The 57671-nt window shown below is 66.1% G+C and carries 52 protein-coding genes and 2 tRNA genes (1 of these 54 running past the window's edge); 25 read left to right on the top strand and 29 right to left on the bottom strand.

Annotated elements, in window-relative coordinates; genetic code table 11:
* On the bottom strand, window positions 1-1437 hold the beginning of the coding sequence (locus tag G342_RS24315; RefSeq protein WP_156831000.1) for an efflux RND transporter permease subunit. It extends 1752 nt beyond the left edge of the window; the window shows 1437 of its 3189 coding nt (coding positions 1-1437); the start codon lies at window positions 1435-1437; its stop codon lies off the left edge, out of view.
* An 83-nt stretch (window positions 1438-1520) separates the two neighbouring features.
* Window positions 1521-2699: an efflux RND transporter periplasmic adaptor subunit gene (locus G342_RS0115360; RefSeq protein WP_018184046.1), complete on the bottom strand. Its 1179-nt coding sequence runs from the start codon at window positions 2697-2699 to the stop codon at window positions 1521-1523.
* Window positions 2700-3257: 558 nt separating this feature from the next.
* On the opposite strand from G342_RS0115360, the gene G342_RS0115355 reads away from it, so the two are divergent.
* From G342_RS0115355 to G342_RS0115335, 5 genes are all read left to right on the top strand, one after another.
* Window positions 3258-4352, top strand: coding sequence for an ABC transporter ATP-binding protein (locus G342_RS0115355; RefSeq protein WP_018184045.1), 1095 nt, complete (start codon window positions 3258-3260; stop codon window positions 4350-4352).
* A 259-nt stretch (window positions 4353-4611) separates the two neighbouring features.
* Entirely contained in the window at window positions 4612-5097 is a 486-nt protein-coding gene (gene rirA, locus G342_RS0115350) for an iron-responsive transcriptional regulator RirA (RefSeq protein ID WP_018184044.1), read from the top strand.
* Window positions 5098-5211: 114 nt separating this feature from the next.
* A complete protein-coding gene (locus G342_RS0115345; RefSeq protein WP_018184043.1) occupies window positions 5212-5667 on the top strand; it encodes a hypothetical protein in 456 nt (151 codons plus the stop codon).
* Window positions 5668-5701: 34 nt separating this feature from the next.
* The gene (locus G342_RS25370; RefSeq protein WP_198010809.1) at window positions 5702-6934 is read left to right on the top strand and encodes a TonB family protein; all 1233 of its coding nucleotides are present in this window, start codon (window positions 5702-5704) and stop codon (window positions 6932-6934) included.
* A gap of 108 nt (window positions 6935-7042) precedes the next feature.
* Window positions 7043-7549 carry a cyclic nucleotide-binding domain-containing protein gene (locus G342_RS0115335; RefSeq protein WP_018184041.1) on the top strand — a complete coding sequence of 169 codons (507 nt, stop codon included), beginning with the start codon at window positions 7043-7045 and terminating at the stop codon, window positions 7547-7549.
* 17 nt (window positions 7550-7566) lie between these two features.
* Here G342_RS0115335 and G342_RS25365 read toward each other — a convergent pair whose 3' ends face one another.
* Complete coding sequence (locus tag G342_RS25365) at window positions 7567-8355, bottom strand: FecR family protein (protein WP_018184040.1); 789 nt, start codon at window positions 8353-8355, stop codon at window positions 7567-7569.
* Window positions 8356-8601: 246 nt separating this feature from the next.
* Between G342_RS25365 and G342_RS0115325 the strand changes: the two genes are divergently transcribed.
* Entirely contained in the window at window positions 8602-9750 is a 1149-nt protein-coding gene (locus G342_RS0115325; protein ID WP_018184039.1) for a surface lipoprotein assembly modifier, read from the top strand.
* A gap of 111 nt (window positions 9751-9861) precedes the next feature.
* Here G342_RS0115325 and G342_RS0115320 read toward each other — a convergent pair whose 3' ends face one another.
* From G342_RS0115320 to xylB, 10 genes are all read right to left on the bottom strand, one after another.
* Window positions 9862-10251: a DUF3307 domain-containing protein gene (locus G342_RS0115320; protein WP_018184038.1), complete on the bottom strand. Its 390-nt coding sequence runs from the start codon at window positions 10249-10251 to the stop codon at window positions 9862-9864.
* Window positions 10252-10341: 90 nt separating this feature from the next.
* A complete protein-coding gene (locus tag G342_RS24300) occupies window positions 10342-12531 on the bottom strand; it encodes a CHASE2 domain-containing protein (protein WP_018184037.1) in 2190 nt (729 codons plus the stop codon).
* 57 nt (window positions 12532-12588) lie between these two features.
* A complete protein-coding gene (locus tag G342_RS0115310) occupies window positions 12589-13281 on the bottom strand; it encodes an HAD-IA family hydrolase (RefSeq protein WP_018184036.1) in 693 nt (230 codons plus the stop codon).
* 83 nt (window positions 13282-13364) lie between these two features.
* Window positions 13365-14198, bottom strand: a complete 834-nt coding sequence (locus tag G342_RS0115305; protein ID WP_018184035.1) for an ATP-binding cassette domain-containing protein — start codon at window positions 14196-14198, stop codon at window positions 13365-13367.
* Window positions 14195-15313 carry an ABC transporter permease gene (locus G342_RS0115300; protein WP_018184034.1) on the bottom strand — a complete coding sequence of 373 codons (1119 nt, stop codon included), beginning with the start codon at window positions 15311-15313 and terminating at the stop codon, window positions 14195-14197. Before G342_RS0115300 ends, G342_RS0115305 begins: the two co-directional genes overlap by 4 nt.
* Before the next feature lie 88 nt (window positions 15314-15401).
* The gene (locus tag G342_RS0115295; protein WP_026304475.1) at window positions 15402-16400 is read right to left on the bottom strand and encodes a sugar ABC transporter substrate-binding protein; all 999 of its coding nucleotides are present in this window, start codon (window positions 16398-16400) and stop codon (window positions 15402-15404) included.
* Between the two features lie 88 nt (window positions 16401-16488).
* A complete protein-coding gene (locus G342_RS0115290) occupies window positions 16489-17754 on the bottom strand; it encodes an ROK family transcriptional regulator (protein WP_018184032.1) in 1266 nt (421 codons plus the stop codon).
* Window positions 17755-17872: 118 nt separating this feature from the next.
* A complete protein-coding gene (locus G342_RS0115285) occupies window positions 17873-18349 on the bottom strand; it encodes a hypothetical protein (RefSeq protein ID WP_018184031.1) in 477 nt (158 codons plus the stop codon).
* A 5-nt stretch (window positions 18350-18354) separates the two neighbouring features.
* Window positions 18355-18705: a DUF6152 family protein gene (locus tag G342_RS0115280; RefSeq protein ID WP_018184030.1), complete on the bottom strand. Its 351-nt coding sequence runs from the start codon at window positions 18703-18705 to the stop codon at window positions 18355-18357.
* A gap of 63 nt (window positions 18706-18768) precedes the next feature.
* Window positions 18769-20235 (bottom strand): xylulokinase, encoded by a 1467-nt coding sequence (xylB, locus tag G342_RS0115275; protein ID WP_018184029.1) that lies wholly within the window; start codon window positions 20233-20235, stop codon window positions 18769-18771.
* A 503-nt stretch (window positions 20236-20738) separates the two neighbouring features.
* Between xylB and G342_RS0115270 the strand changes: the two genes are divergently transcribed.
* From G342_RS0115270 to G342_RS0115260, 3 genes are all read left to right on the top strand, one after another.
* Complete coding sequence (locus G342_RS0115270) at window positions 20739-20939, top strand: hypothetical protein (protein ID WP_018184028.1); 201 nt, start codon at window positions 20739-20741, stop codon at window positions 20937-20939.
* A 303-nt stretch (window positions 20940-21242) separates the two neighbouring features.
* Entirely contained in the window at window positions 21243-23543 is a 2301-nt protein-coding gene (locus tag G342_RS25360) for a putative bifunctional diguanylate cyclase/phosphodiesterase (RefSeq protein ID WP_018184027.1), read from the top strand.
* Window positions 23544-23725: 182 nt separating this feature from the next.
* Window positions 23726-24928 (top strand): glycosyltransferase family 9 protein, encoded by a 1203-nt coding sequence (locus G342_RS0115260; RefSeq protein ID WP_083931241.1) that lies wholly within the window; start codon window positions 23726-23728, stop codon window positions 24926-24928.
* A 15-nt stretch (window positions 24929-24943) separates the two neighbouring features.
* Here G342_RS0115260 and G342_RS0115255 read toward each other — a convergent pair whose 3' ends face one another.
* From G342_RS0115255 to G342_RS0115235, 5 genes are all read right to left on the bottom strand, one after another.
* The gene (locus G342_RS0115255; RefSeq protein WP_018184025.1) at window positions 24944-26152 is read right to left on the bottom strand and encodes a glycosyltransferase family 4 protein; all 1209 of its coding nucleotides are present in this window, start codon (window positions 26150-26152) and stop codon (window positions 24944-24946) included.
* A gap of 5 nt (window positions 26153-26157) precedes the next feature.
* Window positions 26158-27471: a hypothetical protein gene (locus G342_RS0115250; protein WP_018184024.1), complete on the bottom strand. Its 1314-nt coding sequence runs from the start codon at window positions 27469-27471 to the stop codon at window positions 26158-26160.
* 96 nt (window positions 27472-27567) lie between these two features.
* Complete coding sequence (locus G342_RS0115245; protein ID WP_018184023.1) at window positions 27568-28206, bottom strand: invasion associated locus B family protein; 639 nt, start codon at window positions 28204-28206, stop codon at window positions 27568-27570.
* A gap of 159 nt (window positions 28207-28365) precedes the next feature.
* A complete protein-coding gene (locus G342_RS24290; protein ID WP_018184022.1) occupies window positions 28366-28917 on the bottom strand; it encodes an invasion associated locus B family protein in 552 nt (183 codons plus the stop codon).
* A 250-nt stretch (window positions 28918-29167) separates the two neighbouring features.
* The gene (locus G342_RS0115235; protein WP_018184021.1) at window positions 29168-33151 is read right to left on the bottom strand and encodes an autotransporter domain-containing protein; all 3984 of its coding nucleotides are present in this window, start codon (window positions 33149-33151) and stop codon (window positions 29168-29170) included.
* Between the two features lie 960 nt (window positions 33152-34111).
* Between G342_RS0115235 and G342_RS0115230 the strand changes: the two genes are divergently transcribed.
* The 3 genes from G342_RS0115230 to G342_RS0115220 all read left to right on the top strand — a co-directional run bounded on the left by G342_RS0115230 (window position 34112) and on the right by G342_RS0115220 (window position 36656).
* Window positions 34112-34354 (top strand): hypothetical protein, encoded by a 243-nt coding sequence (locus G342_RS0115230; protein ID WP_018184020.1) that lies wholly within the window; start codon window positions 34112-34114, stop codon window positions 34352-34354.
* Between the two features lie 452 nt (window positions 34355-34806).
* The gene (locus tag G342_RS0115225) at window positions 34807-36156 is read left to right on the top strand and encodes an MFS transporter (protein ID WP_018184019.1); all 1350 of its coding nucleotides are present in this window, start codon (window positions 34807-34809) and stop codon (window positions 36154-36156) included.
* A gap of 203 nt (window positions 36157-36359) precedes the next feature.
* Window positions 36360-36656 carry an excalibur calcium-binding domain-containing protein gene (locus G342_RS0115220; RefSeq protein WP_026304473.1) on the top strand — a complete coding sequence of 99 codons (297 nt, stop codon included), beginning with the start codon at window positions 36360-36362 and terminating at the stop codon, window positions 36654-36656.
* 178 nt (window positions 36657-36834) lie between these two features.
* Here the strand turns inward: G342_RS0115220 and G342_RS0115215 are convergent, their stop codons facing one another.
* The 4 genes from G342_RS0115215 to G342_RS0115200 form a co-directional block, all read right to left on the bottom strand.
* Window positions 36835-38013, bottom strand: a complete 1179-nt coding sequence (locus G342_RS0115215) for a pyridoxal phosphate-dependent aminotransferase (RefSeq protein WP_018184017.1) — start codon at window positions 38011-38013, stop codon at window positions 36835-36837.
* Between the two features lie 19 nt (window positions 38014-38032).
* Complete coding sequence (locus G342_RS0115210) at window positions 38033-38803, bottom strand: amino acid ABC transporter ATP-binding protein (RefSeq protein WP_018184016.1); 771 nt, start codon at window positions 38801-38803, stop codon at window positions 38033-38035.
* Window positions 38804-38832: 29 nt separating this feature from the next.
* Window positions 38833-39501, bottom strand: a complete 669-nt coding sequence (locus G342_RS0115205; protein ID WP_018184015.1) for an amino acid ABC transporter permease — start codon at window positions 39499-39501, stop codon at window positions 38833-38835.
* A gap of 68 nt (window positions 39502-39569) precedes the next feature.
* Window positions 39570-40355: a transporter substrate-binding domain-containing protein gene (locus tag G342_RS0115200; RefSeq protein ID WP_018184014.1), complete on the bottom strand. Its 786-nt coding sequence runs from the start codon at window positions 40353-40355 to the stop codon at window positions 39570-39572.
* 402 nt (window positions 40356-40757) lie between these two features.
* On the opposite strand from G342_RS0115200, the gene G342_RS25355 reads away from it, so the two are divergent.
* Complete coding sequence (locus G342_RS25355; protein WP_018184013.1) at window positions 40758-41585, top strand: response regulator transcription factor; 828 nt, start codon at window positions 40758-40760, stop codon at window positions 41583-41585.
* A 495-nt stretch (window positions 41586-42080) separates the two neighbouring features.
* Here the strand turns inward: G342_RS25355 and G342_RS0115190 are convergent.
* Window positions 42081-42155, bottom strand: a tRNA-Gln gene (locus tag G342_RS0115190).
* A 184-nt stretch (window positions 42156-42339) separates the two neighbouring features.
* Between G342_RS0115190 and G342_RS0115185 the strand changes: the two genes are divergently transcribed.
* Window positions 42340-42416: transfer RNA gene (locus G342_RS0115185), tRNA-Pro, on the top strand.
* 466 nt (window positions 42417-42882) lie between these two features.
* The gene (locus tag G342_RS24275) at window positions 42883-43353 is read left to right on the top strand and encodes a MucR family transcriptional regulator (protein ID WP_018184012.1); all 471 of its coding nucleotides are present in this window, start codon (window positions 42883-42885) and stop codon (window positions 43351-43353) included.
* A 190-nt stretch (window positions 43354-43543) separates the two neighbouring features.
* On the opposite strand, the gene sugE is transcribed toward G342_RS24275, so the two are convergent.
* Window positions 43544-43861 carry a quaternary ammonium compound efflux SMR transporter SugE gene (sugE, locus tag G342_RS0115175; protein WP_018184011.1) on the bottom strand — a complete coding sequence of 106 codons (318 nt, stop codon included), beginning with the start codon at window positions 43859-43861 and terminating at the stop codon, window positions 43544-43546.
* Between the two features lie 94 nt (window positions 43862-43955).
* Window positions 43956-44705, bottom strand: coding sequence for a F0F1 ATP synthase subunit A (locus G342_RS0115170; RefSeq protein ID WP_018184010.1), 750 nt, complete (start codon window positions 44703-44705; stop codon window positions 43956-43958).
* A 1088-nt stretch (window positions 44706-45793) separates the two neighbouring features.
* Between G342_RS0115170 and G342_RS0115160 the strand changes: the two genes are divergently transcribed.
* From G342_RS0115160 to G342_RS0115140, 5 genes are all read left to right on the top strand, one after another.
* A complete protein-coding gene (locus tag G342_RS0115160; RefSeq protein ID WP_018184008.1) occupies window positions 45794-47320 on the top strand; it encodes an arylsulfatase in 1527 nt (508 codons plus the stop codon).
* 300 nt (window positions 47321-47620) lie between these two features.
* Window positions 47621-48592 (top strand): formylglycine-generating enzyme family protein, encoded by a 972-nt coding sequence (locus G342_RS0115155; protein ID WP_018184007.1) that lies wholly within the window; start codon window positions 47621-47623, stop codon window positions 48590-48592.
* Window positions 48589-49605, top strand: coding sequence for an HAD family hydrolase (locus G342_RS0115150; RefSeq protein ID WP_018184006.1), 1017 nt, complete (start codon window positions 48589-48591; stop codon window positions 49603-49605). The genes G342_RS0115155 and G342_RS0115150 overlap by 4 nt, the downstream gene beginning before the upstream one ends.
* A 330-nt stretch (window positions 49606-49935) precedes the next feature.
* On the top strand, window positions 49936-50112 hold the full coding sequence (locus G342_RS26065) for a hypothetical protein (protein ID WP_018184005.1): 177 nt from the start codon (window positions 49936-49938) through the stop codon (window positions 50110-50112).
* 280 nt (window positions 50113-50392) lie between these two features.
* Window positions 50393-50827 (top strand): YqaA family protein, encoded by a 435-nt coding sequence (locus G342_RS0115140; protein WP_018184004.1) that lies wholly within the window; start codon window positions 50393-50395, stop codon window positions 50825-50827.
* A gap of 115 nt (window positions 50828-50942) precedes the next feature.
* Here G342_RS0115140 and G342_RS0115135 read toward each other — a convergent pair whose 3' ends face one another.
* Complete coding sequence (locus G342_RS0115135; RefSeq protein WP_018184003.1) at window positions 50943-51440, bottom strand: DUF4142 domain-containing protein; 498 nt, start codon at window positions 51438-51440, stop codon at window positions 50943-50945.
* A 168-nt stretch (window positions 51441-51608) separates the two neighbouring features.
* Between G342_RS0115135 and G342_RS0115130 the strand changes: the two genes are divergently transcribed.
* On the top strand, window positions 51609-51869 hold the full coding sequence (locus G342_RS0115130; RefSeq protein ID WP_018184002.1) for a hypothetical protein: 261 nt from the start codon (window positions 51609-51611) through the stop codon (window positions 51867-51869).
* Window positions 51870-51897: 28 nt separating this feature from the next.
* On the opposite strand, the gene G342_RS0115125 is transcribed toward G342_RS0115130, so the two are convergent.
* Both G342_RS0115125 and G342_RS0115120 read right to left on the bottom strand, forming a co-directional pair.
* Window positions 51898-52518 (bottom strand): cysteine hydrolase family protein, encoded by a 621-nt coding sequence (locus tag G342_RS0115125; RefSeq protein ID WP_018184001.1) that lies wholly within the window; start codon window positions 52516-52518, stop codon window positions 51898-51900.
* A gap of 48 nt (window positions 52519-52566) precedes the next feature.
* Window positions 52567-53718 carry an MFS transporter gene (locus G342_RS0115120; RefSeq protein ID WP_026304470.1) on the bottom strand — a complete coding sequence of 384 codons (1152 nt, stop codon included), beginning with the start codon at window positions 53716-53718 and terminating at the stop codon, window positions 52567-52569.
* A 280-nt stretch (window positions 53719-53998) separates the two neighbouring features.
* On the opposite strand from G342_RS0115120, the gene G342_RS0115115 reads away from it, so the two are divergent.
* The 4 genes from G342_RS0115115 to G342_RS24265 all read left to right on the top strand — a co-directional run bounded on the left by G342_RS0115115 (window position 53999) and on the right by G342_RS24265 (window position 57310).
* The gene (locus tag G342_RS0115115) at window positions 53999-54367 is read left to right on the top strand and encodes a hypothetical protein (protein WP_051094266.1); all 369 of its coding nucleotides are present in this window, start codon (window positions 53999-54001) and stop codon (window positions 54365-54367) included.
* Between the two features lie 127 nt (window positions 54368-54494).
* The gene (locus tag G342_RS0115110) at window positions 54495-55055 is read left to right on the top strand and encodes a sigma-70 family RNA polymerase sigma factor (RefSeq protein WP_018183999.1); all 561 of its coding nucleotides are present in this window, start codon (window positions 54495-54497) and stop codon (window positions 55053-55055) included.
* Window positions 55052-55729, top strand: a complete 678-nt coding sequence (locus G342_RS24270; protein WP_018183998.1) for a zf-HC2 domain-containing protein — start codon at window positions 55052-55054, stop codon at window positions 55727-55729. The genes G342_RS0115110 and G342_RS24270 overlap by 4 nt, the downstream gene beginning before the upstream one ends.
* 60 nt (window positions 55730-55789) lie before the next feature.
* Complete coding sequence (locus tag G342_RS24265; protein WP_018183997.1) at window positions 55790-57310, top strand: S8 family serine peptidase; 1521 nt, start codon at window positions 55790-55792, stop codon at window positions 57308-57310.
* Window positions 57311-57343: 33 nt separating this feature from the next.
* Here the strand turns inward: G342_RS24265 and G342_RS0115095 are convergent.
* Window positions 57344-57671, bottom strand: a 328-nt coding sequence (locus G342_RS0115095) for a transposase (RefSeq protein WP_018183996.1), incomplete at its 5' end; no start/stop codon positions are given.

The raw sequence follows: 57671 nt of genomic DNA, 5'->3' as shown, positions 1-57671 counted from the left end.
GAAGGCGGACAGCGCCACCGCGAAGGCCAGCACGAAGCCGAACTCGGAGAACAGCCGTCCGGCCGTCCCCTTGAAGAAGGAGATCGGGATGAAGACGGCGGCGAGCGTCGCCGTGGTCGAGATGACGGCGAAAAACACCTGCTTGGCGCCGAGCACGGCGGCGGCGCGCGCACCCATGCCCTCGGCGCGGCGGCGGGTGATGTTCTCCAGCACGACGATGGCATCGTCGACCACCATGCCGGTGGCGAGCACCAGCGCCAGCAGCGTCAGGATGTTGAGCGAGAAGCCCATCAGATACATCGCCGCGATGGTGCCGAGCAGCGAGACGGGCACGGTGACGGCGGGGATCAGCGTCGAACGGAGGGAGCCCAGGAAGAGATAGATGACGCCGATCACGATGATGATGGCGAGCAGCAGGCTGCGTTCCACTTCCTCGAAGGAGCCGGCGATGAAATCGGCGTCGTCCGAGGTGATGCGGATCGAGACATCCTTCGGCAACGTCGACGTCAACTCCTCGACAGCGGCGCGCACCGCCGTCGAGATGGCGAGCGTGTTCGAGCTGGCCTGGCGCACGATGCCGATGCCGACGCCGGTGCGGCCGTTGACCTGCAGGCTCGACGACTTCGCCGCCGGGCCGAAGACGACGTCGGCGACGTCACCGACCCGGGTGTCGCCCTTGATGCGGATCGCCTTGACGTCGTCGGCATTCTTCACGCTGGCGTCGGCGCGCACGAACATGTTGCGGTTCGTGTCTTTCAGATTGCCGGCGGGCACGTCGAGCGCGACGGTCGAAAGCGCCGTCTTCAGGTCGGCGACGGTGAGGCCGAAGGCGGCCAGCCGCATCGGGTCGACATAGATGCTGATGTTGGGCGAGCGGTCGCCATTGACCTGGACGTCGGCGACGCCGTCGACCGCCTTCAGCCGATCGACGATGACGTCGTTGACCATCTTGGTCAGGTCTTCGATCTTCAGGCTCGGCGAGGTGATGGCGAGCCGCATGATGGCGTCGCCATTGGTGTCGGCCTTGGCGATCGTCGGCGGATCGGCATCGTCGGGAAGGTTGCGCTGCGCATTGCCGACGGCGTCGCGCAGATCGTTGGCGGCGACGTTGATGTCGGTCGAGTCGGAGAACTGCACCGTGACGCGGCTGCGGCCGCTGGTCGATTGCGAGGAGATGTCGGTCCAGCCGGTGACGCCGGCGGCCGCCTTCTCGATGATGCTGGTGATCTCCTTGTCCATCGTATCCGGCGTGGCGCCGGTATAGGTGGTGGTGATCGTGACCACCGGCTGGTCGATGTTCGGCAGTTCTCGGATCTCGACGCCACGATAAGCCGCGAGGCCGGCGACGACGATCAGGAGATTCATCACGATCGCCAGCACCGGCCGGCGCACCGACAGCGCCGAGATGCCGCCGGGCACCGCGCCCGTCTTCGGCATCGGATCGTGCTGCATGTCGTGCGCGGCGGGCTCGCCGCCGGTGGCGAGCGGCTTCTGCGTATCGGGTCCGTCGGCGCGCATCGTCAGCTTCCCTTCGCGGCGCTGGCCGGCGCCGCGCCGGATTTATTCGCATCCGCCGCCTGGTTCTTGCCGGGATCGGTACCGAGTTCCGTCACCTTGGCGCCGTCGCGCAGCCGCTGCAGCCCCTCGACGACGACGCGGTCGCCCTCCGCGAGCCCCTCGCCGGCGACCAGCACCTGCCCGCTCTGGCGTTCCAGTACCGAGATCGGCACGCGCTTGGCGACCCCATCGGCCACCGTCCAGATATAGGAACCGTTGCGATCCCACTGGACCGACAGCGCCGAGATCGCCAGCCGCTTCTCGCCGGGGAAATCGAGCGTGACGACGACCGACATGCCGGGCTTCACGCCGACGGCATTAGCGGCCGCCGCGTCGAGCGAGGCCTCGACCTTCAGCGTGCGCGCCGCCGGATCGACGCGCGTATCGATCGACGTCACCTCGCCGGCAATCGACGAGTTCGGCTGGCTCGCCGGCGTCGCCGTTACGGCCAGGCCCTCGGCGAGACGGCCCGAATAGCGTTCCGGCACCGGAAAGCTCACCAGCATGGTCGAGACGTCGTCCAGGGTGGTGACGATGGTCGACGAGGTGACAAAATCGCCTTCCGACAGATTGCTGATGCCGACGACGCCTTCGAACGGCGCGGAAATGGTGCGGCGGTCGAGCGCGATTTCGGCGCCGAGCACGGCGATCTGCGCCTTGCGCTGAGCGGACTGGGCGTCCTCCAGGGCCGATACAGCGATGTTGCGGCTGCTCGCCAGCTTCTGGGCGCGGTCGAGCGCTGCCTGCGCATCCTTGAGCGCGACATTGGCGAGATCGAGCGCCACGCGCTGGTCGGAATCGTCGAGGCGGACCAGCGGCTGGTCCTTGGTGACCTTCTGGCCGGCCTTGAACAGGACCTCGGTCACCACCGCGGAGACCTGCGGATATAGATTGACCGAACGCGGAACCTTGACGGTGCCGACGGAGCGGACCTGATCATTCTCGATGTCGCTGCCGACGACATCGGTGACGACATAGGTCGGGCCGAAATTCGCCCTACCGCCGCCCGGACCACCCGATGCGCCGCCGCTCGCCGCCGATGCCCCCGCGGCGCCCGATTCGCGCTGCTGATAGGCGTACCAGCCTCCCGCCGCCAGGACGACGACGACAAGGCAAAGAAGGATCTGTTTCCAAAGCGGCATGTTCAATCCGGTATGTGGGCCCGTTCATCCCTTGAACGCAGCGTCCGGGCGGTTCCGTCGACGCCATCCGAAAAAAGTTCTGCGACGCACAACCGCAGGCCAGGTCTCACGGGCCCGGCAAGCCTGGGTCGTCTTCATACAACCCATCCCAGAGGAAAATGGGGCGGAGATGCGGCTTCGACAGCCCGCCGACGCCGCGTCAGGCTGTGCATAATCGGCCACGTCGCCCGGCGCGGCCGGCACACGATCCCGGGGCCGGCCCGCGGCCTTCGCGGCGCCGCCGTCCCGCCATCGGCCATCGGGCCCCCGCGTTTTCGCGGAAACGCGCCGCTCCACCGCCCTTCGCCGGCCGCCGGCCGAGGTCCGTACCTCATTCAGGCCCCGGCCCTCGCCGCCGGATCAAAACGATCATCTCGATACTCTGGCCGCTGCTGCATTTCAGGACTTTACTCAAGGGCTTGGATCGTGGACGGTATGGCCCGGAGGAATGATCCTGCGCACGGATGCAACGGGACGCTGCGGTGTCTCTTTTCGTGCGTCCATCATGGAGGTTGATTTATGGCAAGTCTGACGTTGCGCGAAGTCCAGAAGTCGTTTGGAGAGGTGCCGATTATCCGCGGCGTCGATCTCGAAGTGAAGGACGGCGAGTTCTGCGTCTTCGTCGGCCCGTCGGGTTGCGGCAAGTCGACGCTTCTTCGTCTGATCGCGGGCCTGGAAGGCACGACGGACGGAACGGTCCGGATCGGTGACCGGGACGTGACCCGTCTCGCACCGGCCGAACGCGGCGTTTCGATGGTGTTCCAGTCCTACGCGCTGTACCCGCACATGACCGTCGCCGAGAACATCGGCTTCGGCATGAAGATGGCCAAGATGCCGAAGCCCGAGATCCAGGCGCGGACGCAGAAGGCGGCGAAGATGCTGCATCTGACCGAGCTGCTGCAGCGTCGTCCGGCCCAGCTCTCCGGCGGTCAGCGCCAGCGCGTCGCCATCGGCCGCGCCATCGTGCGCGAACCCGACGTGTTCCTGTTCGACGAGCCGCTGTCGAACCTCGACGCCGCGCTGCGCGTGCAGATGCGCATCGAGATCTCGAAGCTGCACAATGATCTCGGCGCGACGATGATCTATGTCACGCACGATCAGGTCGAAGCCATGACCATGGCCGACAAGATCGTCGTGCTCAACGCCGGCAAGATCGAGCAGGTCGGTTCGCCGCTCGAGCTCTATCACCGTCCGAACAACCTCTTCGTCGCCACCTTCATCGGCAGCCCGAAGATGAACCTGTTCAACGTCAACGTCACGGAAGTGACGGGCGGCTCTGCCATCGTCGCCCTGCCCGGCGGCTCGACCCTGGCGATCCCGACCCGCGGCGCCTCGATCACCCCGGGTCCGATGACGCTCGGCGTTCGTCCCGAGCACCTCACCATCGCCCCGACCGAGACCGGCGGCATCCCCGGCAATGTCGTGCTGTCCGAGCACCTCGGCGGCGAGACCATGCTCTATGTCGACGTCGAAGGCGCTGAATCGACCATTGTCAAGGCAGACGGCCTCGCCGGCCAGCGCGCTGGCGACAAGGTCCGCATCGTCATCGCTCCGGAAACGGTTCACCTGTTCGACAAGTCGGGCAAGGCGATCGTCAACGGCTCGCTGATCTGATGACAGCCGGGAGGGCGTCCCCGCCCTCCTCCGCGATCTGAGCTTCGATGCCCGGAAGGTCCGCCTTCCGGGCATTTTTCATGCGGCAATCGTTAACGCTGACGCCCAAATCCGGGCTCCCAGGCGGCGGCGATGCCCGCCTCAAGTGCCGAACTGGTTGAGTTCAGGAAAAGTATACTCTAGATAGAAGGTATTAACGACCGTCCGCGCGGCGACCGATTCCGGGCGCCAGCGAGACGGGGTGTATAGAGGGACGCCCATGCGCCTGACCCAGCAGACCAGCTATTCGATCCGCATCCTGCTCTATTGCGCCGCCAATCCGGGCAGCAACAGCCGGATCAAGGACATCGCCACCACCTACGCCATCTCCGAGCTGCATCTCTTCAAGATCATGCACGTGCTCGTCGAGAGCGGCTTCGTCGAGACGATCCGCGGCCGCAATGGCGGCATCCGGCTGGCCCGCGCCGCCGACACCATCTCGATTGGCGAGGTCGTCCGTGCGACCGAGAGCAATTTTTACCTGACCGATTGCTTCGACACGGCGAATCGCGATTGCCCGCTGGTCGATTCCTGCGGCGTGAACCGGATCCTGGCCGAGGCGCTGCGCGCGTTCTTCGCCGTGCTCGACGCCTACACGATTGCCGACGTCGCCAAGGACCGCAGCCAGCTTCGCGGGCTTCTCGACCTCGACCACGAGCCCATGCACTCGATCGTCGCCGCGTCTTTTGAGCCACGCCCCTCCTGAGTTGTGGCGGACCGCACTTTATTGTTGACTTTCATCATCATCTTTTAATAGCTGCACATGCGGCACACATCCTCGAACGATGAAGCCGGCTTCCTTCGTACGACGGAGTGGAACATGTCAGTTTCGAGCGGCCGCAAGCGGTCGGGCCTCATCCAGAGCGTAGCGTGCGTGGCATGGCTCGCAGCCGGAACGACCACCGTCCTGGCGCAGGACGCGCCGCCCCGGTCGATCGCCATCGAGCTCAACGGTGCCGAGGCGAACGACAAGGCCTGCCGGCTGAGCTTCGTCGTCGCCAACGGCCTCGAGCAATCGATCGACGACATGGCGCTCGAGCTGGTTCTGTTCGACAAGGACGGCCGCGTCGACCGCTTCGTCGTCGTCCGCACCGCCAAGGTACCGGCCGGCAAGAGCCGCGTCCGCCAGTTCGACATCCCCGAGACGCCCTGCCCGTCGATCGCCCGCATCCTGGTCAACGACGTCAAGGAATGCGTCGGTTCCGGCCTCAATCCGGCGGCCTGCGCCGACAGTATCAAGGTCGCGACCCGCTCCGACATCCAGTTCGAGAATTGATGGCGGCGTAACGCGACGGGGTTGGATGATGAACGTGCGACGCGCATCCTGGATCTGGGCTCTCATCCTGTCGGTGGCGGCGCATGGCGCCGTCGTCGCCGCCTTCACGCCCGAGACGGCGGACATCGCCGAAGCCGGCAGCGGCGCCGGCAGCTCGGTCGAGGGATCCGTCGACGCCATCCTCGGCACCGACGTGCAGATCGAGGAGATGGTCAGCGAAGAAATGCGGCCGGCACTCGACACCGAGATCGCCGAAGTCTCCGAGCCGACCACCGTCGCCGCCCTAGCGCCCGCCGAGGTCATGCCGCTCGCCGCCGAGACGCCGGTAAGTGTCGCCGCCGCCGCCCCGGCTGCCGTGGAAGCGTCCGACGCCGCAGAGCTCACCCCCGTCGAGACGGCGAGCGCCCTGGCGCCTTCGCTGACGGCCGATATTTCCGCGACGCCGATCGAGAGCGATCTGGCCGCGGCGCCAGCGACCGAGCCGACCGAGGTCACCCCGACCGAGACGCTGGCCGCCGCTCCTCCGCAGGAGGCAAAGCCGGTCGAGCCGCGGCCCGCGCAGGCGGCCACCGAAATCGCCGCCAACGACATCCCCCCGCAGCCGGTCGCCAAGCCGACCGAGCTGAAGGTCGTCGAGACCGAGCCGAAGCCGCTGGAAGTCCAGCCGACCGAGATGCGCGTGGCGGAAGCCAAGCCTGTCGAGACGAAGCCTGTCGAGGCGAAAGCGGTCGAAGCGAAGCCCGTCGAGACGAAGCCGACCGAGGCCAGGCCGGTCGAGAAGCGCGCCGAGAAGGCGGAGCCGACCCGCAAGCCGCCGCGCGAAAAGGCCCAGAAGGCCGACAAGGTCCGCAAGGCGGAAGCGCCGAAGCGCGGCAATGCCGAGGGCGACAGCCGTCAGGGCGCGGCCAATTCCGACAAAAGCTCGACGGCCCGCGACGCCGGTACCGGCCGCTCGCGCGAGGCAGGCGCCGGCGCCGCCGCCAATTCCAACTACAAGGGCAAGGTGCAGGCTGCCATCCGCCGGAACACGCGCACCCCGTCCAAGGCCGCCCGCATGGGCATCACCGGCCGCGCCATGGTCAGCTTCACCGTGGCACCCTCCGGCGCCGCCAAGAACATCGTGCTGGCCAGCAGCTCCGGCAACGCGCTGCTCGACAACGCCGCGCTCGCCGCCGTCCGCCAGGCAGCGCCCTTCCCCCGCATGCCGGACGGCATGCCGCAGCTCTCCCTGACGGCGCCGATCATCTTCGAGAGCAAGACCCGCTAGCGAAGGCCGCCCCACGCCGACGCCGGCAGAACGGACACTGGCCAAGCAGCGTATTGACGGGCGCTTGCCGATGGTCCGAAACTCGGCCGGCAACGGAGACGACCGTCCATGGAAGCCCGCGACGTTCTCGGCCAGACCCGCCTGTTCGCAGACGTGCTTTCGGCCCAGCAGCTCGATGAGCTCGCGGCCAAGTGCAAGGTCTACGACGTCGGCCCGGGTCGGGTGCTGATGGCGGAAGGCGATTTCGGCACCGCGATGTTCATCATCATCGAGGGCAAGGTCGACGTCACCGTCGCCGGCACGCGCCACCCGAACCGCGAGGTCGCCATGCTCGGCCGCGGCGGCATCTTCGGCGAGATCTCGCTGATGACCGGCGCGCGCCGCGCCGCCACCGTCACCACCATGGAGCGCACACGCGTCGTCGAGATCACCAAGGTGGCGCTCGAAGCCGTCCTGAGGGGATCGCCGGAACTGGTCGACCGCTTCGGCGCGATGCTGGCAAAGCGGCGCGCCGAGCTGGACCAGATCGCGGATGACGAGCACGCCCACCGCATCCTCGGCATTCGCACCGATGAGATTGTCGGCGCCATGCGGCGCCTGTTCGGCCGGGGCTGAGCTTAACCTGCCGGCTTTCAGTCGCGGTTCCCGCACTGGTGGTGGTAGGAGGAACAGCCGCCGGGCTCCTCGGGCGGGCGCACATCGCGCAGGGTGCGCGTATTCAGGTCGTTGACGGCATCGGTGCGGCCATCCTGCGCGCGCAGCTTCTCCGGGTACGGCAGGAAGCTGTCGCCATAGAGCGGATATGGCACGACGCCTGTCACCCGGATCAGCGAGCCATCCCAGGTAATCGGTCCCTCGACACGGCCGCCCTTGCGGATGCGGATCGTCTTGCCGGGCTTGTCGAGCGTCACCACGCGGCCGCCGGGCAGCGTCACCACGAGCTTGCCCTCCACCAGCACGATGACGGACTCGTTCGGTCCGACGATGGTGTCGTAGATCGTGCCGCGCACGCCGATCGTCGCGACCGGCGTCTTCAGATGATAGCTGCGCGGATCGGACGAACCGGAAACGAAGCGGAAGATGCCCTTGGTCGCCCGCAGCGAGATGTCGTTGCGGCCGCCGCCCGGATCATAGACGAAGCGGTCGAGCGTGATGTCGGATCCGGGCCCGACATTGAGGCTCGTCTCGTCCAGGAATAGCAGCTGCGCCGTCGCGTCACGGGCGGTGCGTACCTGCTGGTTCTGGACCAGGGGATCGCGCACGGCGAGCGGGCGCGCCGCGCCGCGCACAACGCCTTCGACCTGGTTGTGGACGGCACCGGCGCGGCCGATCATCGTCTCGGCGGCCGCGACGTCGGTTGCGGCCAGCCCGACGAGAGCCAGAACAGCCGCGGCGGTCCTGCGGAAAGTGCCGACACGCATGATTCGCTCCCGGCTTGGTGGAATCCAAGGATCAGCGTTGGATTTTGACACTCCCGGTCCGACAAACCAAGGCCATCGGCCGGAGCCCGGGGAAACAACGCACGATTGCCGCTACTTTTGCCGCTTGCGTGACGAAACTGCACCGTCCCCGCGCAAAGTCGCCCGGCAGACGTTGCACCGGTTGCAGCGGACCGCCCTGGAATTTACTCTAGATTCACCTTAACCGAACCGGGGGAGCCACCGAGCGTGAAGCGCCGCCTTCTTGCCGCAGCCCTCGCCACGATGACCGTCGCCCTAAGCGGCGGCGGTTCCGTCGTGCATGCGGTGGAACCCGCCCAGGTGGAAGCGCTCGGCCAGGCCTATGAGCGCGTGCTGGCCGACCCGACCGACACGGCCGCCAACATGGAATACGCCCGCCTTGCCGAGGCCGTCGGGCAGCCGCGCAAGGCGCTGGCGACCTATGAGCGCGTGCTGCTCTATGATCCCCGGAATGGCGAAGCCCTGGCGGCGCTGGTGCGCATCCGCCATTTGCTGCAACCGGACAAGACGCTGATCACCTTCGATACCGGCTTCGGCTATGAGAGCAATCCGCTGCAGCGCAATACCGATCTGGAGAGCTCGCTGAAGGCCTATGCCAACGCCCGCGTCGAGGACGAGCGCCGTTTCGGCGACACGCGCTGGCGCACGCTGATCACCGGCAATGCGGAATATTTCAGCGACATCAGCGAGCTCGACTATGCCTATCTCGGCGCCGTCACCGGCCCGCTGCTCGACGTCGCCCCGCGCCTGACGATCAACCCGTTCGCCGGCGGCGGCGTCTCGGCGCTCGACAATGAGTACTACTATTCCGAGGCGATCGCCGGCATGCAGTTCGAGGGCTACCTGCAGGGAGCCTACCAGCTGATGCGCGTCCGCGCCGGCTATCGCAATTTCGGCGACCAGTCGGTCTCGACCGACGGCTTCTACGCCGATGCCGTCGCGCGCTGGGCGATCCCGGCGGTGGTGACGCTGGACGACGTCTTCGTCATCACCCCGCATGCGCGCTGGAGCGGCATCGACGGCATCGACATCGGTCCCGGCCCCGACGACATCAAGCCGGGAAACTATGTCTCCTGGGGTGGAAGGGTCGAGTATTTCACCAAGGTGGCCGACTGGCTGACGCTCGGCGGCGGCGTCGACGTCACCCAGACGCTTTATCGCAACCTGTTCGCGCCGGACGGGTCCAAGCGCGACGACGTCATGATCGAGCCGCTGGCCAGCGCCGTCTTCAACCGCGCCCTCGGCATGCAGACCGATCTCGCCCTCGACTATCGCTTCCAGTGGAACCAGTCGAACGACGCCAGCCGCGACTTCGAGAACCACATCCTCTCGGCGCGGGTCGTGACCCGGTTCTGAGCCCTGCCCCGGATCTGGAGCCGCCGTCCTTCACCTCTCCCTGAAGGATAGGTCGAAGGCCGCAGGCCCGCGGGCGCGCGTGCCTCCGCTCAGAGCCCGCTCGATCCCGCCTCACCGCGACAACAGCACCAGCATCAGCGTCATCGCCAGATAGGTGAGCTGGTGGGCGAACTGGTCGAGGCCCATGGCCCACCAGTACTGCTTGTCCTTGATCTCCCAGCCATAGCGGCGCGTGAGATCGTTCTTCAGCCAGTCGATGTGGTAGTGCACGAAGAATTCGAAGGCGAGGATCAGCGCCGCGACCGGGATCGCCGTCGGCAGGATCAGGAAGACGGGCAGCGAGCCGAGGGCGTGGATGCCGGCATGGATCAGCCCGTCCGGATGGCCGTAACGCCCCTTGTTCTGCAGCTGGTTGGCGGTCTGCAGGAAGAAATCACAAATGACATGCTTGATCTGAAAAACCGTCAGGACGGCCAGCGCTGCGAACGTCGGATCGATCAACACGGTCCTCCGGAATGCTGCCGGCTTCCTCGCGGGCGCCGGACTTCGACGAATTCTGGCAGATTTCGGTTCCGGGGCATGTGACGGCGATCACAGGTCGATCGTGATCGGCGGTGCCGACTCTCCCCCGAGTCCGCTCCGCGTAGACAGCCGCTGCAGCATAAATTGATAATAGGTGGCAAAGCGAGCCGGCGCCGCCGATTTCGCGCGATAAAGCGCGGCCTGCCAGACGGTCGGGTCCGGCTCGCGCAGGCAGGCGACGAAAGCCCGCTGCGCCTCGGCGAAATCGGGCGCGGCATCGGCCGGAACGAGCGTGTAGAGGCGCGTCATGCCGCTGCGGCCGCGCAACTGGACCCGGTCGATCTCGACCAGCCCGGCAGCGCCGGCCGCCTCGACCGTCGGCTCGCCGACGAGGATGCCGAGGCCGTAATCCTTGGTCAGCTGCTCGATCCGGCTGGCGATGTTCACCTCGTCGCCGATCGCCGAATAGTCGAAGCGCTGCGCCGTGCCGAGATTGCCGACGCAGCAGCGGCCGGTATTGATGCCGATGCCGATCCGCACCTCCGGCAGCGACCGGCCCCGCTCCGCCGCCTGCTTTTGCCAGGCCTCGTTCAGGCGGGCCATGACCGCCAGCATCCGCGTCGCCGCCTCGAGGGCATGGCGGGCATGGTCCGGATCATTGAGCGGCGCGTTCCAGAACGCCATGATGGCGTCGCCCATATATTTGTCGATCGTGCCGCGATGGGCGAGGATGACGTCGGAGAGCGGCGTCAGCAATTCGTTGAGGAAGCGGGTCAGCTCCGTCGCCGAGAGTTCTTCCGAAATCGTCGTGAAGTTGCGCACGTCGCAGAACAGCAGCGTCAGTTCGCGATCTTCGCCGCCGAGTTCGAGCCGGGTCGGATCGGCGATGATCTCGTCGACGACCGCCGGCGCGACGTAAAACTGGAAGGCGCGACGGATGCCGGCGCGGGCGCGCTCGACCTGGCGGAAGGTGTAGAGCACCGTGCCGATCACCAGGAGGCCGATCACCAGCGCCGGATAGAACGGATCCAGCAGCAGGCCGGCATGCTCGAAGGCGAGGAAGCCGCCGACCAGAATGCCGCCGATCGCCAACACGCCGAGGATCGCCGCCACTGCGGCCGAGACGAAGGGCAGCACCAGGGCGAGCAGCAGGCCGAGGCCGACAATGCCGGCGATCTCCAGCCCGCTCGCATAATCCGGCCGGGTCAGCGTGCGGCCGGTCAGGATGTGCTCGATCACCTGGGCATGGATCTCCACCCCCGGCACGGCGGAATCGAGCGGCGTGGCGCGCAGGTCGAGCAGACCCGCCGCCGACGTGCCTACCAGTACGATCCGCCCCTGGACCCGGTCGGCCGGCATGCTGCCGTCGAGCACCGTCTTGGCCGGAATGAAGCCGGCGGGATCGCTCGGCCTAAAGCGCAGCCAGATGGCGCCGTCCGGATCGGTCGGCACGATGAAACCGCCGATCCGGATATGGTTCAATCCGGTCGCGCGGCCGAAAGCCTGCTCGCCGCTGGCGTTCGACGCTTTGAGAACGTAGGAGCCGGCGTCCTGGCCGACGCGAAGCGCCTCGGCCGCCAGCGACGGCACCAGCGCGTCGTCGACCCGCAGCACCAGCGGCACACGGCGCACGATCTGGTCGCGGTCCTGGATCCAGTTGATCGAGCCGATGCCCTTCGCCGCAGCGTCCAGCGCAGGCACGTTGGCGATCGCTCCCGAAAAGCGCGGAATGAAAGGGCGTGGATCGTCCCCGGCAACGGCGAAGCCGGCGTTCAAAGGCGGCAACGGACCGCCGCCGCCCGAGAGTGACAGCCCCAACACCGAGGGCGCGGCGGCCAGCGCGGCGGCAAAGGCACCGTCATGCGTCGGAGCCTCGCCAATCGAGGGGGCGACGAGGGCCGCCTGCTCGGGCCGCAGGCGCTTGATCACCTGTTCGGGCGAACTCTGGTCCGGTTCGGAAAACAGGATGTCGAAGGCGACCGACGCCGCCCCGGCCTCGGTCAGCTTGCGGGTCAGCTCCGCCATCACCGTGCGCGGCCAGGGCCATTGCCCGATCGCCTTGAGCGACGCCTCGTCGATGTCGACGACGACCACTGGCTGCTCGGGCAGCGGCTCGGCCGGAGCCATGCGCTGGTAGAGATCGAAGGCGAGCAGCCGGATCGCCTGGACGGGAAACGGATCCGCCACGCGCAAGGCAACCGCGCCCGCGAGAAACGCCGCAACGATCAGGAAATAGAAGAATCGCCGAAGAATCGCCATGCGCCGCCCGCTCGCTGAGGCGACGATAGCCGAGCGCCGGACGAAGAAACAGCCGCGCTAGGCGACCGGTTCCGGCGTATGCGCCTCGGCGACAAGGGTGAACGCGCCGGCCCCGTCCCTGACGACGCTGAGCCCGACATAAGTGTCGACGGCGGCATGCTCGGTCGGCAGGGGATGCGAATGCGTGGCGCGGATCACCAGGACAGCGGCCCCTGCCCGCTCGCCCGCCTCGATGCCGGCCGGCGCGTCCTCGAACACCAGACAATCCTCGGCCGCGACGCCGAGCATCCGCGCCGCCAGCTGATAGCAATCCGGCCGCGGCTTGCCATTCGTGACATCCTCGGCCGTCACGAAAACCGCCGGCACCGGCAGCCCCGCCGCCTCGAGGCGGAGCAGCGCCAGCGCGCGCGGCGCCGACGTCACGATCGCCCAGCGATCGGCGGGAAGCGAGGCCAGGAAGGAAACGACGCCACCGATCGGACGAACGCCGTCCATATCCGCCATTTCCTCGATCGTCAGCTGCGCCGCCTCGGCCTCGGCATTGACGCCGGCAAGTCCCTGGCGCCGGATCGTCTCGACGGCCCGCACGCCATGGATCGTCGGCAGGAACGCGGCCACGTCCAGGCCATGCCGCAGCGCCCAAGCGGTCCAGACCCGCTCGGCCGATTCAATCGAGCTCAGCAGCGTGCCGTCCATGTCGAACAGAAAGGCCGCGAAGGAACGGCCGCCGAAAAGCGCTTCATTCGTCATGGAAATGGGTTCTCATCCTGCGAGGAGGCAGTCCGTTACATGGTGGCGGAACCCGGCTTTTTCGGGGCGTGCGCGGCGGCTGCCTAAGCCGCCTCGTCCACCGGCGGTGCCATGGCGCCGGTCATGATGGCGACGGCATCCGACATGGTGTGCCGCTTCGGCTCGATCACCGCGATGCGCTTGCCGAGTCGGTGAATGTGGATGCGATCAGCGACCTCGAAGACATGCGGCATGTTGTGGCTGATGAGGACGATCGGCAGACCCCGTTCCTTCAGTCGGAGGATCGTTTCCAGCACCTTGCGTGATTCCTTGACACCAAGCGCCGCGGTCGGCTCGTCCATGATCACGACGCGGCTGCCGAAGGCGGCGGCCCGCGCCACGGCGACGCCCTGGCGCTGACCGCCGGACAACGTCTCGACCGGCTGGTTGATGTTTTGGATCGTCAGCAGGCCGAGCTCAGTCAACCGCTGCCGCGCCATCTTTTGCATGTAGGCGCTGTCGAGGGTACGGAACATCCGGCCGAAGAAGTCCTCGCGCCGCTTCTCGCGGCCGAGGAACATGTTGTCGGCGATCGACAGCGCCGGCGACAGCGCGAGGTTCTGGTACACGGTCTCGATGCCGAGATTGCGCGCCTCGATCGGGCTCTTGAACGCCACCGGCTGACCGTTCAGCCAGATCTCGCCATGGTCCGGGATGACGGCGCCGGTCAGCGCCTTGATCAGCGTCGACTTGCCGGCGCCATTGTCGCCGATGACGGCGAGGATCTCGTTCGGCATCAGGTCGAAATCGGCGTTGTCGAGCGCCACGACCCGGCCGTAGCGCTTGTTGAGCGCGCGCGCGCGAAGCGCGGGCACGGCCTCCGCCGAGGGGGCGACGACCGTCGCGGGGCCGGCGCTTGTTCCAGGTTCGAGGGTCATGACGAAATCTTCCGGATCCACTGGTCAATGGTGACGGCGACGATGATCAGCACGCCGACGGCGAAATCCTGCCAGAGCAGTTCGAGGCCGGAGAGCGCCAGGCCGTTGCGGAAGACGCCAACGATCAGCGCCCCCACCAGCGTGCCGATGATCGACCCGCGGCCGCCGAACAGGCTGGTGCCGCCGATCACCACGGCAGTGATCGAATCGAGATTGGCGGTCTGGCCGGCCTGCGGACTGACGCCACCGATGCGGCCGATCAGGACCCAGGCGGCGATAGCGCAGATGAATCCGGCCAGCGCATAGACGGCGATCAGCGTGCGGTCGGTGTTGATACCGGCCAGGCGTGCCGCGTCGGGATCATCGCCGGTCGCATAGACGTGACGGCCGAACGCCGTCTTGTTCAGCACGTACCAGATCACCGCCGCGACCAGCAGCATGACGATCGAGCCGTAGTTCAGCACCCAGCCTTTCAGGAAGGTCCAGTCGAGACCCATGCTTGCGAAGAAATTGTAAGGCCTGAGGATCGTGCCGGTCCATTGCAGGAAGGGCGCCGTTTCCTGCATGTCGGCCTGGCGGATCGTCTCGCTCTTCGAATACCAGACGTTGAGTGCGCCGAAGATGCTCCAGGTGCCAAGCGTGACGATGAAGGGCGGCAGGCGCAGCTTGGTGACGATCAGGCCGTTGACGAGGCCGCAGGCGAAGCCTGCCAGAAGGCCGAGCGGAAAGGCGATCTCGACCGGCACGCCATAGACGACCGCCGTCCGCCCCATCACCACCGAAGCGAGGATCATGATCACGCCGACCGAAAGGTCGATGCCGGCGGTCAGGATCACCAGCGTCTGCGCGCAGCCGAGGATCGCGATGATCGTCACCTGCTGCAGGATCAGCGAGAAATTGAACGCCGACAGGAACTTGCCGGGAGCCGCGAAGGAAAAGATCGCGATGCCGATCAGCAGCACGATGAACGGTATGCTGGTCGGAAAGCGGTGCAGGAATTCCTGGGCGCGCCGGATCGGCCCGCGATCCATCTCGTCGAAGGATGCGACGCCGACCTGACTGGCCTCGGTCAATCCGCGTTCGGCCGCAGCCGAACCCGATGCGTTGTCACTCATAAGGCCATCCTCCCCGACGCCTCATCGTGGGAGCGCCGAAGCGCCCCCACGTCTTCCCAAGGATTGCCGCCTGCGCGGCGCGGACGTCTCAGCCCCAGCAGAGCTTGAGGCCCTCTTCGACGGAGATCGACGGCACGCCGTCGACCGGTTTGGCGGTGATCAGCTGCGCGCCGGTGTCGAGGAAGCCGACGGCCGGATCGATGTCCGGGATCTTGCCGGCATGGATTGCCTCGAGCGCCATCGCCGCCATCTTCAGCGGATATTGCTGCGAGGTGGCGCCGAGCGTGCCGGCCTGGACGTTCTTGACGCCTGGGCAGCCACCGTCGATCGAGACCAGCAGCACGCTGCCGTCATCCTTGCCGACAGCCTTCAGGGCTTCCCACGCGCCGGCCGCGGCCGGTTCGTTGATCGTGTAGACGACGTTGACGTCCGGGCATTTCTGCAGGGCGTTCTCCATCGCCGTGCGGCCCTTCTCCTGGTCGCCCTGGCTGATCTCGTGCGTGCAGATGCGCGGATCATCCTCGTCGCCGTACTTGTTCGGGTCCTTCACGTCGATGCCAAAGCCCTGCATGAAGCCCTGGTCACGCAGGAAGTCGACCGTCGGCTGGTTGGTGGCGAGATCGAGGAAGACGATCTTCGCATCCTTGGCCTTGTCGCCGAGCGTCCCCTTGGCCCACTGGCCGATCAGCTGGCCGGCCTTGCGGTTGTCGGTGGCGAAGGTGGCGTCGGCCGCGTTCATCGGGTCGAGCGGCGTGTCGAGCACGATCACCTTGAGGCCCGCGTCGCGCGCCTTCTGGATCGTCGGCACGATCGCCTTCGAGTCCGAGGGAACGATGGCGAAGCCCTTGGCGCCGGCCGCGATCAGATTCTCGATCGCCGCGACCTGGCCGTCATTGTCGCCGTCATATTTGCCGGCGGCTGTGATCAGGGTGACGCCGAGTTCCTTGGCCTTCTCCTGCGCGCCCTCGCGCATCTTGACGAAGAAGGGGTTAGTCTCGGTCTTGGTGATCAGGCCGATGACCTCCTCGGCCAGCACCGGTGCCGCGGTCAGCGCAAGAATGCTGCCGGCGAGCAGAAGTTTCTTCAGCATGTCCGTTCCTCCCTGGTCGATTTTTATTATGCGTCGGCGAAGCGACCAGCTTCTCCGCGACGCTCCCGGTCTCCTCCCGAGAATCTCATGTGAGACCGGCGAACCCGACGGTTCCACCAGTCTCGAACTCCCTGTCGCCGCCGCGCATCAGGATCGACGCGCGCGGCGAAAAATTGAAGAACATCGGCAGGCTCGCCGCGCCGATGGCGCCGGCGTCGCGGCCGAGCGTGCCATGCAGGATGCGCGGCGCGCGGCGTGCCTCCGGCGCATGATCGTCGAGCGCCTCGGTGAGGCGCCGGATCAGCGCATCGACCAGGCCGCCATCGATATCGGCGTCGACGATGACCAGCGGTACGTCGAGCAATGAGATCGCCGACCAGATCGCCGGCGCCAGCGCCTCGACCGCGTCGTCGATCCACTCCTGCACGGCCGGGTGGCCGGCGGTGAAGGCGTCCTGCAGGTCGGCGATCGAGGCGACAGCGACGCCGCAGGATTGCAGATGCCGCCCCAGCGCGTTCAGCGACGCGCGGGTGATCAGCAGCTCGCGCCCGTCCGCTGTTTTGGGCGACGAGGCCAGCCGGCCCGGCGCCACCGCCAGCACGGCGACGTCGCCGGCATTGCCGGAGCTGCCGCGCAGGCAATCGCCCTGCACGACGATGCCGCCACCGATGGCCGGGCCGATGAAGAGATAGAAGAAATCGTCGACGCGACGGCCATGGCCATAGAACAGTTCGGCGATGGCGGCGGCGTTGCCGTCGTTCTCGCCGAAGACGGGAAGCCCGGTCGCCTCCTCCAGCCGCACGGCGAAGTCGAAATCGTCCCAGTTGCGGAAGGTCTCGGCCGGCAGGTCGAGCCGCCCCAGCCAGGCGCCGAGATTATAGGGCAGCGCCAGCCCGATGCCGGCGAACCGCTCGCGTTCGGCAGGCGCGAGCCGCCGCAGCAGCAGCTGGACATCGCGCGCCACCATGTCGAGCGCGACGTCGGGCTGCGGCAGCACCATGTCGTAGCTGATCCGGTCCAGTTCCCGGCCGTCGAAATCAATCAGGATCGTCTCGATCGAGCGCCGGTCGAGCCGGACGCCGATGCCATAGGCGCCCTTCGGGTTCAGCCGCAGCAGCATCGCCGGCTGGCCGCGGCCACCATCATGGCGCTTGCCGACCCGCTCGATCAGGCCGAGATCGTCAAGTTTCTGGATGATGGCGCCGATGGCGGTGTTGGTGAGATCGGCGGCGCGGGCAAGATCAGCCTTGGAGGCCTCGCCCGCGCGTCGCAGGCGCTGCAGGACGAGACGCTCGTTGTAACGGCGAAGCTGCGCGGAATTGCTCCCGCGGCCGATGCCGGGCCTTTCCAAACCTGCCTCCCTGTGACGCTTACTTTGCGCCGTCTTATTAATTTATCATGATGCAGTTAATCGACGCAGCTTCCGTTAAGTCAAGACGGATTCGTCGCCGCACTGCGGCAGAGGCGCGTCAGATATAGGCGATCGCCCGGCCGGCGATCAGCACGACGACCCAGGCTGCCAACGAGACCGCCGCGAAGGGACGCGCAGCCGCCACGCCACCGGCCCCGGTGAGCGAGCCGCCGAAGCGCCAGTGGAAGATCGCGACATTGGCGAGGCCGAGGACGAGCACGGCCATCTTCAGCTGGAAAGCCGGATTGCGGATCACCGCGCTTGCCTCGGCCGACAGCAGCACGACACCGGAGAGGAGCTGCAGCAGCAAGCCGAAGGCGGCGAGCGGGATCGCCACGCCGGCGAAGGCCGAGGCGTCCGGCAGCCGGCGCAGCACCGCGATATCGAAGGTGGCGATCCCGCCGAGCAGCAGGGCGGCGCCGAGGACATGGACGAAATTGGCGAGCGGATAGAGCCAGGTCGTCGCGCGCGCCGTCTGGCCGAGACCGGAGCGCTCGAGGGTCAGCATCCATTCGATCAGCGCGTCGGGAGGCATGCCGGTCAGCGCAGTTCCACGGTCTTGCCGTTCGCGGTGATCCGCTCGGCCCGCATCTCGTGCTCGTTGCGCGTCGAGGGATAGCCGACGACGCTGACCACCGTTCCAGGCGCGAGATCCGCTTCGGTCAGGCCGCGCGCCTGCATGCGGGACAGCGGCGCCAACGTCGCCTCCCATGTCGCGCCTTCATAGGGCAGCATGATGTGAGCGTGCGGATTGGCCCAACTCAGCATCTCGACCGGCGCCTCGATCGTCATCACCCTGGCGGCGTCATAGCTGCCCCAGCCATGATGGGCCGAGGCGGTGCCGGCGGAAAGAACCGCCGCGAACGACAGAATGATGGCGCGCCTGTTCATCGCAGAGCCCTCCGCGACCCTCGGTTCCCAGCTATCTGGAACAGCCGGGGGTCGCTTCAAGCCTCAGCGGGAAAACTCCGGCCTCAGCGCGCAGTAAAGGCGGCGGAACCGCTCGATCTTCGGCTGGTAGCGTTCGGTCGCCGCCGGATCCGGATCGATGGTGGTGTGGATCGGCGGCGCCGTGCAGACGCGCGCCGGCTGTCCGCCGGTGGCGGCAAGGATGGCCAGCCGCGCCGCTCCAAAAGCCGGTCCCTTGGCGCCGCCCTCGTGCAGGACGATCTGCACGCCGAGCACGTCAGCGAACATCTTCATCCAGAGCGCGCTCTTGGCGCCGCCACCGATCGCGCCCATGCGGACCGGGCGGGTTCCGGCCGCGGCGAGCGCGGCCTGGGCATCGGCGAAGGAAAAGGCGACGCCTTCCAGCACGGCGCGGATCAGGTCCACCGTCTCGGTCGCCGGATCGAGGCCGAAGAACACGCCGCGCGCATGCGGGTCGTTGTGCGGCGTCCGCTCGCCGGCGAGATAGGGCAGGAAGATCAGTTCGTTGTTCTTGACCGGCGTTGCCTCGACGCGATCGAGCAGCTTGCCGATATCCGTCTCGCCCACCACCGAGGCGGCCCAGGCGAGCGCGCTGGCGCCGTTCAGCATCGCCGCCATCTGGAACCAGCGAGCCGGCAAAGCGTGGGCGAAGGTGTGCACATAAGCGGCCGGATGCGGCCGATAGGATTCGTTGACGACGAAATACTGGCCCGACGTACCGAGCGAAATGAAGGCATCACCCTCGTCGATCGCGCCGATGCCGATGCCGCCCGCCGCCGCATCGCCGGCGCCACCGGCAACGATCACACCGGCCTTGAGGCCGAGCGCCGCGGCCACCGACGGCGCGAGCGTGCCGGCCGCGTCCGATCCTTCCACCAGGCGGGGCATCACGGCGGGGTCGAGCCCGGTCGCGCCGACGACCTCCGGCGACCAGCGCCGGTTGGCCTCGTCGAGCCAAAGCGATCCGGCCGCGTCGGACATTTCCGAGACATGGTCGCCCGTCAGGCGGAAGCGGATGTAATCCTTCGGCAACAGCACATGCGCGACGCTGGCGAAGATCTCCGGCTCATGCCGCGCGACCCAGAGCAGCTTCGGCGCCGTGAAGCCCGGCATCGCCGGCACGCCGGCGATCTGGCCGAGATCCGGCACCCGATGCTCGAGCTCGGCGCATTCGGCGTGGCTGCGGCCATCATTCCAGAGGATGGCCGGCCGCAACACACGATCTGCCTCATTCATGAGCACGGCGCCGTGCATCTGGCCGGACAGGCCGATGGCGACCGTGGCGGCGAAGCCGGCGGGTGCCGTGGCCCTCAGCCGTCCGAGCGCCGCCTCGACGGCGAGCCACCAGTCTTCCGGATCCTGTTCCGACCAAAGCGGATGCGGTCGCGAGATCGCCAGCGGAACATCTGTCTCGGCGAGCACCGCCTGGTTTTCGTCGACGAGCAGCGCCTTCACTGCCGATGTGCCGATGTCGATGCCGATATAGGTCATGGGCTCTCCCCGTCCGCGTTACCGCGCTCAAGAACGTTGCATGCCGGCCGCGTTGTCAATCCGTCCGTGCCGTCTCGGCGCCACGCGTTTTACCCGCGGCTTTCGCCAAGCCGGGAAAGCCCGCAACTTCCTCCTCGGTGACTGTCAAAAAAAGGAAATGCATGACTGGTAGAAGGGGAGGGTTCGGCCCCATATGGGCATCGCATCCAACGCGATGCCGCGGTGATTTGAAAAGCAGCTTGCGCCGCGACACCAAACGCTAAAGCGTCACGATCGGGTTCGTGGCTCTGGATTTCGTTGAGGAGATTCCCGATGCCGAAAACGACAGCAACCCTGCGTCACTCCCACCCCCATACCAAGATGTGTCTCTGTCGCCGGAACTCCGGCTGATTTTCGACATTGGGGGTCGCCGGGCGACGTCCGGCTGACACTCGGAAGAGAGACAGGATCGATCGCGGCCCGAAACTTGCACGGCGAGTTTTGGCGGCGAAAGGAGAACTTCGGTGTTCGACAACTACATTATCGAGATCGACGACCAGGCAGCCGGCATTTTGATCCGGTCCGGCAGGAGTTTCGCATTCCATGCGCTGGAGGGTGCCTTCGCGACCCTCGAAGGGCAAATCTTCACGGACGCGATCGCAGCCGAGCGCGCGGCGCGCAAGATCCGCCGCCATCCGGAGACACAACTGGCGCGAGCATCCTGAGACTTTCACCTCCGCGCGCCGACCGACGGCGCGCGGACCATCCACCCTTCCCCCGACAGGATGGGCGACCGGGACGCGGCAGACCCAGCCCAATCCGATATCCGTGCGATTGCAGGACTTTGCCGCTCGCCCGAACGGGACACCTCCCTATAGTCCGAAGCGTTCAGACGGCTAGAACATGCGCCAGACCGGTCCGGGCAATCCTGCGCCTCCTGATTGAAGTTCCAAGGCTTCACTTAATCGCTTGTAAAGGCAGGCTCCTATAGCTTCCTCGCCGGTGAGATAATCAGGAAAGCGTCCCGGTTGACGAACTATATCGACGTCCGTGCAGACGACATCGAGCAAACGACCGACTTCAGCGACGTCCGGGATCTGCATGCTGTGTGGATTTCGGCGAAGGGCGACGCACTGCCGGATCTTGCGCTCTTCTCGTACTGGCTCACCGGCGCTCAGGCCGAGCGCACCCTGCTGATGCGGGTGCGCGGCAATAATCTCGTCTACGAGCATGTCGGCAATCGCATCCTGGCGGTGTTCGGACACGATCCGACCGGCATGACGCTGGAAGAGCTGACCAATCCGGGCGCGCAATCGTTCCGCCCCGTCTATTACCAGGTGCTGCAGTCCGGCCAGCCCGGCCTCGGGCTGCACAACCGGGTCGGCCCCGGCGCCATCGGCATCACCGAGCGCCTCGTCCTCCCTGTCCGCGACGGCGACGACACCTGCCTGCTCTGCTATGTCCGCCCGCGCGAAGACGCGACCCATGTGCTGCGATCGGTGTTCAACGTCAGCGCCGACGCCATCACGGTTCTGAACGCGGTCCGGGGCAAGGACGGCGCGATCGAGGACTTTCTTGTCGTCGCGGCCAATACCGAATCCGCTCGCCGGCTCAACGCCCTTCCCGAAAGGCTGCTCGGCTGGTCGATCCGCCAGATCTGGCCGTTCGCCGAAGCGATGGGCCTGTTCGGTCGCTTCACCCGCGCCGTCAACAGCCAGATCCCCGATGTCTTCGACGCCAGCTATCCGCAGGACGGCAAGCGGGTCGACCGGCAGCTGCGGCTCGCGCCGCATGGCGAAGGTCTGACCGTCACCGATGTCGACATCGGCCCGACGCTGGCGGCGACGCGCGCCATCGATCAGCAGCACAAGGACCTGATCAAGGCGAACGAGATGCTCGAGGCGCGCGCCGTCGACCTGATGGCGAGCTACGAGTCGCTCGAGCGCACCACCCAGGACCTGCGCGACGAGATCACCCGCAATCGCGCCCTTGAGGCCGAACTGGTGTACCTCGCCCATCACGACAGCCTGACCGGCCTGCCGAACCGCACCTTCTTCGAGCAGCGCTTCGAGGAGAAGCTGAAGCAGATGAAGCGGGCCCGACGCCGCGCCGCGCTCTGCATCATCGACCTCGACCACTTCAAGGATATCAATGACGGCCTCGGCCACGACGCCGGCGACATGGTGTTGCGGGAGATTTCGAGCCGCCTGCGCACCACCATCCGCAAGTCCGACGTGATCGGCCGGCTCGGCGGCGACGAGTTCGCCGTCGTGCTGACCAACGCCCAGGACATCGAGGACGCCGCCACCGCCGTCAGGCGAATGATGGAGGCGGTCGCCCGTCCGTTCTCGGTCAAGGGCCAGGACGTTCCGATCAGCCTGAGCGCCGGCATCGCCATCTTCCCGGCCGACGGCAGGACGTTCGGTGAGTTGATGGCCGATGCCGATATCGCGGTCTACCGCGCCAAGCGCGCCGGCCGGGGACGCACGGTGTTCTTCGAACCGTCGATGCGCGACGACGCCGAACGGCGTTACGGCCTGTTGAAGGCGCTGCGACTGGCGCTCGACGCCCGGCAGATCCTGCCGGTCTACCAGCCGCTGATCGACATCCGCAGCGGGCGGCTGATCGGGTTCGAGGCGCTGGCGCGCTGGCTGCACCCCGAGCGCGGCATGCTGGCGCCGGCCGCCTTCTCCGAGACGTTCGACGAGCCCGACATCGCGCAGGCGTTGACCCGGATGATGATAGAGCGCGTGCTGGGCGATCTCGCCGGCTGGCGCGACCAGGGCATCTCCGTGCGCGCCAACATGAACGTCACGGCCTTCGACCTTCGCAATCCCGGCTTCGCCCAGGATCTGGTGGTGAAGCTGCACGAGCATGGCCTGAAAAGCGCGCAGCTCGGCATCGAAGTGACCGAGACGACGATCCTGTCCCGCGACGCCGAGCGGATCGCCGCGACCCTGCACGAGCTCCGCCGGCTCGGCTTCTCGATCGCGCTGGACGATTTCGGCACGGGCTACGCCTCGCTCAGCCATCTGCGCAGCCTGCCCGTCAACAGCCTGAAGATCGACCGCACCTTCATCAGCGATCTCGAACATGATCCCAAGACGACGGCCATCGTTCGCTCGATCATCGAGCTCGCGGCGGCGCTGGATCTCGAGATCATCGCCGAAGGTGTCGAGACGCAGCTGCAGCTCGACGCCGTGCGGGCGCTCGGCTGCCCGATCATCCAGGGCTATCTGATCGCCCAGCCGATGGTCGCCGCCGGGGTTCCCGACTTCATCGCGCAATTCGTCAATTCCGTCTCCTCGCGACGCTGGCGCGTCGCCTGAAGGCGGGCTTGTTTCCCGTCTGATCGTCCCGGCCCTGTCGGTCGCGCACCTCCCCCAGGAGGAGGTGATAAGCGATTCAGATTTTCAGGCAGATTGATCGCAATGCCACTGGCCACGAGACCCGGGGCAGGATACACGCGTAGTGTGTATTTGATATAAAATCCCGCTGGAGTAGCAGAGCGATGGGCTTCTTCGTCACGCATCAAAGCGATCGAGTTGTCTACAGAAGCTGGGAAACGGCACAGCCTTCTGGCGCAAAGTTTCGGATCGCAGTGCTCAAGCTGGACCATGTCGGCGATTTCTGGATGTCGCTGGGCGCCCTCAGGGAACTGCGGCAGCGTTTCGCGAGCGCCCACATCACGCTCGTTGTCGGGAGCTGGAATATAGACACGGCGAGGCAGTTTGAGCTTGCCGACGACTACGTCGCGTTTGACTTCTTCTCACGCAACCCAAAGCTCGGCAAGAAGCGAAAGCCCGCAGAAGAGATCCGGAACGTTCTGAAGGGTGAGTTTGATCTTGCGATCGACATGCGCGTTCCGGACGAGACGAGACAAGTTCTGATCGCGATTCCAGCCCGGCATCGGGCTGCTATCGCCGACCGCTATCGCATGCCCGAGATCGATATTGCCATTCAGCCGTTCAAGCTCCGACTGCGGCGAGGCTTTCTATACAAGCTGGCTCAGAAAATCGGGCTTTCCAACAAGGCCCCCCGTCGGTGGTTCGATCGGGATGCGGATCGCCAGCAGTTGGGCATTCAGCATGTGGCCGATATTCTCCATTTTCTGGTCTCGAAGACAGCAACCTATTTCGACAATCCGACACAGCGGAGCATACCGCCGCCCTCCGGTGAGACGGCTTCCGGACCGATCGTTGTGGCCCCGTTCTCCAATTCCGATCTGCGAGACTGGCCAATCGAAAATTACAGGGAAGTCGTCGCCACGCTCTCGAAGAAGGACAAGGTGATTCTCGTCGGGCGAAGCGAGAGTCTACCGGCACTGGAAAGTGTCGCGGATGCCGCGCGGAAGCGAGGGGCAGGCAACGTTGAGATCGCAGCCGATCTGACGGAGCATGAATTTAATCAACTGCTTGCATCGTCCGCGCTCGTCGTCTCCAATAATTCCGGCGCAGGCCATGTCGCCGCCCAGCTCGGACGCCCGACCATCGGTATCTTCACAGCATCGCATCTGCCCGAGCTCTGGGGCTTTCAGGGGCCTTTCGTCAGCATGCTGATGAGCACGGTCGAATGCCGCGGCTGTGGTCTCGATGCCGTTCGCCGCTGTCCCAACGACGTCATGTGCAAAACCGATATCACGCCGGATCATGTACTTGCCGAGATATCCGCGCTACTGAACCGCACGAAGTCGCTCGATGCCATGGCCGCCTGAGATGCCCCGGTCGGCTCATCGCTTGCCGGCGATGCTGAGCATGAAATTGAACATCTGGCGGCCCAGTCGGTCCTGATCGAAACGCCCCTGCGCTGTCTCGGCGTTGCGCCGCCAATCCGCCAGGATGGCCGGCTCGGTCAGGACGCGGTCGAGCACCGCCATCCAGCTGTCGCGATCGCCAGGCGCCGCGAGGTCGCCCGTGCGGCCCGGCTCGACGAGTTCGGGAATGCCACCGATGCGACTGCCGAGCACCGGCAATCCAAGGCTCAGGGCCCGCACCGCAACGCCCGGCCAGTTCTCCTGCCAGACAGAGGGAATGCAGAGCAGATCGGCATTCTGCATGTGGTCGCCCACTTCCGCCTCGGAAACCCGGCCGTGGAATCGCAGCCAATCCGCGCCGGCATGACGGGCCCGAAGCCTCACCTCTTCCGGTCCTCCGCCGACCACGGCGAGGCTGAAGCGATGCCGGCGCGCCAGCGCCGCCGCTGCATCCAGCAGGATGTCGACGCCCTTGCTCGCATGCAGGCGACCGACATAGAGCAGTCGCACGGTCTGCGAAGCGGTGCGCGCGACACGCGGCGGGTCGTAGCGATTGGGGTTCGGGATGCTGACATGCGGATAGCCGGCGATCGGAAACAATGCCGACAGCGTCGCGAGATTGGCCCTGGACGGCGACGAGAAGCCGATGCGCTGGAACTGCCGGATTCTTGCCAGCTTGTACCGGCTTGAGATCCGGCAGCCGGCACAATGGCGCGGGCACGTCTCGCCGCGCCGATACATCGACATGCGGATGCAGGCAAGGCCGAGATCATGCAGCATGAACAGCGTCGGCACGCCGCGGCGCGCGATTTCGTCGAGCGCGTTGTAGCCGAGGCCTTGGACAATGTGCACGTTGACAAAATCCGGTTGGAACGCGTCCAGAACACCGGCGATGAGCCGGCGGTTGCGCGGGTCAAGATGATCCTGCAGGTGCCAGATCGGCTTCTGCCACAGGGGCGCGCGCGACGCCTCGTTCGCGGGGTAGAGATGCGGCGTGCGCAGCCGCCAGATCCGCACGGCGCCCACGCGGATACCGTGCAGTTCCTCATCCTCGCGCCGCGCACTGGTCAGGACCGCCACCTCATGGCCCTGCCCGGCCAGCCACTGCGCCAGATTGGCGGCCGAATTCTCGGCGCCGCCCAGCGCATTGGGCGGGTAGAGCGCGGCGATCACCAGGATGCGCATCGGCGTCAGACGCGGACCGGCGCGGCGCCAATGGCGGGTCTTGCCGCTTCATCGGGCGCCGAGAGCCCACCGACGCGACCGGCTGCGGCCAGCGGATCGAGCGCCTTGCCGGCGAGCAGGCCGAGCAGCAGGGCCGGCACCACGGACTCGACGACGTTGGACATCATCCCGATGACGAGCAGCACCGCCGCGGCGACGGCGAGGACACGAAACACGGCGGGCGCGGCAATTGCCAGCACGCGATTGCCCTGCAGGAACGCGGCCAAGAACAAGGCGGCCCCAAGCCCGAAGCTGGCATAGAGAAACAGGAAGAGGTTGTCGGCGGCGCTATACTGCGCGGGATCAAAATAGGCCTGGCCGGCGCCGATACCGCCGAAGCCGAGGCCGAGCACCAGCCCCGGCCAGGGCGGATCGAGCAACGCAAAGGCACGCGGCCACATGTCCGCCATGCGCAGGCCGAGCGAACCGAGCGACAGAAAGCCGAAATGGCCCGATTGCGGCAGACGCAGGCCGAGCAGAGCGGCGACGGGAAGCGCGATCGCGACCGCGAGCAACCCGGCAAGCACGGCCTGGCGGGCGCCGAAGCCGCCGTCGCGCCACCGCCCGACGCGATCCGTAAGGAAGATGAACAGCGGCGTCACCAGCACGGCGACCAGAGGCGCCTTCGAGGTCGTCAGCCAGACGGCGGCCAGCGACACCAACCAGATGGCGACCTTCGGCGCCATGCCGAGCCGTCCGGCCAACAGCAGCGCGCAGCCGAGCGCGATCTGGTTGGCGGCCGTGAAGCTCGCCCGCGAGAAACCAGGCAGCCGCTGGATGCCGAAGGCGCTCCAGGCGCGGGCGAACTGCGTGCGGACGCCGAGGATCTCGTAGCTCTCGCCGAGCCAGGGAAGCCAGACCACGGCGCTGACGAAGACGCCGAGGACGGCAACCCACCACACTGCCGCGACCATGCGCAGCGCCGGGGCCAGGCCGCCGACGGCGACGACCACCATGCCGAGGAAGAGCGGCATCCAGGTGTAGTAGCCGAAGGCGACCTGCAATGGCGCCCGCCCAAGCAACAACGCATAGGGTAGCCAGATGCCCGAGAGCAGAAGGATGGCGATCGCGACGGCGTCGGCCCGCAAGGCGCAGAGCTGGGCGACACAATAGACGGCGACCACAAGGGTGGCGGCGAGGATCGGTGCGTAGGAGAGTTCGAGCAGGCCGAGTTGCGACAGCCCGTAGCGAAGCGGACCGCCCAGCGCATCGCTGGCGAGCAGCAGCGCGAGCGCGGCGAGCACGGGCATGCGAAACGACGAAGCGAGGTGTTCGGTCATCCGAACCTGCCAGTGGCCACGCAGTTCCAGCGTCCGCGCCGGGCTGTTCGGCCAACCGGAGGCTGCGGATCAAGCTGACAACACGCAGGTCCTGCGTCAATCCCCCTGGCGCGCCGAAGCGTTCGAGGCCAGCAGATCCAGGCCCTCCACCAAGCCGTCATGACTGAAGGTGAAGACCGCCGCGCCGCCCTGCCTCAGCATCACCGTCACCACGCCGGCCTTGGCGGCGCGCATGGTCTGGACGAAATTCGCCGTCAGCTTCGCCCGTACCTCGCAAAGATCGGCGGCGCAGGATTCATAGGGAACGGTCGTCGGCGGCTTGCCGTCGAAACCGAGCGTCATGCCGGGGCGCACCAACACCCCGGTCGGCAGGCTCCAGGCCGAATGCAGATTGCCGTCCGCCGCCGCCTCGATCCGCCACGTCGCCCCGAAGCGCGCCTCGCCGCCCGCCTGCACGGTCTGCACCAGCGCGCAGGGCACGGCCGGCGCATCGCAATTCGCGGTCCAGGCGCCGATGCGCTTGCCGGGATCGGCGGCTGTCGCCTGCCCGGCGGCCGTGGGACCCGCCGACGTCGCGCTCAGGGCCGTCCGAGCCCATGCCAAGGCGGGCGCGAGCGCCTGTCCCTTCCAGAGGATGCCGATCGCTGCGAGAGCCGCGATGATCAGGGCAAGGACGAGCACCCAGAGCAACGGACGGCGGTCCGAAGGGTCCTTGTCATCATATTCGTCTTGCATGGCTCGATCGTCTTGCATGCTCGCCGGCCCCCTGCCAACGCCGCGATCCGGCATCGGCCCGGAAGGCCCCTGCCGGAGGCGCGGCCCCCGCCGGCATGATGCTGGCCGGACCGCGTCGTTTCAAGCCTCGCGGCCCCTCAGGGCGCGCGCCTCAGCCGATCACTTGATCTTGCCGTAGGTTGCCGAAAAGCCGGCCAGCGACATCGGCAGCTTGATCGGTTCCTGGCTCAGATTCTGGAACGTCACGTTGAAGATCTGGCCCTTGAACATGGCGGCCAGCATCTCGTCGCTCACCGGCGCGCCGGCATAGCAGCCGCCATTGTCGCAGGTCTGCAGCGGCAGCACCTGCCCGCCAGCGCCGTCGACGTCGATGGTGACGCCGCCGGCCAGCGACAGGCCGAGCGGGCCGCGGATCATCAGCACCGGCTTGCGCGTCTGCGCCGGTACCCGCACCGTGATCGAGCCGACCAGCTGGCCGGAGCCGGAAATGACGGCGCGCTGCTCCATCTGGCAGTCGAGCTCGGCAGCGCGGGCCGTCCCCTGACAAGCGCTGATCCAGCTGGGCGGCGAGGCAGCCTTGCCGCCGCCGAGCACGGGCAGATTGGCGTCGCCCTCGGCCTGCCCCTGCGCCAGGACAACGCCCGGCGCGGCGAGCAGCAGGGCCGCGGTGACGAGCGAAGGCCGCAATAGGCGCGCGAAAGCCATGAACATCTGATTCCTCCTGAAGATGGGGGGAGTTTCGCCGGAGCCGGGCCTGGCGACAAGGCGGTGCTCTCCCATCACCGCCCCTGCCCCATGGCAAGCAACGCCCACGGGTCCAGTTGGGCAGGCCGCTCGGCGCGGACGCCTGCCTTGCGATGGAAAAGCCCTGCCTTGCCGCCAGCCGAACAAGCCGGCAAGGCTCGAAACGAGAGCCGCCGGCCCTGCGGCCGGCGGCTCGTTCACATATCTGGACGACGGCCTACCAGGCCCAGCGGGCGCCGATCTTGCCGGTGCCGCCAACATAGTCGTCGCCGAAGCGCAGGTCCGCCTTGGCAAAGCCCGTCCATCCGCTCTTGGTCGAGAAGATGTTGATGCCGGCGCCAACCTCGCCGAAGACGTCCGGCGCGTCGTCCTCGACCACCAGGCCGGGGCCGCTGTCGAAGAACACCGAATTGTTGCTGAGCAACTGACCGGCGATACCGACGCTGACATACGGGTCGTACTTGACGCCGTCCTTCAGGCTCGATCCGCCGAAGCGGGCGCCGAGCTTGCCCTCGAGACCGTCGCCATTGTCGAAGTTGACCGGCGTACCGGAGATCGTGATGTCGTCGATCTTGGTATGCGCATAGGCGAGGCTGGCGTTCGGCTCGATGAACATGCCGGTCGCCGTGTAGAAGCGGTAGCCCGTCTCGACGCGGCCGCCGATCGTCGTCGAGTCGGTGCTGTCATCGGCGCCGGCGACATTGTAGTCGGCCTTGAGGAAGTCGCCCTTGATCAGGGCATCGACATAGAGGCCGCCCTTGACCCAGCTGGCATAGACGCCGACCTGCGGGCCCGACAGCTTGACGCTGTCGCCATTGTTGAAGTCGACATCACTGGTGACGTAGCCGCCGAGCACGCCGGCGATCAGGACGCCGTCGGCGACCGTGCCCTCGAACTCGTGGTCGATACCGCCCTGGAAGCCCCAGAGCGTCTGGTCATAGCCGGTATCGAGCGTCACCGACTGGTTCTGGAACGGCGTGATCGTCGTTTCCGTGCTGCGCTCGGCGCCATTGCCGATCATGCGGGCCCAGATGCCCGACTTCTTCGTGGTGTCGCCGCCGGTGCCCTGCTGGGCGCTGACGCGCAGGTCGCCGGCCCTGTCGATCCAGCTGTCCGACGTCGTGTTCCAGACGCCCTGGGCAAGGCCGGCGAATTCAGCCAGCGCATAGGCGCTGCTGTCGGCATAGTTGGCCAGCACGAAGGCATTGGATCCGGGCGGTGCCGAAGGTCCGGGGCTATCGAGGAAGAGATCGTAGGTGAACAGGCCACGATCGATCGGCCCGTTGGCGAGATAGAAGGCGTCCGGCGCCGCATTGCCGAGAACGACGCCGACCACCGGCGTGCCGACCGGATTGTACTCGGCGTTCACCGTCGGATCGAAGTTCACGTAGACGGCGGTCTTGCCGGTCGCATTGCCGCCGACGACCAGGAGGTCGGAGGCGGAGTTGTACTGACCGGCCAGGATGGCGTCGACCGCGAGCTTGCTGCCGGCGCTGGCGTTGAAATTACCGGAGATGTAGGTGATGTCGCCGACCGGCGCACCATAGAAGGGCGAGACCATCGGCGCGTGGCCGACCAACCCATTCTGCATGGTGATCAGATCGGTGTTGTAGAAATCGTCGACCCCGACAAAGCTGGCCAGGCCGTTGACACGGAGCAAGCCGTCATTGTCGACGGTGTTGTTCCCTGCGGGGCCGGCGAAGGCGAAGGTCGTGATCCCGGTCAGCTCCATCTCATTCGCATTGTGGACCCAGTTGGTGCCGGTGCCGGTGGCAAAACCGAAAGTCGTCACGCCTTCGGCGAGGAACGTGCCGTGATTGTCGAAGGTGTTCGACCCGCTGTCCGAGGCGAAGCCGAACGCCGTGGCACCGCCGACCCGCATGGCTCCATCATTGTTGATCTCGTTGTCGCCGGTCTCGCTCGCCAGGGCGATCGCCGCGATCGTTGACAACCCCGGCGTCGCGCCGGGGTTGATGTTGATGACGCCGCCGAACTGGTTGTCGATCGTGTTGGCGCCATCTTCCGAAACGAGCCCGATCAGGGCGTTGCCCGTCACGTTGATCTCCGCCTGGTCTCCGTTGGCGACCACATTATGACCCGCGCCGCTGGCAACGAAGGCGCTGATGCCCGACGTGTTCCAGATGCCGCCGGTGGTAGCCAGAGGCGAGGCGCTCATTGTGTTGGCGAAGACGTTGCTGCCGCCATCAGTGGTCAGCGCCACGATGCGACCGTTGATGTCGCCCTGGTTGGTAAGGCTGAGCTCGCCGCCGGCGGAGAAGATCGCCAGATCGTCGAGATCGCCGCTGGCGCTCTCGATCGTGCCGCGATGATGGAACCCGCCGAGGTCACCCGTCAGATTGTTCACGACGTTGCTGGTGCCCGACATCATGGCGACGACGGGCGAAAGCGAGCCGCCGGCGCCGATGATCGTGCTGCCATTGCTGGTCAGCACGACTTCGGCCTCCGTCGCGATGGCGACGACGCCGGACGTCTGGCCGGTCACGGTGGACTTGGTGCCGAGCGTGATCTTGGTCGAGGCCGGGCCTGCGGTGTCGAGCGTGAAGATGCCGACCTGCGGCACGTCGTTCATGCCAATCTTGCTGACATCACCGACCCTGACGTCGATGCCGCCGGCGCCGAAGTTCAGGCCGACCGCGCCGGCGAGCGTCGCGTCGACAAAGCTGCCGTCGCCGATATCGACGGTGGCGAGGCCACCGACCGTCGCGGCCAGCATGCCGATCATCGGCGGATCGATGTTGACGCCATCGTCCAGCTTGACCGTCGCCGCGCCATCGCCGAGCGCGATCGCCGCGCCGCCGAAGAGGCCGCTGTCGACCGAAACATTGCCATGCAGATTGACATCGACCTTGCCGGCGCCCGTGGCGATGCCCACGACACCGCCGCCGACGCCGATGCCGAGGCCGGGAATGGTGAAGGCGTTGGCCCCGCCGGCATTGACCGCGCCGGCGTCGATCGTGACATCGCCGCCACCCAGCGCCACACCGAGAATGCCGGTGCCGCTGGTGGCATCGACCGAGCCGTAGACACCGTCATCGCCGCCGATGACGACATTGCCCAGAACGGAAGTCGCGAGAATGCCGTTCTGTCCGCCCGTAACGGAACCGCCAAGGGCGATGTTGACGTCCTTGGTAAGCGACAGGACGTTGATGCCGTCCGTGCCGCCGCTGATCGTGCCGCCGACACTGTTGTTGATGATCACGTCGTTGACGGCGAAACCCTTGATGCCGGCGCCGGCAACGCCGATGATCGAGCCCTCGTTGCTGATCGTCGTCGTTCCATTCCCGTTGTTGTTGAGAATGTTGACGTTGGCGAACTGGATGCCGTCCTCGGCGCCGTAGATGCGGCCCTGGCTGACATTGTTGCCTGTCAGGGTGTTCTGGTTGGTGACGGTGAAATCACCCATGGTCAGGGCGTTGATGCCATCCTTGCCGCCACCGATCAGGCCGCCCTCGTTCGTGACGCTGCCACTGCCGCCTGCGATGATCGAGACGCCGGAACCGCTGAGGCCGATGATCGAAGCATCGTTGGTGTTGTTGACGGTGGCGTTGCCAATCGCCACGAGGGAAACGCCATCCGTGCCGCCGGCGATACCGAGCGCGCTGGAATTGTTCACGGTGGCATTGCCGCCCGCCAGAAGCGTGACGCCGGTTGCCGTCGTACCCGAAATAAACCCGGATCGATCCAGACCGAGCGGGTTCGGATTGTCATAGTCGGCATTGGTGACGGTCGCGTCGCCGGCGTTGATCACATAGACGCCGTGAACATTTCCAAGAACGGCGCCGGTGTTGCTGATCGTCGCGTTGCCGGCCGAGGGCGCAACGCCGACGAGCGGGTCCTTGACCATGATGCCGGAGCCACCGGTAGACCGGATGCTGCCATCATTGGTCACGACAATATTGCCGGTGCTTCCACCCGGCACGATATAGGCGTTGATGCCATTGTCCGTGCTGACAATGTTGCCCGTCGACGTGTTTTTGACGACGACATCGCCTCGCCCACTAGAAAGTAGGCCGCCAGACACAGCGTTGATGCCAAAGCGTCCGGCATCGATCTGGCCCGAATTGTTGACGGTCGCATCGTTGCCAGCACCCTCCGTCCAAACGAGGACACCATCATTGGTTGCGCTAATCGTTACTCGATCCCTGACGTCGACAATGACATCCGTTTGCGCCCCGGCCACCGGCCGCCCCCGAATCCCCGCCGGGGTCAGAATATTCCCTGGGCCGAACACACCACTTGTGACGGAAACGCCATCACCGATTCTAGCATCCGTCTTGCCAAGACCGGTTCCCCCAAAATACTGGGACTGGATAGAGGTACTATTCGTCCCATTTCCAATATTTAGCTCGAACGAATTGAGCGAGCCGGACGGCCCGTACTCAATGCCACCATTGCCATTTCCGGATGGCGTCCCGGGATTGAAGTTGCCAGAACAATTGACGGTTCGCACCCCACCGGCCGTGCTGCCAGAGCCGCACTCATTGTCCGCCCTCGCCTGCTGCGGCGTCATCACGGCCATGCCGGCGAGCAGCACCGCGCCCGAGGCGGAGCCCAATAGCGAGGCCTTGCGGCCAGCATTCCATTTCAAAGTCGACATCCAGTCCCCCGGGTCTCAGATCAGCCTTCGCACCGGCAGCAGCCCCTCGTGCCGCCAATGCCTCCACAGGACTGAGATATGAGCCGGATGCCGGTGGCGGAGTCCAGATGCCACCTCTTTGAGTTGCATTATGCAACCTGAATGACTCCGATCGTTGCCAATCGTCGATTAATGCAACCTAATAGTGCAGAATAATGGAATTTAGTTCGAAATTTGAACTACATGCCGGTAATATGGTTCGTAAACCGAACAAATAATCGCGGGCCGTGCCGCGGTGTCGACAGGCAGATTCCAGGTTGCAGGTCGGCAGCAAAATTTTCGCCATGTTGCCCTTACGACACACCCTGACGCTTCACGACACACCATGACAGCTGCGGGGCGACGCAAGGGCGGCCGAATCACGCGTCGCGGAGACGCAGCCGGCCGCCCGGTCCGCCGGCCTGTCGGCCCGCTGGATCCTTCCCTGCCAAACCGCCTCCCCCAGGGTCGACAGTTCCAGCAATTCATGGGATCAAGCCGCGCCCATCCAAGGAGAACGGCGTAATGGAACCAAACACCAAGGCTTTGATCGACGAGATCAATCACGCCATGCGCAACATCGATGCCGGCATGACGGCGATCATGGCCTTCGTCGCCTCGATCCCCGGCGCCAAGGATGTCGATATCGAAGCCGTCAAGGAGCGCCTGAACGTGCCGAGCAACCTGAAGGCCGGCACCCGCCAGCCGCCGCCGAACATCGTCGTCGCCGAAGTGCTCGACCGGTTGAAGCGCATGGCCGACAAGTAGTTTGCCCACCGGCGCGCGGATTTTTCCGCGCGCCGTTCCGGCCCGCAGAAGGCCGGCTCCGCAGGCTTCCGGGCCCCGGTTCCCCCCGAATGCCACCCTCCCGCGACGCGCCGCGAGGTTGTCGGGACGTGCCACGCCAAGGGCTTGTCGAAATGCCCACGCAGTATCGGCGGCGGCGTGATCTTGCCGCGACACGCCAGGCTGCAAGCCTCTACTGGCACCCTTCTGGATTGAAAGCGCCTGGGCGGTGGTTCTCGATGTCGACACGCCGGGAACTCAGGACGTGCACTCCGGCCGAACCTCGGCTATACGCTCCCTCGATAATTCCAAAAGTCGGCAACACGACCGAACGGACGCGCTCGCTCCGGCGAGCATCGCACCCCTGTCACGCGCGAGGGTGGGCTTGTTCGTCCCGGGTCGATGCTGCTTCGTCCTCGTGGAGCCATTTCGTCATGTCATCGACCGCCGCGGCAGCGTCGCCTGCCGCCCCCGCCAACTCACGCTCGCGCGTCATCCTCGCGAGCCTGGTCGGCACCACCATCGAATTCTACGACTTCTACGTCTATGCGACGGCGGCCGTGCTGGTGTTCCCGCACCTGTTCTTCCCGGCCGGCAACGAGACGACGGCGCTGCTGAACTCCTTCGCCATCTTCGGCGCGGCGATGGTCGCCCGGCCGATCGGCGCCATCTTCTTCGGCCATCTCGGCGACAAGCGCGGCCGCAAGATCACGCTGGTCGGCGCGCTGCTGACAATGGGCATCGCCACCTTCCTGATCGGCCTGCTGCCGACCTATGCCATGGTCGGCTGGCTGGCGCCCGGCCTGCTCGTCATCCTGCGCCTGGCGCAGGGCTTCGCGCTCGGTGGCGAATGGAGCGGCGCGGCGCTGGTCGCCACGGAAAACGCGCCGCCCGGAAAACGCGCCATCTTCGGCACGTTCCCGCAGCTCGGCGCGCCGATCGGCTTCATCATCGCCAACGGCCTGTTCCTGATCATCGCGGCGCTGATGCCGTCCGATGATCCGTCGCGCCCGTCGACCGCCTTCCTCGAATGGGGCTGGCGCATTCCGTTCCTGTTCTCGGTCGTGATGGTGATCGTCGGCCTCTGGGTCCGGCTGAACCTCGTCGAGAGCACGGCCTTCGAGAAGACCGTCGAGACCGGCAAGGTGCAGAAGGTGCCGCTCGCGGCCGCCTTCAAGCTGCACTGGAGGGAGCTGATCCTCGGCACCTTCTACATGCTGGCGACCTATGTGCTGTTCTACCTGATGACGACGTTCTCGCTCAGCTATGGCCGCGCCGCGATCGACGCCGCGCTGCCGGGCCTCGGCTACGACTACCGCACCTTCGTCGTCATGATGATCATCGGCGTCGTCTTCTTCGGCATCTTCACGCTTGCCTCCGGCCCCTGGGCCGATCGCTGGGGCCGCCGCAAGACGCTGATCGTCGTCACGCTCGCCATCATCCTGTTCGGGCTCGTCTGGACGCCGATGCTCGCCGCCGGCACGGTCGGTGTCATGGCCTGGCTGATCCTCGGCTTCACGCTGATGGGCATGACCTTCGGGCCGATGGGCGCGCTGCTGCCGGAACTGTTCCCGGCCAATGTGCGCTACACCGGCTCCGGCATCTCCTACAACGTCTCGTCGATCCTCGGCGCCGCGGTCGCGCCCTTCGTCGCGGTCGCGCTCTGGAGCTATGGCGGCGGCAGCCCGTTCTGGGTCGGCATCTACCTGTCGTCGATGGCGGTGCTGACGCTGATCGCGCTGCTGCTCGGCAAGGAGACCAAGGACGTCGACATCGACGCCTGAGTGCCCGCGCCCGCCGCGCCCGACAAAACCAGCCCGCGTGGAATTTTCACGCGGGCTTTTTTGTACTGCGGCGATCGGTGCCGGCGAGGCCGGGACCCGTTTGGCGCTGGCCCGCGGCTGTCGGTTCAGCCTAACGTTGCAGTCTCGCCTGTCCCGACCTCCCCGGAATCATGCCCCCGTCTCTCCTCTTGTCCGGCATTTGCATGCTTGCGCTGTCCCTCTTCGCCAGCACGGCCGCCCTGGCGCATCCGGGCGGGCTGAATGCGGAGGGCTGCCACAACGATCGCAAGCGCGGCGGCTATCATTGCCACCGGAGCGCGACGGCTACCCCGGGCGGAAACGCGCCGGCGCGGGCGGCGGTGCCGCGGTTCGTCGACCCCGGCCGGCCCTATCGCAATTGTTCGGAAGCCCGCGCCGCCGGCGCCGCGCCGGTCCGCATCGGTGATCCCGGCTATGGACCGCATCTCGACCGCGACGAGGACGGCATCGGCTGCGAATGAGCGACGGAACGGCCTATCGCCCGCGCGCCGTTCGAGCGTGTCCCGGATCGCGCCGACCAGTCCTCCAGAAACGTCGAAACCCGACGCGGCCATCCGGCCGCATCGGGTTTCGGTAATTTTCCAGAGCGCGCGCCTGGCGCCGCCGCCATGCCCGCGCCAGACGCGCGGGCCACGGATCCTACTTGCGCAGGAAGTCGCGCAGACGCTCGAGGCCCTGGTTGATCTTCGCTTCGGACGTGGCGTGGCACCAGCGCAGCCAACCCTCGCCCTCGGGGCCGAAGGCGCGGCCCGGCGCGAGGCCGAGCCCGGTCTCGCGGACCAGACGCTGCGCCAAGGCGAGCGAGTCGTCGTAACCCTCGATCTTCAGGAACGCATACATCGCGCCGCCGGCATCGGGCACGCTGACGCGGTTCAGGCCGCTCAGCCCGTCGACCAGCAGCGCGCGCGTGCTGACGAGCTGGGCGCGCATCCGCGCCACTTCCGCCTCGCCATCGACCAGCGCCGTGGCGGCGGCGCGCTGCGACGGCTCGAAGATGCAGGAGAAGTTGTATTCGATCAGCTTCGTCGCATCCTGGGCAAGACCGTCGGGGAGGACCAGCCAGCCGATGCGCCAGCCGGTCATCGACCAGGACTTCGAGAAGCTGTTGACCGAGATGATCCGGTCGCCCTTCTCGTAGTGGCGCAGGAAGGACGGGGCCGAGCGCGGCGCCGGGTCATATACCAGACGCTCATAGACGTCGTCGGCCAGGATCCAGATGCCGTGCTTGCGGCAATGGGCCAGGATCGCCGCAATGCTCTCGTCGTCGATCATCCAGCCGGTCGGATTGTTCGGCGAGTTGATGATGACCATGCGCGTATCCGGAGTCAGCGCCGCGATCAGCTTGTCGACATCCAGCGTCCAGCGCCCGTCCTGCACCGACAGCGACACCCGGTCGACCTTGGCGCCGAGGATCAGCGGAACCTCGCTGATATTGGGCCAGAGCGGCGTCACCGCCACCACCCGGTCGCCGGGCGACAGCACGAGCTGGCTGGCGATCTGCAGGCCGGTCATGCCGGATCCGGTCGCCGCCACGCGGTCGACCGAAATCTCGCGACCGTGCAGGTTGGTCAGATAGGCGGCGATGGCATCACGCAGATAGGGGCGACCGAGGTTCTGGGAATAGAAGGTCTCGCCCTCGCCCAGCGACGCGGCCGCCGCGTCGCGGATGAACTGCGCGGTCGGCCGGTCGGATTCGCCAAACCAGAAGGGCAGCACGTCGGCCTTGCCCATCGCGGCATTGGCGACTTCGCGGATGAGCGAGCTGGACAGCGCGCGGACGGCGGGCCGCGCTTCAACGGCGGTATCAATCATCGTCATGGCTTTCGGGTTGGGGCGATCAGCCGGCGCTGTGCATGATGGCGCTCAGGAAGGCGCAGGCGCGATCCGTCTGCGGATTGTCGAAGAGGTCGTTCGGGGCGCCCTGCTCGATGATCTGGCCGGCCTCCATGAAGACGACGCGGTCAGCAACGCGGCGGGCGAACCCCATTTCATGCGTCACGACCAGCATGGTGACGCCGGTGGCCGCCAGGCTCTGGATCACGTCGAGCACTTCGCCGACCATTTCCGGATCGAGCGCCGAGGTCGGCTCGTCGAACAAGAGGACCAGCGGTTCCATGGCCAGCGCGCGGGCAATCGCGACGCGCTGCTGCTGGCCGCCCGAAAGCTGATCCGGGTACTTGTCGACATGGGCGGAAAGTCCGACGCGCTCCAGCAATTGCCGGGCCCGGCTCTCCGCCTCGGCCTTGGGAATGCCGCGCACGCGCATCGGCGCGATGGCGACGTTCCGCAGAACGCTCATATGCGGGAACAGGTTGAACTGCTGGAAGACCATGCCGACTTCGGCGCGCACCAGGGCGAGGCTCTTGCCGTCTTCCACCTTGGTGCCGTCGACCACGATCTCGCCCGACGAGATCGTCTCCAGCCGGTTGATGCAGCGGATCAGCGTCGACTTGCCCGAGCCGGACGGCCCGATGATCGCGACGACCTCACCACGGCGCACATCGAAATTGATGTCGCGCAGCGCATGGAACGTTTCGTAGTGCTTCTCCACCTTCCGCATCGTGATGATCGGATCGGTGCCCGAGGGCGAAGCGGTTTTCTGGCTCATGACTGTTGCTCCTGGATTGCGGACAGCCATCAGCGCGAGCGCTTTTGGCGAGCTTCGAGGATGCTGACCAGACGCACCAGCGGCAGCAGCAGGACCAGGTAGAGAAGGGCAGCGCCCACCAGCGGCGACGGGTTGGCGTAGAAGGCCTGCGTCTGCGTCGCCTGCTTGAGCAGGTCGGGCAGCGCCACGACCGAAGCGAGCGCCGTATCCTTGATTAGGCCGATCGAGACGCCGGTGGTCGGCGGCACGACAAGGCGCATGGCCTGCGGCAGGATGATGTCGGCCATCATGCGCGGCCAGCTGAAGCCGAGCGTCTGCGCGGCCTCGAACTGGCCCCGCGGCACGGCCTCGATGCCGGCGCGGAAGGTTTCGGCCATATAGGCGGAGGCGACCAGCGACAGCGCGGCCGTCGCGGCCCAGAACGAGGAAAGCCGGATGCCGACGAAAGGCAGCGCGTAGTAGACAAGGATCAGAAGGACCAGCAGCGGCAGCGCGCGGAAGATGTCGATATAGGCAACCGCCAGCCAGCGCAGCGGCTTCGGCGAATAGAGCCGGATCAGCACCAGCAGCAGGCCGAGCGACAACGAAATGACGAGGCTGGTGGCGCCCAGAAGGATGGTCAGCCAGAAGCCCCGCAGCAGCAAGGGCGCCGCCTGCCTCAGCACGTCGATGTTAAAGAAAGTCGTGATCAGGTCCATGCGGCCCCCTCGGATATAGGTCCGGCCCGCACGCTGGCAGGCCGGACTTTATTGGGATGGGGAAAGGATCAGTTCGCCGCCGGAATCGGCAGAACCTTTACGGTGCTCGAATCCTTAGCCGGAGCCATGCCGAACCACTTCTCGTGCAGTTCCGCCATCTTGCCGCTTTCCTTCAGCTCGGTCAGCACCTTGTTGATGTCCTCGAGCAGCGGGCTGTTCTTGGGCAGCATCAGGCCGAACTGCTCGTTCGTCGGGATGGTGGCGACGATTTTGAACTGCGGCTTGTCCTTGATGTAGTAGGCGTCGATCGGGCAGTCATGGACGAAGCCGTCGATGCGACCGGTCGCGATGTCCATCATCGGATCCTGGTTGCTGTCGTAGCGGCTGACCGATGCGAACTTCAGCTTGCCTTCATTGTCGGTCGCCCAGATCTCGCCGGTCGTGCCGGTGATCACGGCGAGCGTCTTGCCGCCCATTCCCTCGACGCCCTCGATGCCGCTCTTCGAGCCGACGGTCAGGCACTGGTCCGCGTCGAACAGCGGCTGGGTGAACGCGACGGATTCGAGGCGCTTCGGCGTGATGGTGATGGAGCCGATGGCCACATCCGAGCGGCTGGACTGCACGGCGGCGAACAGGCTCTGGAACGGCATTTCCTGGAATTCGACGGGCCGGCCGAGCTTTTCGCCGACGAGGCGCAGGATGTCGACCTCGAAGCCCATCAGGACACCGTTGCCGTCCTGGAACTCGAAGGGCACGTTGGCGATGTTGGTCGCGACGCCGATCGGATCGGCAGCCTGCGCGAGACCGGCGCCGGCGATGAAGAATACCGAGGCGAGCAGGGTTTTGGCGTTCATAACTTCCTCCCAATGAACTCAAAGATCGGCTTCCATACCAGACGCGATCCGGGGCCAATATCCTCCGGCGGGGGGACAGGCACGCGAGACCGCCGCCGGCGCGGACGGGGGAACGGCCGGATCCAGGCCCCTGCCCTAGCGTCGCCGCGGCAAACTCGTCAGCGCGTTGCCAAGCCCGATCGCCGTGGCGGCCGGCTCCCGCACCGCGATCCCGGCGGTACCGCGCCCTCCTTGGCCGCCTGCGACGTCGCCTCAGCGTCCAGATCCGTGTTTTTCATTGACGGCGGCCGTTCAATCGGCTGAATCCCTGCGGGGCCGACACCGAAGACAAGGGGAGAAGCATTGTCCTCGTCAAACTTCAAACCCGTTTCGCCGCTGGCGGCTCCGCGGTCATCCAGGCCCGTGTCGACGCGCCGGTCCGACGATGCCCTGGCGCGCCTGATCTTCGCATCGGAACAGCCGGACTTCGACCGCCATCTGACCGAGACCATGCATGAGCTGATCTCGTTCGACCTGGCGATGATCTCGCTCTACCACGACGACAAGCTGGTCGAAGTCACCTCCGCCTCGTCGCCGGACCGGATCGGCAGCGACGTGCTGGAGTCCTACGCAAAGCACACTTTCCAGCACAGCCCCTTCTTCCAGATGCACCGCCGCAACATCCAGAGCGGCTTCTACCTGATGGAGAATTTGGCGCGCAGCCCCGTTCTCGACAAACCCTCGACCGCGACGGAAATCCTCGAGATCGATACGCAGGAAGAAATCGGCTACCTGACCGCGGGCTGGCCCAAGCGCCTGAAGGAGCTGGACATCGCCTTGCGCGTTTCCGACCGCGACACGGTCCAGGTCGCGCTCTACCGGACCGGCAACCGCGGCTTCAGCGCCCAGGACCTGTATGCGATCGAGCCGATCCAGTCCTCGCTGATGGCGATTTGCAAGCGCCACTGGGAGAACCGCACCCTGCATCTGCAGGCCGGCGAGGATCCGATCCACGCGGCGCTGAAGCGGCTCGGCAGCGACAGCCTCTCCTCGCGCGAGATGGAAGTGATGCGGCTGCTGATCTCCGGTGTCGGCGAGAAAGAGATCGCCGGCATGCTCCAGGTCGGCGCAGAGACGGTCAAGACGCACCGCAAGCGCGCCTATCTGAAGCTCGAGGTCTCGTCGCGGGTCGAGCTCCTGGTCAAGCTCCTGGACCAGCGCAACCACGCCAGCGCGATGCGCTGTCAGTAGGACTTCCCGTTCATCAAGGCGGCCGGCAGCTGTTTCGGGCAACGACATTGTCCCGCCTCCGCCTTCACTCAACCGGGGCGGAACGCAACCGGCCGATGCGGCGGTAGTCGGACGGCGTGGCGCGACCACCTGGCCGTCGCGCTCGGCACGGACGGCGAAATGCGAATAGCCTTCAGCCGCTGGTCTTCGCAGATCCAACGGTCCAGCGTCACCAGGTCTCACCTCATTCGCCGCCCCGGCGCGGGCCGTGCGATCCCACTTGTCGGCCGAGCCCCTGGACCGTCCCGCAGGAGGTTGTGTCCCCTTCCTTGCGCACGACAAAAGTGCACACAGCTCGCAGGCCGCCGCGGCGACCGCTTTGGACCATGTCGCCCGATACGCAAGGGCACATGGCAGGAGCGGGGAAGCCAAGGATCGGCTGGCCCGCAAGATCACGGTTCGCCGCAGAGCCTGCCTGCGATCGCCTATTCACCGACGGCGCGTTTTCTTGAGATATGGCTGGGGCGGGAGGATTCGAACCTCCGAATGGCGGTACCAAAAACCGCTGCCTTACCGCTTGGCGACGCCCCAGCAGGCGGGCCCGAAAGCACCGCAGCGCCCGTCGTATAGACGGTTGGACGCGCGCCCGCAACGGTGCATGCACCCCGTCATCAACAGCCCTCTGCAATGGTCATCCACAGGGCTGTTCGAACCGCGCAACTCTCCCCTTGCGGCTGGCGAATCCTCTGTCTATAACCCGGCTCATCGGCGGTCACGGAGTGTAGCGCAGCCTGGTAGCGCACCTCGTTCGGGACGAGGGGGTCGCAGGTTCAAATCCTGCCACTCCGACCATCGATCTTCCCCAAATCATTGAATGAGCTGGCTTCCCCTCCGGGGAGGATCCTTGATCGATGATGGGCGCAACGCCCCGCTCCTGCCAACCGCGTAGCACCTCCCCAAGTTCCCGACCTCGACAAGCCGCATCGCCAGCCGACCCGATCCGCCCAGCGCCGCGGGACTCGCAACGCTGTGCACGATGGAGCCATCGCGCCAGTCCGGATCCGAAAATGCCGCTGCGAGAACGCAACGGGGAAGGAATCGTTCAACGCATCCTCGCGGCTTGAAGATGCGCAAAGCACGACGACCTAGCCCATCGCAACGACGCAGAAAAAAACCGAACCTCCTATGCACAGCGCCTGGGGATGGATACTCACGCCAGCGACACCCGCTTATCAAGAGCGGCGAATTCTCGCATAGATTTGCAAATGTTCTTCATGCACAATAGAAAGAGCAAAGAAAAATACTAACGGAAAATGCAGTGACCGACACACAGAAGCCAGACGACAACCATTTCATGTACCTGACTGCCGACATCGTCGCCAGTTATGTTGCCCATAACTTCGTGAGCCAGGTGGACTTGGCCGCGCTGATCGGCAATGTGCATGCTACCTTCGAAGGCCTTAGCGACGACGCCGAGCCGGCGCCGGTGGAACTGACGCCCGCCGTGGCGATCAAGAAGTCGGTGACGCCCGACTTCATCATCTGCCTCGAAGACGGCAAGAAGTTCAAAACGCTGAAGCGCCATCTCCAGGTCCATTTCGGCCTGACGCCTGAGCAATACCGGGCCAAGTGGAACCTTCCGGCCGACTACCCGATGGTCGCGCCCGGCTATAGCGCAGCGCGCTCCGCGCTTTCCAAGTCGCTCGGCTTCGGCAAGCGGCCGGGCATCGCCCCCGGCGCCGGAGCGGCGGCGAAGGGTGCGGCGCAAAGCAGCAGCGACAACAGCTAGAGCCGCTCAGCCTGCCTGGCGGCGACGGATCGGCTCCAACGCCTGGGCCAGGTAGCGATCACTACCCGCGACCGCCTCTCCTGCCCGCGCAGGGGGCCATGCTCGACCGCCAAGCGTCGGCGGATACAGAAAGGCCCGCATCCGGCGAAGGATGCGGGCCCTGGAACGTGGGATCCGGCGGCCGCCCGGCTCAGCTCGACGAGACCTTCATGACGATCAGTCCGCAGACGATCATCGCCGCCGCGGCGATCCGGGTCGGCGATGCGCTCTCGCCCAGCACAACGATGCCGACGATGAAGGCGCCGACCGCGCCGATGCCGGTCCAGATCGTGTAGGCGGTGCCGAGCGGCAAGGTCCGCATCGATATCGAAAGCAGACCGAAGCTGCCGATCATCATCACGAGGGTGACGATCGTCGGGATCAGCTTGGTGAAACCTTCCGATTGCTTCATCGAAAACGCCCAGACAACTTCCAGGATGCCGGCGATGATGAGATAGATCCAGGCCATTTGTTTTGCCTATGTGCGAAACGGGTTGTCCCGAGGGCTTCTTTCCAGCGGACAGGTCATCCTGCCCGTGGCCGTCCTTTCGCGCACACCGGGGTCAATGCGCTGGGTGCAACGCATCGTTCAGATACATGCAGGTCAGCATGGCGAAGATATAGGCCTGAATGAGCGACATCAGCAATTCGAGGCCGGTCAGGGCGACCGTCATCACCAGAGGCAGGATGGCGGTGGCGATGCCCAATGTGCCGGCGCCGCTCAGATCGGCGACGAAGCCGGCGAAGACCTTCAGGGTGATATGTCCGGCCAGCATCACGGCGAACAGACGGACCGAATGGCTGATCGGCCGCGACAGGTAGGACACCATCTCGATCGGGATGACGATCGGCGCCAGTACGAGCGGAACGCCGGATGGCAGGAACAGCCGGAAGAAGCCGAAGCCGTTCAGCGCGATGCCATAGATCGTCACGGTCAGGAACACCGTCATCGCCAGCGAAAAGGTGACGATGATCTGGCTGGTGACCGTGAAGGCATAGGGGAACATGCCGATCAGATTGGCGACCAGCACGAACATGAACAGCGAGAAGACGAGCGGGAAGAAGCGCATGCCGCCCGACCCGACATTCTCGCGCAGCATGTCGCGGATGAAAGTGTAGAGCAGTTCGGCCGAGGACTGGAAGCGGGAGGGGATCAACAGGCCCCTGCGGGTCGCCAGCATCAGGAAGCCGAAGATGATCGCCACGGCCAGCCCCATATGGAGGGCCGAATTGGTCAGCACGATCTCGATACCGCCGACCTCGAACAGATGCAGAAGTGGCTTGATCTCGAATTGTTCGATAGGTCCGGCCACGGCCGCCCCCTCTCAGAAGGCGGGGCCGTCCCCGATTGTCACCGCGGCGCAGGTCGTCCAGCGCGAGCCCCTCCTAGCGAATGCGGCGACCCATTTCAAGCGTCAGCCGGTTCACAGGCGAGCAGGAGCGCCCGGCAGTGGGCGGCAAGCCCGCGGGCCGCAACAGCGAACCGGGCCCTCCGCCATGTCCGGCCCCAACTCGAATCGCGCAGCGGAAGCTGCATAATTCTCGTCGTCTTTTACAAAAACATCCTTCGGTTCAAATATTGAAGCAATCCAATGAAATAAAATTCGGATCGATAATTTCCAGAAATCGAATCAACACATACTTTCATTGATTCTAGACTTAAAAAGGCACTGGACCACGCCGATCGTCGCCCCTAGGCTGCTTGCAGGCTGCCCCCCGACGATCGGCTGGCATCAGGGCGCCGGCTTCTTCTCGGCGTTGCTGCGCATTCCCGGTACGACGGCGATCACGCTGAACACGGAGGCGACCTATGACAGGGACGCCGAGGAATGGACGGACCCGATCCATCCCGGCGCCAGCCATATCTTCAAGTTCGGCAAGCAGCCCGTCGGCCTCGGCGTCAGGGGCGATGCCACGCACCGCTCCGGAGGAAGGCCCAGGATGGGGCGTCCGTCTGACCGCGACCCCTCCAGTTTCCGGAAAAATGACCGCGCGGGCGATGCCGGCCTTTCACGACCCGTCGCGAGCCGGCCGCAACGATGCCAACGCGATACCAAGCGGAGGTGCCTCGACGTCGTGAATGAACCGATGCATCGCCTCTGGCCGTCGAAACCGGCGGCACTAATTGGCAGCAAGTCCCTGCGTCCGCCCGACCCAAGGAAACGCCATAATGACGCGTTCGGCCCTCCTCGTCTTCGTCGCCGCCGGCTGCGGCGTCCTGGCGGCGCGGGCCACCGAGACGCCCGCCGCAGGCGCCACCATCCCGGTGACGCTAGCCAGAGCCTCCGACAAAGTTCCGCATCCGTACCGCCCCTACCCTTCACAAACGCAGGAGAAGGCCATGCGAGTAGCGAGATGGATAGCGTCAGCCGCTGTGGTTGGCGCGGGATTGCTGGCACCGATGGCGCCGGCTCTTTCCCAGGACGCGATGACGTCCGCGGCACCACCGAACATCCTCGTCATCTTCGGCGACGATATCGGTCAAACCAACCTGTCGACCTACAGTTTCGGTCTGATGGGGTACCAGACTCCCAACATTGACAGCATTGCCAAGGGGGGGATGAAGTTCACCGACTACTATGCCGAGCAGAGTTGCACGGCCGGTCGCTCGACCTTCCTCACCGGACAGACAACGTTGCGGACAGGCCTTTCCAAGGTCGGCCTGCCTGGCGCGGACCTCGGCCTCCAGGCGTCCGACGTGACGATCGCGTCCGCGCTCAAGGACAAGGGCTACGCGACGGGCCAGTTCGGCAAGAACCATCTGGGCGACAAGGACGAGTTCCTGCCGACCGCGCATGGTTTCGATGAGTTCTTCGGCAACCTCTATCATTTGAACGCCGAAGAAGAGCCAGAGAACCGCAACTATCCGCGCGACCCTGCCTTCCGCAAGCAATACGGACCGCGAGGCGTGTTGCGGACGACGGCCGACGGCAAGATCGAGGACACCGGGCCGTTGACGCGCAAGCGCATGGAGACGATCGACGACGAGACTTCGGCGGCGGCGATCGATTTCATGCAACGTCAGAACACGGCGAAGAAGCCGTTCTTCACCTGGCTCAACACAACGCGGATGCATTTCCGCACCCATGTCCGCGACGAGCACCGCAGCCCTCCGGGCCTGACCGCCCCGACCGAATATGCCGATGGCATGGTCGAGCATGACAAAATCATCGGGACGGTGCTGAAGTCGATCGACGACATGGGCATCGCCGACAACACGATCGTTATCTACACGACCGACAACGGCCCCCACCAGAACTCTTGGCCGGACGCGGGCACGACCCCGTTCCGCAGCGAGAAGAACACTAACTGGGAGGGCGCCTATCGCGTGCCGGCGATGATCCGCTGGCCCGGCCATATCAAGGAAGGCACGGTCTCCAACGGTATCGTCTCGGGGCTGGACTGGTTCCCGACCCTGCTGGCCGCCGCTGGCGACACCGACATCACCGAGCGCCTTCTGAAAGGCACGACGATTGGTGGCAAGCAGTACAAGAACCACCTCGACGGCTATAACCAGCTTCCCTATCTCACCGGTCAATCCGACAAGAGCGCCCGCGACTCGTTCTTCTATCTGAACGACGACGGCGAGATCGTCGGCCTGCGCTACGAGAACTGGAAGCTCGTTTTCGCCGAGCAGCGCGCGACGGGAACGCTCGCCATCTGGGCCGAGCCGTTCACCAAGCTCCGCGTTCCCAAGATGTTCGATCTGCGCTCGGATCCCTATGAGCGGGCCGACGTAACCTCGAACACCTATTACGACTGGCTCCTCGACCACGCCTACCTGCTGGTCGCGGGTCAAGCTTACGTGGCAAAGTTCCTGGACACGTTCAAGGAATACCCACCCGCACAGCGGCCGGCCAGCTTCTCGATCGACCAGATCCAGGAACAGCTGAATGAGTCGTTCAAGAACGCGGCCGGAGGCCAATAGAGAAGACGCGGTGGCACGGATCGAGCGTTTGTGCCACCGCAACACCGAACTAGCCCTATCCGACCTCGCGAGCGCCCTCGTCAGCCTTCTCAGCGTCTCCGCAGCGTTGCCCCGAGCAGGTCTAGCAATCGCGAGAGGGCGCATCGCGACACGCGCCGTTGACGGCCGGCAACGACACCCTACTCTTCGGCATGACTACTGACGCGGCAATCTATTCGATCATCCCAAAACGGAAAGACGCAAGAAGCGATATCGGATTTGCTCATGAACCACAGTAATCGCCAGAGACCAAAATCCACGATGGAACATCAGGCCACGATGGTCTGGGTTCCCGGCGGCACCTTCCGCATGGGTTCCGACGTGCACTATCCGGAAGAGAAGCCAAGCCACCGCGTCACCGTCGACGGCTTCTTCATCGACCCGACGCCGGTGACCAACGCCGAGTTCCGCCGCTTCGTCGAGGCGACCGGCCATGTCACCTTCGCCGAAATCGCCCCCGACCCAAAGGATTACCCGAACGCCCTGCCGCACATGCTGAAGGCGGGGTCGCTGGTCTTCACCCCGCCCGACCACCCCGTCGACACGCGCGACTGGTCGCAATGGTGGGCGTTCCGCTTCCGCGCCAACTGGCGCCGGCCCTATGGCCCCGGCAGCTCGATCAAGGGCCTCGACGACCATCCCGTCGTGCATGTCGCCTACAGCGACGCCGAGGCCTATGCGAAATGGGTGGGCAAGGAGCTCCCGACCGAGGCGGAATGGGAGTTCGCCGCGCGCGGCGGCCTCGAAGGGGCCGAGTTCGCCTGGGGGGACGAGCTCAATCCGGACGGCCGCGAGATGGCCAACACCTGGCAGGGCCTCTTTCCCTCGCAGAACCTCAAGACCGACGGCTATGAGCGCACCTCGCCGGTCGGCGTGTTCCCGCCGAACGGCTACGGCCTCTACGACATGATCGGCAATGTCTGGGAGTGGACTTCGGACTTCTGGTCGACGCGCCATCCGGCCGATGCGCCGAAGGCGTGTTGCGTGCCGGAAAACCCGCGCGGCGGACCGCTGGAAGCCAGCTTCGATCCGCGCCAGCCGGAGATCCGCATCCCGCGCAAGGTGCTGAAGGGCGGCTCGCATCTCTGCGCGCCGAACTATTGCCGGCGCTACCGCCCGGCCGCCCGCCACGCCGAGCCGATCGATACTTCGACCAGCCATGTCGGCTTCCGCTGCGTCCGCCGGACGGCGGCCGATCCGGCAGCGTCACGACAGAGTGGAGGACCGCCATGAGCCTTGCTTTCGCTCGCCTGACACGGCGGACCCTGATCCGGCTCGGCATGGCGGGCGCGCTCGCCTTCGCCATCGTCCTGCCCGTGGCGGCCGAGGACGATCCGCTGCCGTCGTGGAACGATGGCGCTGCCAAGACCGCGATCGTCGATTTCGTGACGCGGACGACGACGGCCGGTCCCGATTTCATCGCCGTCGGCGACCGTATCGCCACCTTCGACAATGACGGCACGCTCTGGTCCGAAAAGCCGTTCTACTTCCAGGGCGTCTTCGTCATGGACCGGATCAAGGCGATGGCCAAGGACCATCCCGAGTGGAAGGACACGCTGCCCTTCAAGGGCGTGCTGGAAAACGACATGAAGGCAGTGGTGGCGTCAGGCCACAAGGGCCTCGGCGAACTGCTGGCCGCCAGCTCGTCCGGCATGTCGGTCGAGGACTTCGCCGCGCAAGTGGTCGAATGGACCAAGACGGCGCGCGAGCCGCGCTACAACAGGCCCTACACGGATCTCGTCTTCCAGCCGATGCTGGAGTTGCTCGCCTATCTGCGCGCCAGGGACTACCAGACCTTCATCGTCTCCGGCGGCGGTGTCGAGTTCATGCGACCCTGGACCGAGGGCGTCTACGGCATCCCCCCCAACCAGGTCGTCGGCTCCTCAGGCAAGACCGAGTTCAAGCTCGACGGCGACAAGGTCTCGATCCAGAAGCTGCCGGCGGTCGAGTTCGTCGATGACGGCCCGGGCAAGCCGGTCGGCATCAACCGCTTCATCGGCAAGCGCCCCGTCTTCGCCGCCGGCAATTCCGATGGCGATCTCGAGATGCTGCAATGGACGACGCTGAACAGCGGGCCGCGCTTCGGCATGATCGTCCATCATACCGATGCGGCGCGCGAATGGGCCTATGACCGGGACTCCGATGTCGGCAAGCTCGACAAGGCCCTCGACGAGGCACCAAAGCGCGGCTGGCTCGTCGTCGACATGAAGAACGACTGGAAGACGATCTACCCGTTCGAGAAATGAGCCGGGGCAACCCGTGGCGATATTGGAACTTCAGCGCGCGTCTTCGCCCTTCCCGAAGAGGCGCGTCCCCGCTCCCCCACCAAACTCAGCCAACATCCTGAGGTGTCCGGCGAAGCCGGGCCTCGAAGGAGGGTCCAGGGAACACCGGATGTCGCCATCCAGTCCATGGCCGGTGAGCAAGGCACCGTCGCCCCGGCGAAGGCCGGGGCCCATGAGCACCGACCAGGAAAATTTGGCTCAGCCGACTAGCCACGGGCCGATGTGTATGGATCCCGGCCTTCGCCGGGATGACAGCGGAGGTCAGACGGGAAGCTTGGCGGCTCGATCCTGGTGCTCGCCGATACGGCAACACCCGAGCAGGCCGCGACGCTCGCGAAGCCCGCGGTGCCGGTGACCATCCACGGCCTGACGCCGCCCGACATCGCCGCCGATGCCGGCCTCGCCGACGCGACCGGGCCCACTCTCGGCAATGGCGAGGGTGAACGCTTGCGGAAAATTTCCGCCTAGCGTCGGGGGAGTCCGGCAGAAGTCGCGGCTGCATGGATCCTCGCCTTCGTCGGGATGACGGCGGAGGACGAGGCTACGGCCGGCTCCATGCCAATGGCGAGAGCTATGCCAAACCGCACTGTTGCCGTTGCCAGCTGACGGGCGACGCCATAAGCAGGGAACATCGCCGCGTATGGTCCCCCCGGCGCCGTCCCTTCGCTTCCAGCCGAGAGCCCCGCTTGCCCTGCCGCCGACTTGTCCGCCCGGGTGCAACACCCGCCCGCTGGCACCGCATCGCCCGATGACCGAGCTCGCGGCCTACACTGGGCTGTTCTTGGCGGCGCTGGCCGCCGCGACCATCCTGCCGATGCAGTCGGAAGCCGTGCTGGTCGGCTTGCTGCTCGCCGATTATTCGCCGTGGCTACTGCTCAGCGTGGCGAGCGCCGGCAATGTCCTGGGCTCACTGATCAACTGGTTCCTCGGTCGCGGCATAGCCCGCTTTCGCGACCAGCGGTGGTTTCCCGTCAGCCCGGCCGGACTGGCACGCGCCGAGGGCTGGTACCGGCGCTACGGGAAATGGTCGCTGCTCCTGAGCTGGGCGCCGGTCATCGGCGATCCGCTGACCGTCGTCGCCGGCGTCCTGCGCGAGCCGCTGCCGATGTTCCTGCTGCTGGTCACGATCGCCAAGGTCGGCCGCTATCTGGTGCTCGCGGCCATCACGCTGAGCTGGGCGTGATCCCGCCTCCGGGCAACCGTTGGGGTCGCCCGGAACAACGGCGCGACAAGATCACCAACCGCCCACTCGCCCAGGCCCTTCACGACGGTTCGATTACGGCCGAAGCGGGTCAAACCTAGTCCGACTGGGCCTTTCTCAATGCCTCCGCCATTTCCAGATGGTGCTGGATGGTCGGCAGCGTCTCGGTGGCAAAGTCCTTCAGCCGGGAATCGTCGCCCTTCATGCTCTCCGCCCGGAACGCCACCTCGGCCTCCTTGTGAGTCATGAGCTGCTGCCGGACATAGGTGCCGTCGAAGGCCTCGGCCGGCGCCGTCTTTAGCTCGGCCAGCAGGGTCTCATGCCGGGCATCGAGCTTGGCTGGCATGGGAATTTCGCCAGCGGCGGCCTTCAGCGCCTCGCCCAGCTTGGCGTGATCGGCAGCCATCTGCTGGGCGAAGGCCTTCACATCGGCATTCTGGCTGCGATCCAGCGCGATCCGGGCCGCCTCCACCTCGAAGGTGCCGGCATTGGCAACCGCGGTGACGAAACGGGTCGATCCCACCGAAGCCGCGGCTTCGGCAGCAACCGGCAGGGATGCGAGAAAGGCGAGCGCGATCAAGACATGCTTCCACATGGCATCCTCCTCTCGTCTCCCGCCTGCCGCGCCTTCACAAGCTTTTGCGTGGTGATCCGTTCCCGCTAGGTCGAGGATCGCGACAGGCGATCACATTTTGCGCTCCGAGGCAGCACTCATGCATCCAAAAGCGCGCTGGCGCATTTGAAGCTCAGGAGGAATGCAACAATGGCCATTCAATCTGCGGACATCAGCCGGGCGTCGTTCGGATATCTGCCGGAAGGCGTCATGGCGACGATCGGTGACGGCATGTCGACCCTGACCGCGCTGCGGCAATGGCGCGGGCTCACTTGCGCCGAACTCAGCGAACGCTCCGGCGTCGACCTGATCATCATCATGCTGGCCGAACGGGGCAGCGACCTGATGCCGGAGGAACGGGAAGCGATCGCCGAAGTTCTTTCCTGCGATCCGGAGCTTATGGGGGTCTGAGGTCGGATTCCGGTGCGACGTCGCGGGCTCAGCGCCCCGGCCAGAGCGAAAGCACCATCTCGGTCGAAAGCGTCTGGACCTGCTGGTAGAAGCGGGTCCGGTAGAGCGTCAGCACGGCATCGTGCGACGCGTCCGTCGAACTGCAGATCGCGTCGGTAACGACATAGACCGGATAGCCGAGATCGACGGCGTCGAGCACGGTCGCCAGGACACACACATCCGTTTCCGCCCCGGTGACGATCAGGCCGTCGGCCGATCGTTCGGCGAGTGTCTGCCGCAAGGCCGATCCGAGAAAGGCCGAATAGACTGGCTTGTCGATTACGATGGCGGGCGGCGTCAGAGCCGCCAGCGGTGGCAGAAGCCGCAGGGCCGACGGATCGACGACATCCCGCGTCGTTTCCCTATGCAGACGATAGTAGTTTCGCCAGGTGCCCTGCCGGTCGTCAGGAGCGCGCGGCGGGATGAAGCGCGTGAAAATCGTGCGCTCGGGCGCATGTTCCGCGATCCGAAGGATCGTCGGCAGCACGGCCTCCATCCAGGGCGTCGGCCAGGGCCCGTCCGGCGCGAACAACCCCTGCATGTCGAGGCAGAGATGAACCGTGCGTGCCGTCGGTTGCCACGGAAAATCGGGGGATTTGATCTCGCTCACGCGAACCCAACGCCCGACACGCCGGAGCCGTTCCCCCTCTCCCGCGCCCTAGAGGCGGAGCCAGCGACTGCTGGCAGCGACGCCGACCAGCAACGCCGCGATGATCAGGAAGGCAACCGTCAGGCTCGAGGCATGGGCGACGAAGCCGATCGCCGCCGGGCCGGCCAGGATGCCGGCATAGCCGAGCGTCGTCACGGCGGGGATGGCGATATGCTCCGGCATGGTGTTCTGGCGGCCGATCGCGCTGTAGAGCACCGGCACGACATTGGAACAGCCGGCGCCGACCAGCGCATAGCCGAGAAGCCCCGCCTCCCAGGACGGCACCAGCGTCGCTAGCGCCAGTCCGGCGGCGGCGCAGAGGCCACCGAAGATGATGATGTTGCCGCGGCCAACATGGCGCACGATCCAGTCGCCGGTCAGCCGGCCGATCGTCATGGTGACGGCGAAGGCGGCGTAGCCGAGGCCGGCATGGGTTGGATCGATGTCGCGCACCTGGATCAGGAACACCGCGCTCCAGTCGAGCACGGCGCCCTCCGTCAGGAAGACGATGAAGCAGAGCACGCCGATGAACAGCACAATGCCATGCGGCACGGCGAAGGCGGGGCCGCCGCTGCTGCTGCCATAGGACAGCAGGTTGGGCGCGGCGCTGGTGATGGCGACGAGGACGAGAGCGACGACCAGCAGCGCGGCGACGAAGGGCGACGCGCCGAGCGCCATCGCCAGGCTGACGCCGCCGGCGCCGATGATGCCGCCGACGCTGAACAGGCCGTGGAAGCCCGACATCATGGTGCGGCCGCTGGCGCGCTCGACGATGACCGCCTGGATGTTGACGACGCAATCGACGAGCCCGACACCGGCGCCGAACAGAAGCAGGGCCGGCACCAGCGCGGCGAAGCTCGACAGGGTTGCCAGCAGCGGCAGCGCCAGGCACAGCATCAGCGATCCCGCGATGATCACCCGCCGGCAGCCGAAGCGCGCCGCGAGCGCGCCCGAAAGCGGCATGGCGACGATCGAGCCGGCGCCGAGGCAGAGCAGCAGCAGGCCGAGTGCACCGTCGTCCAGCCCGGCGCGCGCCTTGGCGAACGGCACCAGCGGCGCCCAGGCGGCCATGCCGAAGCCGGCGATGAAGAAGGCGATGCGGGTCGAAAGCTGTTCGGAAGCGCCGGGAACGCTGGTCGCTGCCATGTCGGAGGATGCCATCAGGGAGACCTGTCGTAGCTCGATTGGCTTCTCGGAGGAGATCGGCTGGCTGCGCAAGACCGAGAATCCGGACGCAGCGTCAAGCTCCCGACGATGAAGATGCTGGCGCCGGGGTCAAGCCCCGCACCCGGTCTACGGGCCGAAATCGGCGCTTTTCCGGCGTTCGCCAAGAAAAGTTCGAAAAATCGTCGACGGGCGTGAACCTTTTCCCGCCTCGCCACGACCAATGGTCATCGGGGCCGCAACGGGCGGATCCCAGGGTTCCAGAGGGAGATCCAAGATGACCATTCTCAACACGATCCGCACCACCGCCACCGTCGCAGCGCTGGCCATCGCAACCATCACCACCGCCTCGGTCCTTTCGACCAGCAGCGCCAGCGCGGCGCCCGGACATGGCGGCCCCGGCGGCTTCAGCGGCGGTCATGGCGGCGGACACGGCGGTGGCCATGGTGGCGGGCATGGCGGTCACGGCCATGGTGGCGGCCACGGCGGCTGGGGCAATCGCGGCTGGGGCGGTGGCTGGGGCGGCGGCATCTATATCGGCATCCCCGTCTACGCCGGCGCTGCCCAAGAATGCTACAAGGTCCGCAAGCGGGTCTTCGTCCCCGGCGTCGGTCGGGTCTGGAAGCGCGTCGTCGTCTGCGATTGATCCGGGATGCGCCAACGAGCGGGCGGCGGGCAGGATCCGCCGCCCGCACGGCCCTTCAAGCGAGAGTTGACCGCGGGCCTGCCTGCCGCCACGCTCTCCGCAGGAAGCGGGAAGGACGGGGCCTCCCATGGTCGGAACTGAGGACGAGCCACTTCTGGCGCGGATCGCCAAGGGCGACCAGACCGCGATGCGGTCGCTGTTCGCCGCCCATCATTTGCGCGTCCACCGCTTCGTGCTCCGGCTGGTCCGGCGCGAGGATATCGCCGAGGACATCGTCACCGAGGTCTTCCTCGATGTCTGGCGCCAGGCGGCCCGTTTCGAGGGTCGATCCAGCGTTTCGACCTGGCTGCTGTCGATCGCCCGCTTCAAGGCCTATTCGGCGCTCCGCCGCCGCACCGAGGCGCCGCTCGACGACGCGTTCGCCGAGACGATCGAGGACCAGGACGACACGCCGGAAGTAACCCTGCAGAAGACCGACAAGGCCGGCGTTCTGCGCGCCTGCATCGACCGGCTGTCGCCGGAGCACCGCGAGGCGATCGACCTCGTCTACTACCAGGAACAGTCGATCGAGGATGTCAGCCGCATCGTCGGCATACCGGAGAACACGGTGAAGACCCGCGTGTTCCATGCCCGCAAGCGGCTGTCGGAACTCTGCCGGGAAGCCGGACTGGATAGAGGTTGGCCATGACCAGCGACAAGATGGACGAACCCGGACGGATCGAGGCGCTGCTGCCCTGGTATGCCGCCGGCACGCTATCCCCGGCCGAGCGGCGCGATGTCGAGGCGGCACTCGCTGGCGACCCACTGCTCCGCGCCCAGCTCGAACGCATCGAGGAAGAGCGGCTGGAGACGATCGCCAGCGCCGAGGCGATGCCCCTGCCCTCGTCGCGGATGGCCGACCGGCTGTTCGCCGAGATCGGAAAATCCGCTCCCGCCCGGCAACCTTCCTGGGTCGAGCGCCTGTTCGGATCGATCGGCGAACGGCTCGCCGCGTTGACCGCGCCGCAGCTCGGAATGGGCGCCGCCGCAGCCGCGCTGGTGCTGCTCGTGCTCGGCGGCATCGTCGGCAACCAGATCGGGAGCCGCGGGGTAACGGGAGGTTACCAGACCGCCTCCGGCGAGGGGGCTGTTAACCCCGCCGGCGCCTATCTGCTCGTCGCCTTCGAGCCGGCCGCCAAAGCGGGTGACATCGAGAGGCTGATCACCTCGCTCAACGCCACCATCGTCGACGGTCCCCGCGCCGGCGGGCTGTTCAAGCTCCGGATCGGCGAGGAAAGCCTGAGCGCCGAGGAGCGCCAGATCGTCCAGGAGACGCTCGCCAACTCCAAGGGCGTGGTGAAGCTGGTCATAGCGGCGCCCTGACGACCGGTCCAGACTGGGTTCGACGTTCCATTTCAATGGCTTCTCACCGGGAGCGACACCATGTCGACGCGCCATTTCGCACGGATCGCCATCGCCTTCGCCCTGCTGGCGACGATACCGATACCGCGCGTCTTCGCGGTGGAACGGATGCTGGTCGCGCAATCGGCCAATGGTGAAGACGACTGGCGCCGGCGCCAGAAGCGCCCTCGTCCTGAGCGGCCGGACCAGCCGCGACGTCCCGATCGCGGCCAGCCCGTCATCCTGATGGCCCCGGCGATCGTCTATGGGCTTGGGAACGCAGGCGGATTTGGCGACCGCGAAGTGGCGCCGCCGCGGGACTACGAACGCCCCGCCGCTCGGAAAGCGAAGCCCAGGACCCAGGCGAGCAAGCCGACGAAACCGGCAAAATCGACCCGGTCGACGGCCCGGAAGTCACCGGAACGCAGCGCCAGACCGGTCGCGGTGGCTGCCGTCGGTCCGCATGTCACCGGCGAAATCCTGTTCGCCACCGCCTCGCCCGAGGCAACCGAGACGATCCTGAAGCGGCATCGGCTGACGCGGCTCGAAACCGTTGAACTCGATCTGACCGGCACGACGATCGTCCGCGCCCGCGTCGCCAAGGGCAGCAGCAGCGAGCGCACCCTGCGAGAGCTCCGATCTGAAAAGACAATCCTTTCCAGCGAGTTGAACCATCTGTTTGCCCTTCAATCTGAACCGGAAGGGGCCGCCAAAGGCGATCTCGCCAGCGTACAATATGCACCGGCGAAGCTCCGCCTTGCCGAGGCCCATGCGGTTGCAGAAGGCCAATCCATCCTGGTCGCGGTGATCGATTCCGGCATCGACGGCAGCCATCCCGAACTCGCCGGCACGCTCGACCCGGCCAGCCCGGCCCGCACCATCGGCTCGCACGGCACGGCGATCGCCGGTGTGATCGCCGCCCATCAGCGCCTCGTCAGCGCCGCGCCGAAAGTCCGCATCCTCGCCTTCGACAGCTTTCTCTCACCTGACGGTTCCGCCGCCCGGGGTTCGACCCTCGACATCCTGAAGAGCCTCGACAAGGCCGCCGGTGCCGGCGCGCGCGTCGTCAATCTGAGCTTCGCCGGTCCGGAGGACACACTGCTGTCCGCCGGCCTCGCGGCCGCGCAGGACCGGGGCATCGTGCTGGTGGCGGCCGCCGGCAATGGCGGCCCGAAGGCGGGTCCGGCCTTTCCCGCGGCACATCCCGCCGTTATCGCCGTGACGGCGACCGATCCGGCCGATGCAATCTACAAATCCGCCAATCGCGGCGGCTATATCGCGCTGGCAGCCCCCGGCGTCGACATCCTGACGACGGCGCCGAACGGGACCTATGAGCAGGTTTCCGGCACGTCCTTCGCGGCGGCGCAGGTGAGCGGGATCGCGGCGCTGCTGCTCGAACGCCAGCCCACGCTCGCGCCTGATGCGGTCCGCGCCATCCTGACCAAGACGGCCCGCGACCTCGGCAAGCCCGGCCGCGACGACATCTTCGGCGCCGGTCTCGTCGATGCGGCGGCGGCGATCCATGCCGTCACCGAAGCGACGGCCAGCGCGGCGCTTCGGTAGTATCTATTTGAAAAGGCGAAGAACTATACGTCATCAAGTCAGTTCTGTTGCATCTGGTTTGAGCAAGGCGTTGGCAAGGACGACGAGTTTTCTGGCGACGGCTGCGAGCGCGAGGCGCTTTGGCTTTCCGGCGGCGCATAGGCTTCGGTAGAAGTCGCGCAGGCCGGGGTTGGCCCTGGCCGCGCTGAGGGCGGCCATGAACAGCAAAGGCCTGAGTTCGGTGCGTCCGCCGCGCATGGTGCGGTGCCGGCTGGTGTTGCCGGAATCGCGCGGATGCGGGGCCAAGCCGGCCAGGCTCGCGGCCTGTCGCCGGGTGAGGGTGCCGAGTTCCGGCATCAGCGCCAGTAGGCTGCGCGCGACG

The organism is Kaistia granuli DSM 23481 (assembly GCF_000380505.1).
Taxonomy (GTDB): domain Bacteria; phylum Pseudomonadota; class Alphaproteobacteria; order Rhizobiales; family Kaistiaceae; genus Kaistia; species Kaistia granuli.
Note: the sequence above shows the minus strand (reverse complement) of the source record. Positions and strands in the feature narration are given on the sequence as shown.

Coding starts and splice junctions, on each gene's coding strand:
- G342_RS0115360 (WP_018184046.1), bottom strand. CDS start 2,699: ATGCCGCTTTGGAAACAGATCCTTCTTTGCCTTGTCGTCGTCGTCCTG.
- G342_RS0115355 (WP_018184045.1), top strand. CDS start 3,258: ATGGCAAGTCTGACGTTGCGCGAAGTCCAGAAGTCGTTTGGAGAGGTG.
- rirA (WP_018184044.1), top strand. CDS start 4,612: ATGCGCCTGACCCAGCAGACCAGCTATTCGATCCGCATCCTGCTCTAT.
- G342_RS0115345 (WP_018184043.1), top strand. CDS start 5,212: ATGTCAGTTTCGAGCGGCCGCAAGCGGTCGGGCCTCATCCAGAGCGTA.
- G342_RS0115335 (WP_018184041.1), top strand. CDS start 7,043: ATGGAAGCCCGCGACGTTCTCGGCCAGACCCGCCTGTTCGCAGACGTG.
- G342_RS25365 (WP_018184040.1), bottom strand. CDS start 8,355: ATGCGTGTCGGCACTTTCCGCAGGACCGCCGCGGCTGTTCTGGCTCTC.
- G342_RS24300 (WP_018184037.1), bottom strand. CDS start 12,531: ATGGCGATTCTTCGGCGATTCTTCTATTTCCTGATCGTTGCGGCGTTT.
- G342_RS0115310 (WP_018184036.1), bottom strand. CDS start 13,281: ATGACGAATGAAGCGCTTTTCGGCGGCCGTTCCTTCGCGGCCTTTCTG.
- G342_RS0115305 (WP_018184035.1), bottom strand. CDS start 14,198: ATGACCCTCGAACCTGGAACAAGCGCCGGCCCCGCGACGGTCGTCGCC.
- G342_RS0115300 (WP_018184034.1), bottom strand. CDS start 15,313: ATGAGTGACAACGCATCGGGTTCGGCTGCGGCCGAACGCGGATTGACC.
- G342_RS0115285 (WP_018184031.1), bottom strand. CDS start 18,349: ATGCCTCCCGACGCGCTGATCGAATGGATGCTGACCCTCGAGCGCTCC.
- G342_RS0115280 (WP_018184030.1), bottom strand. CDS start 18,705: ATGAACAGGCGCGCCATCATTCTGTCGTTCGCGGCGGTTCTTTCCGCC.
- xylB (WP_018184029.1), bottom strand. CDS start 20,235: ATGACCTATATCGGCATCGACATCGGCACATCGGCAGTGAAGGCGCTG.
- G342_RS0115260 (WP_083931241.1), top strand. CDS start 23,726: ATGGGCTTCTTCGTCACGCATCAAAGCGATCGAGTTGTCTACAGAAGC.
- G342_RS0115255 (WP_018184025.1), bottom strand. CDS start 26,152: ATGCGCATCCTGGTGATCGCCGCGCTCTACCCGCCCAATGCGCTGGGC.
- G342_RS0115250 (WP_018184024.1), bottom strand. CDS start 27,471: ATGACCGAACACCTCGCTTCGTCGTTTCGCATGCCCGTGCTCGCCGCG.
- G342_RS0115245 (WP_018184023.1), bottom strand. CDS start 28,206: ATGCAAGACGAATATGATGACAAGGACCCTTCGGACCGCCGTCCGTTG.
- G342_RS24290 (WP_018184022.1), bottom strand. CDS start 28,917: ATGTTCATGGCTTTCGCGCGCCTATTGCGGCCTTCGCTCGTCACCGCG.
- G342_RS0115230 (WP_018184020.1), top strand. CDS start 34,112: ATGGAACCAAACACCAAGGCTTTGATCGACGAGATCAATCACGCCATG.
- G342_RS0115225 (WP_018184019.1), top strand. CDS start 34,807: ATGTCATCGACCGCCGCGGCAGCGTCGCCTGCCGCCCCCGCCAACTCA.
- G342_RS0115220 (WP_026304473.1), top strand. CDS start 36,360: ATGCTTGCGCTGTCCCTCTTCGCCAGCACGGCCGCCCTGGCGCATCCG.
- G342_RS0115215 (WP_018184017.1), bottom strand. CDS start 38,013: ATGACGATGATTGATACCGCCGTTGAAGCGCGGCCCGCCGTCCGCGCG.
- G342_RS0115210 (WP_018184016.1), bottom strand. CDS start 38,803: ATGAGCCAGAAAACCGCTTCGCCCTCGGGCACCGATCCGATCATCACG.
- G342_RS0115205 (WP_018184015.1), bottom strand. CDS start 39,501: ATGGACCTGATCACGACTTTCTTTAACATCGACGTGCTGAGGCAGGCG.
- G342_RS0115200 (WP_018184014.1), bottom strand. CDS start 40,355: ATGAACGCCAAAACCCTGCTCGCCTCGGTATTCTTCATCGCCGGCGCC.
- sugE (WP_018184011.1), bottom strand. CDS start 43,861: ATGGCCTGGATCTATCTCATCATCGCCGGCATCCTGGAAGTTGTCTGG.
- G342_RS0115160 (WP_018184008.1), top strand. CDS start 45,794: ATGGCGCCGGCTCTTTCCCAGGACGCGATGACGTCCGCGGCACCACCG.
- G342_RS0115155 (WP_018184007.1), top strand. CDS start 47,621: ATGGAACATCAGGCCACGATGGTCTGGGTTCCCGGCGGCACCTTCCGC.
- G342_RS0115150 (WP_018184006.1), top strand. CDS start 48,589: ATGAGCCTTGCTTTCGCTCGCCTGACACGGCGGACCCTGATCCGGCTC.
- G342_RS0115140 (WP_018184004.1), top strand. CDS start 50,393: ATGACCGAGCTCGCGGCCTACACTGGGCTGTTCTTGGCGGCGCTGGCC.
- G342_RS0115135 (WP_018184003.1), bottom strand. CDS start 51,440: ATGTGGAAGCATGTCTTGATCGCGCTCGCCTTTCTCGCATCCCTGCCG.
- G342_RS0115130 (WP_018184002.1), top strand. CDS start 51,609: ATGGCCATTCAATCTGCGGACATCAGCCGGGCGTCGTTCGGATATCTG.
- G342_RS0115120 (WP_026304470.1), bottom strand. CDS start 53,718: ATGGCATCCTCCGACATGGCAGCGACCAGCGTTCCCGGCGCTTCCGAA.
- G342_RS0115115 (WP_051094266.1), top strand. CDS start 53,999: ATGACCATTCTCAACACGATCCGCACCACCGCCACCGTCGCAGCGCTG.
- G342_RS0115110 (WP_018183999.1), top strand. CDS start 54,495: ATGGTCGGAACTGAGGACGAGCCACTTCTGGCGCGGATCGCCAAGGGC.
- G342_RS24270 (WP_018183998.1), top strand. CDS start 55,052: ATGACCAGCGACAAGATGGACGAACCCGGACGGATCGAGGCGCTGCTG.
- G342_RS24265 (WP_018183997.1), top strand. CDS start 55,790: ATGTCGACGCGCCATTTCGCACGGATCGCCATCGCCTTCGCCCTGCTG.